46 protein-coding genes, 1 other RNA gene and 1 pseudogene (1 of these 48 only partly in view) are annotated in these 57671 nt (G+C 64.0%); 31 read left to right on the forward strand and 17 right to left on the reverse strand.

What is annotated here, in order from left to right:
- From recG to AC1PLU_RS05060, 4 genes are all read left to right on the forward strand, one after another.
- On the forward strand, positions 1-1092 hold the 3' portion of the coding sequence (gene recG / locus AC1PLU_RS05045; protein WP_481094968.1) for an ATP-dependent DNA helicase RecG. The gene continues 1053 nt to the left of window position 1, outside the view; the window shows 1092 of its 2145 coding nt (coding positions 1054-2145); its start codon lies off the left edge, out of view; its stop codon occupies positions 1090-1092.
- Positions 1093-1229: 137 nt separating this feature from the next.
- Positions 1230-2168 carry a nucleoside hydrolase gene (locus AC1PLU_RS05050; RefSeq protein ID WP_481107880.1) on the forward strand — a complete coding sequence of 313 codons (939 nt, stop codon included), beginning with the start codon at positions 1230-1232 and terminating at the stop codon, positions 2166-2168.
- Positions 2169-2240: 72 nt separating this feature from the next.
- Positions 2241-2483, forward strand: a complete 243-nt coding sequence (locus AC1PLU_RS05055; protein ID WP_043889669.1) for a type B 50S ribosomal protein L31 — start codon at positions 2241-2243, stop codon at positions 2481-2483.
- A gap of 229 nt (positions 2484-2712) precedes the next feature.
- Positions 2713-4002, forward strand: a complete 1290-nt coding sequence (locus AC1PLU_RS05060) for a citrate synthase (RefSeq protein ID WP_023902577.1) — start codon at positions 2713-2715, stop codon at positions 4000-4002.
- 101 nt (positions 4003-4103) lie between these two features.
- Here the strand turns inward: AC1PLU_RS05060 and AC1PLU_RS05065 are convergent, their stop codons facing one another.
- Together AC1PLU_RS05065 and AC1PLU_RS05070 are read right to left on the reverse strand one after the other, a co-directional pair.
- Positions 4104-4754 (reverse strand): hypothetical protein, encoded by a 651-nt coding sequence (locus AC1PLU_RS05065; RefSeq protein ID WP_023902578.1) that lies wholly within the window; start codon positions 4752-4754, stop codon positions 4104-4106.
- A gap of 216 nt (positions 4755-4970) precedes the next feature.
- The gene (locus AC1PLU_RS05070; RefSeq protein WP_481095713.1) at positions 4971-7397 is read right to left on the reverse strand and encodes a penicillin-binding protein 1A; all 2427 of its coding nucleotides are present in this window, start codon (positions 7395-7397) and stop codon (positions 4971-4973) included.
- A gap of 215 nt (positions 7398-7612) precedes the next feature.
- On the opposite strand from AC1PLU_RS05070, the gene AC1PLU_RS05075 reads away from it, so the two are divergent.
- From AC1PLU_RS05075 to tkt, 13 genes are all read left to right on the forward strand, one after another.
- Entirely contained in the window at positions 7613-8671 is a 1059-nt protein-coding gene (locus AC1PLU_RS05075) for a pilus assembly protein PilM (RefSeq protein WP_043888921.1), read from the forward strand.
- On the forward strand, positions 8671-9438 hold the full coding sequence (locus AC1PLU_RS05080; RefSeq protein WP_481107881.1) for a PilN domain-containing protein: 768 nt from the start codon (positions 8671-8673) through the stop codon (positions 9436-9438). The genes AC1PLU_RS05075 and AC1PLU_RS05080 overlap by 1 nt, the downstream gene beginning before the upstream one ends.
- Positions 9435-10100 (forward strand): type IV pilus inner membrane component PilO, encoded by a 666-nt coding sequence (locus tag AC1PLU_RS05085; protein WP_481107882.1) that lies wholly within the window; start codon positions 9435-9437, stop codon positions 10098-10100. Before AC1PLU_RS05080 ends, AC1PLU_RS05085 begins: the two co-directional genes overlap by 4 nt.
- Positions 10097-10630 (forward strand): pilus assembly protein PilP, encoded by a 534-nt coding sequence (locus tag AC1PLU_RS05090; protein ID WP_006451353.1) that lies wholly within the window; start codon positions 10097-10099, stop codon positions 10628-10630. Before AC1PLU_RS05085 ends, AC1PLU_RS05090 begins: the two co-directional genes overlap by 4 nt.
- 19 nt (positions 10631-10649) lie before the next feature.
- On the forward strand, positions 10650-12527 hold the full coding sequence (locus AC1PLU_RS05095; protein WP_481095716.1) for a type IV pilus secretin PilQ: 1878 nt from the start codon (positions 10650-10652) through the stop codon (positions 12525-12527).
- A 161-nt stretch (positions 12528-12688) separates the two neighbouring features.
- Entirely contained in the window at positions 12689-13708 is a 1020-nt protein-coding gene (locus AC1PLU_RS05100) for an AAA family ATPase (RefSeq protein ID WP_023902584.1), read from the forward strand.
- 22 nt (positions 13709-13730) lie between these two features.
- Entirely contained in the window at positions 13731-14693 is a 963-nt protein-coding gene (locus tag AC1PLU_RS05105; protein ID WP_481107883.1) for a DUF58 domain-containing protein, read from the forward strand.
- A 2-nt stretch (positions 14694-14695) separates the two neighbouring features.
- Positions 14696-15157, forward strand: a complete 462-nt coding sequence (locus AC1PLU_RS05110) for a DUF4381 domain-containing protein (RefSeq protein WP_481095722.1) — start codon at positions 14696-14698, stop codon at positions 15155-15157.
- Positions 15154-16161 carry a vWA domain-containing protein gene (locus AC1PLU_RS05115; RefSeq protein WP_074058172.1) on the forward strand — a complete coding sequence of 336 codons (1008 nt, stop codon included), beginning with the start codon at positions 15154-15156 and terminating at the stop codon, positions 16159-16161. The genes AC1PLU_RS05110 and AC1PLU_RS05115 overlap by 4 nt, the downstream gene beginning before the upstream one ends.
- Positions 16158-18011 (forward strand): tetratricopeptide repeat protein, encoded by a 1854-nt coding sequence (locus tag AC1PLU_RS05120; RefSeq protein WP_481095718.1) that lies wholly within the window; start codon positions 16158-16160, stop codon positions 18009-18011. Before AC1PLU_RS05115 ends, AC1PLU_RS05120 begins: the two co-directional genes overlap by 4 nt.
- On the forward strand, positions 18008-19753 hold the full coding sequence (locus AC1PLU_RS05125) for a BatD family protein (RefSeq protein WP_481095719.1): 1746 nt from the start codon (positions 18008-18010) through the stop codon (positions 19751-19753). The genes AC1PLU_RS05120 and AC1PLU_RS05125 overlap by 4 nt, the downstream gene beginning before the upstream one ends.
- Before the next feature lie 836 nt (positions 19754-20589).
- On the forward strand, positions 20590-21870 hold the full coding sequence (locus AC1PLU_RS05130; protein WP_172839275.1) for a dicarboxylate/amino acid:cation symporter: 1281 nt from the start codon (positions 20590-20592) through the stop codon (positions 21868-21870).
- Between the two features lie 236 nt (positions 21871-22106).
- Positions 22107-24107, forward strand: a complete 2001-nt coding sequence (tkt, locus tag AC1PLU_RS05135) for a transketolase (protein ID WP_481107884.1) — start codon at positions 22107-22109, stop codon at positions 24105-24107.
- A 108-nt stretch (positions 24108-24215) separates the two neighbouring features.
- Here the strand turns inward: tkt and AC1PLU_RS05140 are convergent.
- Positions 24216-24395, reverse strand: a pseudogene (locus AC1PLU_RS05140) (alpha/beta hydrolase); the annotation flags it as partial.
- A 198-nt stretch (positions 24396-24593) separates the two neighbouring features.
- On the opposite strand from AC1PLU_RS05140, the gene fhuE reads away from it, so the two are divergent.
- The gene (gene fhuE / locus AC1PLU_RS05145; RefSeq protein WP_481107885.1) at positions 24594-26786 is read left to right on the forward strand and encodes a ferric-rhodotorulic acid/ferric-coprogen receptor FhuE; all 2193 of its coding nucleotides are present in this window, start codon (positions 24594-24596) and stop codon (positions 26784-26786) included.
- A gap of 285 nt (positions 26787-27071) precedes the next feature.
- On the opposite strand, the gene AC1PLU_RS05150 is transcribed toward fhuE, so the two are convergent.
- Positions 27072-28043: a LysR family transcriptional regulator gene (locus AC1PLU_RS05150; protein WP_481108467.1), complete on the reverse strand. Its 972-nt coding sequence runs from the start codon at positions 28041-28043 to the stop codon at positions 27072-27074.
- A 159-nt stretch (positions 28044-28202) separates the two neighbouring features.
- On the opposite strand from AC1PLU_RS05150, the gene AC1PLU_RS05155 reads away from it, so the two are divergent.
- A complete protein-coding gene (locus tag AC1PLU_RS05155; RefSeq protein WP_481107886.1) occupies positions 28203-28964 on the forward strand; it encodes an SDR family NAD(P)-dependent oxidoreductase in 762 nt (253 codons plus the stop codon).
- Between the two features lie 60 nt (positions 28965-29024).
- Positions 29025-29100, forward strand: a non-coding RNA gene (locus AC1PLU_RS05160) — sX9 sRNA.
- Between the two features lie 64 nt (positions 29101-29164).
- Here AC1PLU_RS05160 and AC1PLU_RS05165 read toward each other — a convergent pair.
- From AC1PLU_RS05165 to AC1PLU_RS05185, 5 genes are all read right to left on the reverse strand, one after another.
- A complete protein-coding gene (locus tag AC1PLU_RS05165; protein WP_481095385.1) occupies positions 29165-29884 on the reverse strand; it encodes a M23 family metallopeptidase in 720 nt (239 codons plus the stop codon).
- Positions 29885-29886: 2 nt separating this feature from the next.
- Positions 29887-30822: a L,D-transpeptidase family protein gene (locus AC1PLU_RS05170; protein ID WP_481108468.1), complete on the reverse strand. Its 936-nt coding sequence runs from the start codon at positions 30820-30822 to the stop codon at positions 29887-29889.
- Between the two features lie 370 nt (positions 30823-31192).
- Complete coding sequence (locus tag AC1PLU_RS05175; RefSeq protein ID WP_481107887.1) at positions 31193-33907, reverse strand: TonB-dependent receptor; 2715 nt, start codon at positions 33905-33907, stop codon at positions 31193-31195.
- A gap of 136 nt (positions 33908-34043) precedes the next feature.
- Positions 34044-35219 carry a phosphatidylinositol-specific phospholipase C1-like protein gene (locus AC1PLU_RS05180; protein WP_481107888.1) on the reverse strand — a complete coding sequence of 392 codons (1176 nt, stop codon included), beginning with the start codon at positions 35217-35219 and terminating at the stop codon, positions 34044-34046.
- Between the two features lie 140 nt (positions 35220-35359).
- Positions 35360-37318 carry an acetyl-CoA hydrolase/transferase C-terminal domain-containing protein gene (locus AC1PLU_RS05185; protein WP_481107889.1) on the reverse strand — a complete coding sequence of 653 codons (1959 nt, stop codon included), beginning with the start codon at positions 37316-37318 and terminating at the stop codon, positions 35360-35362.
- Between the two features lie 153 nt (positions 37319-37471).
- Here AC1PLU_RS05185 and AC1PLU_RS05190 point away from each other — a divergent pair, with 153 nt between their 5' ends.
- Genes AC1PLU_RS05190 through AC1PLU_RS05200 form a run of 3 tightly spaced genes read left to right on the forward strand, consistent with a single transcriptional unit; the run spans position 37472 to position 39745 of the window.
- Positions 37472-37837 (forward strand): BlaI/MecI/CopY family transcriptional regulator, encoded by a 366-nt coding sequence (locus AC1PLU_RS05190; protein WP_043888927.1) that lies wholly within the window; start codon positions 37472-37474, stop codon positions 37835-37837.
- Complete coding sequence (locus tag AC1PLU_RS05195) at positions 37827-39164, forward strand: TonB family protein (RefSeq protein ID WP_481107890.1); 1338 nt, start codon at positions 37827-37829, stop codon at positions 39162-39164. The genes AC1PLU_RS05190 and AC1PLU_RS05195 overlap by 11 nt, the downstream gene beginning before the upstream one ends.
- Positions 39161-39745 carry a hypothetical protein gene (locus tag AC1PLU_RS05200; RefSeq protein ID WP_481107891.1) on the forward strand — a complete coding sequence of 195 codons (585 nt, stop codon included), beginning with the start codon at positions 39161-39163 and terminating at the stop codon, positions 39743-39745. The genes AC1PLU_RS05195 and AC1PLU_RS05200 overlap by 4 nt, the downstream gene beginning before the upstream one ends.
- Before the next feature lie 53 nt (positions 39746-39798).
- On the opposite strand, the gene modC is transcribed toward AC1PLU_RS05200, so the two are convergent.
- From modC to AC1PLU_RS05240, 8 genes are all read right to left on the reverse strand, one after another.
- Complete coding sequence (modC, locus tag AC1PLU_RS05205) at positions 39799-40413, reverse strand: molybdenum ABC transporter ATP-binding protein (protein WP_481107892.1); 615 nt, start codon at positions 40411-40413, stop codon at positions 39799-39801.
- A complete protein-coding gene (gene modB / locus AC1PLU_RS05210; RefSeq protein WP_255087014.1) occupies positions 40413-41099 on the reverse strand; it encodes a molybdate ABC transporter permease subunit in 687 nt (228 codons plus the stop codon). Before modB ends, modC begins: the two co-directional genes overlap by 1 nt.
- A 15-nt stretch (positions 41100-41114) precedes the next feature.
- A complete protein-coding gene (gene modA / locus AC1PLU_RS05215) occupies positions 41115-41891 on the reverse strand; it encodes a molybdate ABC transporter substrate-binding protein (protein ID WP_481095376.1) in 777 nt (258 codons plus the stop codon).
- A gap of 76 nt (positions 41892-41967) precedes the next feature.
- Positions 41968-42792: an MBL fold metallo-hydrolase gene (locus tag AC1PLU_RS05220; RefSeq protein WP_481107893.1), complete on the reverse strand. Its 825-nt coding sequence runs from the start codon at positions 42790-42792 to the stop codon at positions 41968-41970.
- A gap of 13 nt (positions 42793-42805) precedes the next feature.
- On the reverse strand, positions 42806-43738 hold the full coding sequence (locus tag AC1PLU_RS05225) for a S1/P1 nuclease (RefSeq protein WP_481107894.1): 933 nt from the start codon (positions 43736-43738) through the stop codon (positions 42806-42808).
- Positions 43710-44324: an OmpW/AlkL family protein gene (locus AC1PLU_RS05230; RefSeq protein ID WP_006452856.1), complete on the reverse strand. Its 615-nt coding sequence runs from the start codon at positions 44322-44324 to the stop codon at positions 43710-43712. Before AC1PLU_RS05230 ends, AC1PLU_RS05225 begins: the two co-directional genes overlap by 29 nt.
- A gap of 116 nt (positions 44325-44440) precedes the next feature.
- Complete coding sequence (locus AC1PLU_RS05235; RefSeq protein ID WP_481107895.1) at positions 44441-45064, reverse strand: OmpW/AlkL family protein; 624 nt, start codon at positions 45062-45064, stop codon at positions 44441-44443.
- Between the two features lie 287 nt (positions 45065-45351).
- Positions 45352-45864, reverse strand: coding sequence for an SgcJ/EcaC family oxidoreductase (locus AC1PLU_RS05240; protein WP_104591828.1), 513 nt, complete (start codon positions 45862-45864; stop codon positions 45352-45354).
- Positions 45865-46445: 581 nt separating this feature from the next.
- On the opposite strand from AC1PLU_RS05240, the gene gap reads away from it, so the two are divergent.
- The 8 genes from gap to AC1PLU_RS05280 all read left to right on the forward strand — a co-directional run bounded on the left by gap (position 46446) and on the right by AC1PLU_RS05280 (position 57624).
- Positions 46446-47447 (forward strand): type I glyceraldehyde-3-phosphate dehydrogenase, encoded by a 1002-nt coding sequence (gene gap / locus AC1PLU_RS05245; protein ID WP_006451409.1) that lies wholly within the window; start codon positions 46446-46448, stop codon positions 47445-47447.
- A 217-nt stretch (positions 47448-47664) separates the two neighbouring features.
- Positions 47665-48135, forward strand: coding sequence for a hypothetical protein (locus AC1PLU_RS05250; protein WP_043889406.1), 471 nt, complete (start codon positions 47665-47667; stop codon positions 48133-48135).
- Positions 48136-48327: 192 nt separating this feature from the next.
- Positions 48328-51087, forward strand: coding sequence for a DUF2339 domain-containing protein (locus AC1PLU_RS05255; protein ID WP_481107896.1), 2760 nt, complete (start codon positions 48328-48330; stop codon positions 51085-51087).
- On the forward strand, positions 51084-52442 hold the full coding sequence (locus tag AC1PLU_RS05260; protein ID WP_481107897.1) for a DUF3999 domain-containing protein: 1359 nt from the start codon (positions 51084-51086) through the stop codon (positions 52440-52442). Before AC1PLU_RS05255 ends, AC1PLU_RS05260 begins: the two co-directional genes overlap by 4 nt.
- A 314-nt stretch (positions 52443-52756) precedes the next feature.
- Entirely contained in the window at positions 52757-53932 is a 1176-nt protein-coding gene (locus AC1PLU_RS05265; protein WP_023904966.1) for a phosphoglycerate kinase, read from the forward strand.
- Positions 53929-54582, forward strand: a complete 654-nt coding sequence (locus tag AC1PLU_RS05270) for an HAD family hydrolase (protein ID WP_481107898.1) — start codon at positions 53929-53931, stop codon at positions 54580-54582. Before AC1PLU_RS05265 ends, AC1PLU_RS05270 begins: the two co-directional genes overlap by 4 nt.
- 208 nt (positions 54583-54790) lie before the next feature.
- Positions 54791-56257 (forward strand): pyruvate kinase, encoded by a 1467-nt coding sequence (gene pyk, locus AC1PLU_RS05275; protein ID WP_043889404.1) that lies wholly within the window; start codon positions 54791-54793, stop codon positions 56255-56257.
- 362 nt (positions 56258-56619) lie between these two features.
- Positions 56620-57624: a class I fructose-bisphosphate aldolase gene (locus AC1PLU_RS05280; protein WP_006451416.1), complete on the forward strand. Its 1005-nt coding sequence runs from the start codon at positions 56620-56622 to the stop codon at positions 57622-57624.
- The last annotated feature ends 47 nt before the right edge of the window (positions 57625-57671 follow it).

Genomic DNA, 57671 nt, shown 5'->3' on the forward strand with positions numbered 1-57671 from the left:
CTGGAACCGCTGGGCGTGCGCATCGTCTGGCTGGCCGGCAAGGTCACCGGCAAGGCGCGTGCTGCGGCGATGGCCGAGGTGGCCTCCGGCCAGGCGCAGGTCGTTGTCGGCACGCATGCCTTGATGCAGGAGGCGGTGGTCTTTCACGACCTCGCGCTGGCCATCATCGACGAGCAGCACCGCTTTGGCGTGCATCAGCGGTTGGCGTTGCGCGACAAGGGTGCGGCTGCCGGCAGCGTGCCGCATCAGTTGGTTATGACCGCCACGCCGATCCCGCGCACCTTGGCGATGTCGACCTATGCGGATCTGGATGTTTCGGCTATCGACGAACTGCCACCGGGGCGCACGCCGGTGCAGACGATTGTCTTGAGTGCAGAACGTCGCCCGGACCTGGTAGCGCGCATCCGCGCCGCCTGCGCCGAAGGGCGCCAGGCGTATTGGGTGTGCACCTTGATCGAAGAAAGCGAAGAGCCCGGCAAAGGCGCGCCGCCTGGCCCTCCAAAGATCGAAGCGCAGGCCGCAGAGGTCACCTTTGAAGCGCTATCAGCACAGTTGCCGGGCGTGCGCGTGGCGCTGGTGCACGGCCGCATGAAGCCGGCCGAAAAACAAAAAGCCATGCTGGATTTCAAGCAGGGCCACACCGATCTGCTGGTCGCCACCACCGTGATCGAAGTGGGCGTGGACGTCCCCAACGCCTCGCTGATGATCATCGAAAATGCCGAGCGGCTCGGCCTTGCCCAGTTGCATCAGCTACGCGGACGGGTCGGCCGCGGCGCGGCCGCGTCCAGTTGCGTGCTGCTGTATCAGGCGCCGTTGTCGATGATGGCGCGCCAGCGTCTGGAAACCATGCGCCAGACCAACGACGGCTTCGTGATCGCCGAAAAGGATCTGGAGTTGCGCGGCCCGGGCGAATTGCTGGGTACCCGGCAGACCGGCCTGGCGAGTTTTCGCATTGCCGATCTGGCCCGTGATGCGGGGTTGCTGCCGCGCGTGCAGGTGCTCGCCGAACGCTTGCTGGCCGAAGCGCCTGAGATCGCCGATCGTGTCGTCGCGCGTTGGATCGGCAGTGCGGTGCGTTACGCAGCTGCGTGAGCGGCGGGGATTGGGCATTCGGGATTGGGGATTCGTAAAGCCAGGTCGCTGCGATCTGGGTGTGTAACGGATTCGCGTGCCTCGCCGATCCTTGCGAAGATGCGGCAACGAATCCCGAATGACCAATCCCGAATCCCATGACAAAGAAGATACCGCTGCTGATCGACACCGACCCGGGCGTGGACGATGCGCTGGCGCTGCTGATGGCGTTCAACGACACGCGTCATGAGGTGGTCGGCCTGACCATCGCCGCCGGCAACGTGGGCCTGGAGCACACCGTGCGCAACGCCTTGAAGGTCTGCGAGATTGCGGGCCGCGACGATGTGCCGGTCTACGCGGGCTGCCCGCAGCCGCTGCTGCATCCGTCGGTGGATGCGGCGCATGTGCATGGCATCGACGGCTTTGGCGACGTTGGTCTCGCACCGGCCAGGCGCACCGCCGAGGCCGAGCATGCCGCGCTGGCCATCCTGCGCCTGTCGCATGAGCACGCGGGCAAGCTGTTGCTGGTCGCGCTCGGCCCGTTGACCAATCTTGCCCTGGCACTCACCCTGGATCCGACCCTGCCGCAGCGCGTGGCGCGGCTGGTGGTAATGGGCGGGGCGCTGACCGGGCACGGCAATATCACCGTGGCGGCCGAATTCAATATCGGCTTCGACCCGGAAGCGGCGCATATCGTGTTCCGCGGTTTTCCGCAGTTCGACGTCGCCGACTGGGAGGCCACCATCGCGCACGGCCTGCTGCATCGCGATGTCGAGCAATGGCTGGCGACGGACTCTGCACGCGCGACGTTCTACGAGGAAATCTCGCGCAAGACCCGGCTGTGGTCAGAAGACAGCCGTGGCGAGCACTGGTACGCCGCCGATGCGCTGGCGATGGCCTTCGCGCTGCATCCGGAGGGCGCGCAGCGGCTGGAGCGGCGGCCGGTCCACATCGAGCTGACCGGCACCCATACCCGCGGCATGACCGTGGTGGACTGGAATCGCCGAGATGGCGCGCCCGACAACGCAAACCTGCTGCTGGACTACGACCGCCAGCGGTTCCATGGCCTGGTCGAGGCGGCGTTGGCAGCGGGTTAGGACGCAGCTTGCGCCGGGCAAAGGTAGGCCGCTATAATGACCGGCTTATCCAGGCAGCCCGGCGCCAAGTCCATGAAAGATAACGTTCATCCCAGCTACAACGACGTCGTCTTCCACGACGTGACGTCCGATTTCAAGATTCTGACCCGTTCCACCATGAGCTCGAAAGAGACCGTGAAGTGGGAAGACGGCCAGGACTATCCGCTGATCAAGGTGGATATCTCCTCGGCATCGCACCCGTTCTATACCGGCAAGCACAAGGTGATCGACACCGGCGGCCGTATCGACAAGTTCCAGAAGCGCTACGCGCGCTGAACTTGCAGGACGGGCTGTACCGGCAACGGCCGCGCATTGCGCGGCCGTTGTTTTTTGCGCGGTGACAACTTCGTTTTTACGCCCCGGACGGGTGCGTCTACGACTTCTGTCCAAGCGACGGCCAAAATGTTGCTGTGCGATAATGACGTGATCCGGGGCGATGCCCTGGACTTCCATCACGTGCCTGCCCATTTGGTGACAGGCGCCTTCCACTGAAGGAGCGTACACAGTGTCCGATCTTGATCAGGTCACGCTCAACGCCGGCGACAAGTCGGTTGTTCTGCCGGTACTCAAGCCCACGCTTGGCAATGATTGCGTCGATATTTCAAAGCTGACCAAAGAAACCGGTCTGTTCACTTACGACTCGGGCTTCACCGCCACCGCCAGCTGCAAGTCGGCCATCACCTACATCGATGGCGACAACGGCGTGTTGTTGTATCGCGGCTACCCGATCGAACAGTTGGCCGAGAAGTCCAGCTTCCTGGAAGTCTCGTATCTGCTGATGAACGGCGAACTGCCGACGGCGGATGAGTTCCAGAAGTTCGACCACGAAGTCACGCATCACACGATGATGCACGAGTCGCTGAAGAACTTCCTCGGTGGCTTCCGCCACGACGCGCACCCGATGGCCATGCTGGCCGGTTCGGTCGCCTCGCTGTCGGCGTTCTATCACGACACCCTGGACCTCAACGATCCGGAGCAGCGCCGTCAGGCTGCCATCCGTCTGATCGCCAAGGTGCCGACGTTGGCTGCTGCTGCGTATCGCTATTCGATCGGCTGGCCGATCCGCTACCCGCGCAACAACCTCAACTACGTCGACCGCTTCCTGCACATGATGTTCGAAGTGCCGAGCGAGCCGCTGGAGATCAATCCGGTGGTCGCCAAGGCGCTGGATCTGCTGTTCATCCTGCATGCCGATCACGAGCAGAATGCCTCGACTTCGACCGTGCGTCTGGTCGGTTCGACCGGTGCCAATCCGTACGCCTCGGTCGCCGCGGGTATCACCGCGCTGTGGGGCCCGGCACACGGTGGCGCGAACGAAGCCGTGCTGAAGATGCTGGAAGAGATCGGCACCGCCGACAACGTCGAGTCCGCCGTGGCCAAGGCCAAGGACAAGAACTCCTCGTTCCGTCTGATGGGCTTCGGTCACCGCGTCTACAAGAACTTCGACCCGCGCGCCAAGATCATCCGCGAGATGACCCACAAGGTGCTGGGCGAGCTGGGCGTCAACGACCCGCTGCTGGAAGTGGCGCTGAAGCTGGAAGAAGCCGCGCTGAAGGACGACTACTTCGTGCAGCGCAAGCTGTACCCGAACGTCGACTTCTACTCGGGCCTGATCTACAAGGCGCTGAATATCCCGGTGGAAATGTTCACCGTGATGTTCGCCATCGCACGCACCGCCGGCTGGGTGTCGCATTGGCTGGAGCAGCAGGTCGATCCGGAAATGAAGATCGGCCGTCCGCGCCAGATCTACACCGGCTACGACAAGCGCGAGTATAAGGACGCCGGCCAGCGCTAAGCGCTTGCGGTTGTCTGCTTGAACCAGCGCCCCGCATTGCGGGGCGTTTGCTTTGATGGGTGGGGCGTTGCGGTCGGTCGCCGATCGTTACGGCGCTGCGGTCAGCGCAGCTGTTGCAAAGAGTCGCGACCGTCCTCGTCGGCCAGCAGCTGACGTACTTGCGCGGCCGATGCGCGCGGCATCGGTTTTTCGTCCAGCTGCGATAGCGGTGCCTGGCGCAGCGCGTCGTAGGGCAGCACGGTCAGGTCGAAGGTCAGATCCTCTGCACTAAACAGCCACACCGGGAACTCGCCATTGCGTTCGCGATCCAGGCGCAGCCGGCGCGTGCGTAATTCGGCCGGAATGCGGTGTTCTTCGAGAAACCGCTGCACTGCGTCGGCATCGTCGCTGTGCAGCTGTAATTGCACAGGCGCATTGGCGTCGGCGGTGCCATCGAGCACCGGGCCGGTCAGTCGCGGTTGGAACGGGCCGAGAAACTCCAGTGCACGCAATGCGGCCTCGCGTCGCTGGCGTAGTCGCACGCCATGCGCGGGGCCGGCAAACAGACGTTGATATTCGCGCAATGCGTCTTCGATCTCGCGGTTGCGTGGCAGCGATGCATCGTCATGGATGCCCAATCGGCTGGCCGCCTTGAGCTTGGCTTGATGAAAATCGCGGATGCCGCCTTCGGCCATCAGCCGGGCGGCTTCGTGCGCCAATCGATGGCGACGCTCTCGGGTTCGCGTATCGGCGTGCTCGCGCGCGTGGTGCATGACCGGGCTCCCCTAATGAACCTGGTTCGACTCTACAACAGCCGCATGACGGCGTGGCGAATGCGTCATGTCTTCACTGAAAGGGCAATCACACGTAACGATGATTGCCCAGTGTGCTCTCTGCGGCCGGGGACAGTCGATGTCGCCAAACCGTTCGGGGAACCGGGCGGGCGATGCCGCCGCGATTCCCAAATCCCGAATCCCCAATCCCGGCTCTCAAAAAATATCGAATGCCTTCTCGTCCTGCTGTTCCTGCAGGCCGTAGTCGTAATCCTGCAGACGGTCCAGATCTTCGTTCTTCACCCACTCCACCGCGCCATTGATGGTGGCCTGGGTCATGCCGTCGGGCGGGTCATTGGCGGCGATCGGCTTGTCCTTCAATGCCACGCGCATGTAGTCGATCCAGATCGGCAGTGCGGCCTTGCCGCCATACTCGCGATAGCCGAGCGAGCGGAAATCGTCGCGACCCACCCATACCGTAGTGGCGTAGGGGCCGCCGAAACCGGAGAACCAGGCGTCGCGGTGATCGTTGGTCGAGCCGGTCTTGCCGCCCACGTCCTCGCGCCCCAGCACCTTGGCCGCGGTGCCGGTGCCGCGCTGGACCACGTCGCGCATCATCGAGACCAACTGATACGCAGTGCGCTCGTCGATGGCGCGCGGCGCGATCTTGGTTTCGGCAACGGCTGCCGGGGTGGTCTCCGCTGGTGTGGCCGGCGCTGCGGTAGCCGGTTCGATCGACTTGGGCAACGCAGGCGCGCCGAAGTTGAAGCCGTCCACCACCTGGCTGACCGGTGCGGCGGTGCCGCCCTGCGTCGCGCAGGTGCGGCAGGCCACGGCCGGCACTTCCTTGAAGATGACGTTGCCATCGCGGTCCTTGACCTCGTCCACGATCCAGGTCTCCACCCGTGAGCCGCCATTGGCGAACACCGCATAGCCACGCGCGACCGACAGCGGAGTCAGCGACGCGGTGCCCAGCGACATCGACAGGTTGGGCGGCAGCTCCGCTTCCTGGAAGCCGAACTGGCTGATGTACTTGCGTGCGAAATCGACGCTGATTGCGTCCAACAGCCGCACCGAGACCAGATTGCGCGATTGCACCAATGCCTCGCGCAGGCGCATCGGGCCGCGGAAACCGCCGCCGTCGTTCTGCGGCGACCAGGTCTTGCCGCGGCGGTCGCGGAACACCACCGGCGCATCGAGCACGATCGAGGCCGGATTGAAGCCCTTCTCGAACGCGGCCGCATACACGAACGGCTTGAAGCTCGAGCCCGGCTGGCGACGCGCCTGGGTGGCGCGATTGAACTTGTTGCCGGCAAAGCTGAAGCCGCCGACCAGTGCACGCAGGGCGCCGCTGTTGGCGTCCAGCGACACCAGCGCCGCCTGGCCGCGCGGCAACTGGTCGATGATCCACTCGCCTTCTTTTTCGCCGGCGCGGATGCGGGTCAGGTCGCCGCGCGTCAGCAGCTTGGCCGGCGTCTTGTTGGTCCAGCGGCTGGCGCTGGCCGGTAGGGTCAACTCGGTCTTGTCGCTCTGTACCACGGTCACGCCGCCGTCGGCGTTGGTGCGCGCCACGATCACCGCGCGCAGGCCGCCCTGGGTGAACACGCCCGACAGATGCTTGGCCAGGGCCGGCGCATCGGCATCGGCGGCCACGTCGAAATGCTGCTCCACGCCGTGCCAGCCATGCCGGTGGTCGTACAGGCGCAGGCCTTCCGCGATCGCCGCATCGGCGCCGGTCTGCAGCGTCGCGTCGATGGTGGTGGTAACGTGGTAGCCCTTGTTGAGCACGTCGCCGCCGTACTTGGCGATCATTTCCTGGCGCACCAGCTCGGCCACATAAGGCGCATAGACCTCGACCGGCGGCTCGTGCGGCTTGGCGTGCATCGGTACCGCCTTGGCGGCGTCGGCTTCGGCCTGAGTGACAAAGCCCAGCTCGGCCATGCGTTGCAACACATAGTAATCGCGCCGTTCCTGCGCACGCTCCGGGTTGCTGATCGGGTTGCCGCTGGACGGGAACTTGGGGATACCGGCCAGCGAAGCCATCTCATCCAGGCTCAACTCGCTCATCTTCTTGCCGTAGTAGTACTCGGCCGCGGCACCCACGCCGTAGGCGCGGTTGCCGAAGAAGCTCTTGTTGAGATACAGCTCGAAGATTTCGTCCTTGCTCAGTTCACTCTCGATTTTGCGCGCCAGCAGGATCTCGGCGAGCTTGCGGGTGTAGCTGTACTCGGAACTGAGGAAGAACTGGCGCGCCACCTGCTGGGTGATCGTCGACCCACCCGGCACGCGCTTGGCGTCGGTGGTGGCCAGCAGCCAGACCGCACGGCCGATGCCTTTGTAGTCCACACCTCCGTGCTGGTAGAAGCGCGCATCCTCGGTCGCCAAAAAGGCCTGCTTGAGGCGCAGCGGCACGTCCTTCATCTGGATCGGGTAGCGCCGGGTCTCGCCATACACGGCCATCAGGCGGCCGTCGCTGGCATAGACGTACATCGGCTCCTGCAGCTCGACCTGCTTGAGCGACTGCACGTCCGGCAACTTCGAGGAAATGGCGTAATACAGGCCGCCGGCAGCAATAGCGCCAAGCAGTGCGAGCACGACGAGCGTGGCCAGGATCCAGCCCAACCAACGGCGAATACGGGGCATGTAAGAGAGATTCCGATTGCAGATTTCTTGGTCACAGAGTATAGATGACGCCGGGTTTGGCTGGGGCCGAACTCTGGGGATCGCAGAAGATAGCGCTGGGGATCACGTCGCGGGGCCATTGCTTTGCGCGTGAAGGGCTTGTCAACTGTTAAAATTTGATTATTAATACGCGGGCGCAGACATGCGTCCAAGTGCCCGTCGGCAGGGGAGTTTCCGTGGGGCTTCTACCCAAGAGTCAATCGCCACTGATTGGTGTCGATATCAGTTCCACTGCGGTCAAGCTCTTGCAGCTGTCGCGTAGCGGGAATCGTTTTCGCGTGGATCATTACGCGGTGGAACCGTTGCCGCCGAACGCGGTTGTGGAAAAGAACATCGTCGAAGTGGAGGCGGTGGGCGAAGCCATTCGCCGCGCCATCAATCGTTCCGGCAGCAAGGCCAGGAACGCGGCTGCGGCCGTGGCCGGGTCGGCGGTGATCACCAAGCTGATCCCGATGCCGGCCGATCTGGACGACAGCGATATGGAAGCCCAGGTCGAACTCGAGGCCACCAATTACATTCCGTACCCGATCGAGGAAGTGAATCTCGATTTCGAAGTGCTTGGCCCGATGCCCAACAGCCCGGACATGGTCCAGGTGCTGCTGGCTGCCTCGCGTTCGGAGAATGTGGAACTGCGCCAGTCCGCGCTGGAACTCGGTGGCCTGGTTGCCAAGGTGATGGACGTGGAGGCCTTTGCGGTCGAAAACGCATTTGCCCTGGTCGCCAGCGAGCTGCCGGTGGCTGCCGATGCAGTGGTTGCGCTGGTGGACATCGGCGCGACCATGACCACGCTGAGCGTGCTGCGTTCCGGTCGCAGTCTGTATAGCCGCGAGCAGGTGTTCGGCGGCAAGCAGCTCACCGATGAAGTGATGCGCCGTTACGGCCTGACCTATGAAGAAGCCGGCCTGGCCAAGCGTCAGGGCGGTTTGCCGGAGAGCTACGAGGTCGAAGTGCTGGAGCCGTTCAAAGAGGCGACGGTGCAGCAGATCAGCCGCCTGTTGCAGTTCTTCTACGCGGGCAGCGAATTCAATCGTGTCGACTGCATCGTGCTGGCCGGCGGTTGCGCCGCGCTGTCGCGCCTGCCGGAGATGGTGGAAGAACAGCTCGGCGTGACCACCGTGGTCGCCAACCCGCTTGCACAGATGACGCTCGGCCCGAAGGTTCAGGCCCATGCGCTGGCGCTGGATGCGCCTGCATTGATGATTGCCACCGGCCTGGCCCTGAGGAGCTTTGACTGATGGCAAGAATCAATCTATTGCCCTGGCGCGCCGAGCGCCGGAAGGCGCGTGAGCGTGAGTTCTATTCGATGCTCGGCTTCGCAGCGCTTGCTGGCGTGCTGCTGTCCGGACTGATCTGGTTCTACTACGACGCGCAGATCAGTGGCCAGGCCGAACGCAATGCGTTCCTGACCACCGAGATCGACAAGGTCAAGGCGCAGAACGAAGAGATCAAGGAACTCGACAAGAAGAAGGACCGCCTGCTTGCGCGCAAGAAGGTCATCGAGGAGCTGCAGGCCAATCGCTCACAGATGGTGCATCTGTTCGATTCGCTGGTGCGCACCATTCCCGATGGCGTGGCGCTGACCAACATCAAGCAGGACGGCGACATCCTGACCCTGGAAGGCCGCTCGCAATCCAATGCGCGCGTCAGTGCCTACATGCGCAACCTGGAAGGCTCGGGCTGGATGACCAATCCTGATCTGTCGATCATCGAGGCCAAGAGCCAGGACAAGGCCGGTCAACCTGCGGGATCGTCGATGGAAACCAAGGCGCTGCCGTACGTGTTCACGCTCAAGGTCAAGTTGGCCAATCCGAACGAGGCCGACAAGAACGGCACCGCGCCCGCGGTGGTGGATCCGGCTGCGCCGGGTGCAACGCCTACTGGTACGACGCCTGCTGCTCCTGCAGCGGCGCTTGCGCCTGCAACGCCGCCGAGTGCACCTGCGGCAGCACCGCAGCCAGCGCCGGCGCCCGCCAATCGGCCGCAGCAGGGGGCAGCGTCATGAGCAAGAAATCCTTCAAGTTCAGCGATCTGGACTTCAACAACATCGGCGGTTGGCCGCAGCAGGCACGCATCGTGTTCTGCGTGATGGTCGGTCTGTTCATCCTAGTGCTGGCCTGGTTCCTGTTGATCAGCGGCAAGCGCGATGAACTCGAAGGCCTGGAAGGCACCGAGACGCAGCTGCGCACCGAGTTTGAGACCCAGCAGGGGCGCGCGGTGAATCTGGAGCCGCTCAAGCAGCAGCTCGCGCAGATGGAACAGGTGCTGCAGCAGATGCTGCGTCAGCTGCCCAGCAAGACCGAGATGCCGGACCTGATCATCGACATCTCGCAGACCGCGTTGTCCAGCGGCCTGTCCAACGAGCTGTTCCAGCCGGGTCCGGAATCGCCGAAGGAGTTCTACGCCGAAAAGCCGATCGCGCTGCGCATGGTGGGCAGTTACCACCAGTTCGGTGCCTTCGTCAGCGGTGTCGCCTCGCTGCCGCGCGTGGTGATCCTGACCATGCACGACATCAACCTCAAGCCGAAGGACCCCAAGGCCGGTATCACCCCGCGCGGGGCGCTGGAACTTTCCGGCACGGTCAAGACCTATCGTTATCTGGACGATGAGGAAATGGCCGAGCAGGAGAAGGCTGCGGCCGACGCTGCGAAGAAGGGCGGCCAATGACCATGAAACTGCTCAAGATCCTGTCCTGCGTGGCGTTAATTGCTGTATTGCCGGCGTGCACGCGCGGTGTGACCAGCACACCGGGCGATGCGCCGAATCTGGAAGCCTGGGTCGCCGAGGTGCGCGCACGTCCGGCGCCGCCGTTGGAGCCATTGCCGGTGATGCAGCAGTTCGAGACATTCGAGTACGCTGCGCAGGTGATGCGCGACCCGTTCAGCGATGCCTGGGTCACTGCGGAAGGCAGCAACGGTACGCGTCCGGATCCGAACCGGCGCAAGGAACCGTTGGAAGCCTATCCGCTCGACGCCCTCGACATGGTGGGGACCATTGGCGGTGGGTCGGGCCTGATTGCGCTGGTGATGGCGCCTGACAAGGTGACTTACCGGGTGCGGCCGGGTGTGTATCTGGGACAGAGCGATGGCCGGGTCACCGGGGTCTACGAAGATCGCATCGAGCTGATTGAACTTGTGCCGGACGGTGCGGGTGGATGGCTTGAACGGCCGGCCGCACTCGCATTGGATGATCAATAAAGTGATAGGGGATAGCACGATGACGTTTTCCAATGCCCGGCGGCTGCGTCCGGTTCGACGCCACGCGATGTTCCAGGCCTGTGCGTTGGGGTTCGCGCTGGCAGTGGCGAGCGGCAGCGCGTTCGCAGCGGCGGCGCTGAAGCAGCCTGCGCAGGATCCGGCCAAGGTCGCTCCGGCGAGTCTGGCGGTGTCCAAGATCGATTTCAAACGTGGCGAGGATGGTTCTGGCCGCCTGATCCTGCAGTTCGACGGCCAGGGCGCCAGCCCGGATCTGCGCACGCAGGGCGACAGCGTGCTGGTCGACATCAGCAACGCCCGGTTGCCTGCCGAACTGCAGCGCCCGCTCAACGTCACCGACTTCGCAACGCCGGTGCAGCGCGTGGAAGTGAAGCCGTCCGGTTCCGGTTCGCAGCTGGTGCTGACCACCAAGGGTGCGTTCGATTCGCTGGCCTATCAGACCGGCAACGAATACGTGGTCGAGATCACCCCGCGCAAAGGCCAGCCGGCGGTTGGTGGCGTGAGCCCCGCAGCGGTCACACAGGCAGCAGCGCAGATCGCTGCGCGCGGCTACAGCGGCCGCCCGGTGACGTTCAACTTTCAGGACGTGCCGGTGCGCACCGTGCTGCAGCTGATCGCCGAGGAGTCCAACCTCAACATCGTCGCCTCCGACACCGTACAGGGCAATGTCACGCTGCGCCTGATGAACGTGCCGTGGGACCAGGCGCTGGACATCGTGCTGCGCGCCAAGGGCCTGGACAAGCGCCGCGACGGTGGTGTGGTCTGGGTCGCACCGCAGCCGGAGCTGGCCAAGTTCGAGCAGGATAAAGAAGACGCCCGCATTGCGATCGAGAATCGCGAAGAACTAATCACCGATTATGTACAGATCAATTACCACAATGCGTCGTTGATCTTTAAGGCGCTGACGGAGGCCAAGGGGATTGGTGGCGGTAGTGGTGGGCAGGGTGGTGGTGGACAAGGCCAGCAGGACAACGGCTTCCTGTCGCCGCGCGGCCGTCTGGTTGCCGACGAACGTACCAACACCTTGATGATCAGCGATGTACCAAAGAAGGTCGCGCAGATGCGCGAGCTGATTTCGCACATTGATCGCCCGGTGGATCAGGTGCTGATCGAGGGCCGTATTGTCATCGCAACAGACTCGTTTGCGCGGGACCTGGGTGCCAAGTTCGGGCTGGGTGGCACTCATACCTACGGTGACAACGTTGCGACAATCGGTAGTGGCGCAACAGGTGGTGGTGTTGCTGCTGGAAGAGGGCTCAACGTGAACCTGCCAACTGGTGCTTTCACAAGTGGAGCAACCGCCCCGAGTCTTGCCTACACGCTTCTGGGTTCGAACTTCAACCTGGATCTTGAATTGTCTGCTCTGCAGCAGGAAGGACGCGGCGAAGTAATTTCCAATCCCCGAATCGTTACTTCCAACCAGCGCGAAGGTGTCATCAAGCAGGGACGCGAAATTGGCTATGTCACAATTACCGGTGGCACTGCAGGGCAGGCAGCAACGCCTAACGTCCAGTTTAAGGAAGTGCTCCTGGAACTGAAGGTAACGCCTACAATCACCAACGACAATCGTGTTTTTCTTAACATGAATGTCAAGAAGGACGAGGTTGACCAGTTAATTGAACTTCCAAATTACGGTACGGTTCCGTCGATCAATCGTCGCGAAATCAACACCGCCGTACTGGTGGATGATGGTCAAACTGTTGTTATCGGTGGCGTCTACGAGTTCACCGACCGTTCCAGCGTCAACAAGGTTCCGTTCCTGGGGGACGTACCGTTTCTTGGCAACCTCTTCAAGAGTCGGGGCCGTAACAAGAGCAAGGCAGAACTGTTGATTTTCATTACACCGAAGGTGTTACGTGTGGCGTCAGCGGTGCGCTGATACAGCGCGTTGACAATGCCACGCACACAAAAAGCCAGGCATGTCATGTGCCTGGCTTTTTCTTTGCCTCCCTGTGCAGACTGGTATGAACTCGGTCACTCACTGAACATCTTCCTGTTCTTCAGTGAACCAATCGCGCTCGAATCGGTCACACTGAGTCTATGAACGCACCGCCGCTGCTACCCCCAGAAGCCGCCGCCGCGCCCACCGAGGACCGGCTGCATCGTCAATTCACCTTGCTGCGCGAGTCGCTGACGCAGCGCATCGTGGGCCAGTCTGCGCTGGTCGAACGGCTGCTGATCGCCTTGCTGGCCGATGGTCATTTGCTGGTCGAAGGCGCGCCCGGGTTGGCCAAGACCACCGCGATCCGGGCGCTGGCCTCGCGGCTGGAAGCGGATTTCGCGCGGGTGCAGTTCACCCCGGATCTGCTGCCTTCCGATCTGACCGGTACCGAAATCTGGCGGCCGCAGGACAGCCGTTTCGAGTTCATGCCTGGGCCGATCTTCCATCCGATTCTGCTGGCCGACGAGATCAACCGCGCGCCGGCCAAGGTGCAGTCGGCGCTGCTGGAGGCGATGGGCGAGCGCCAGGTCACTGTGGGCCGGCATACCTATGCGTTGCCGCAGCTGTTCCTGGTGATGGCAACGCAGAACCCGATCGAGCAGGAGGGCACGTTCCCGTTGCCCGAGGCGCAGCTCGATCGCTTTCTGATGCATGTGCGTATCGGCTACCCGCAGGCGGATGCCGAGGCGGAGATTCTGCGCCTGGCGCGCGAAGCCGCACGCGATACGCTGGAAAAGCATGAGACGGTGCCCGACAAGATTCCGCTGGAAGACGTCTTCGCTGCGCGACGTGTGGTGCTGGATGTGCATCTGGCGCCGCAGCTTGAGCGCTATCTGATCGAGATCGTGCTGGCTTCGCGCGATGCGCAGCGCTACGACCCGGCATTGGCGCGGCGGATTGCCTGGGGCGCAAGCCCACGTGGTTCGATCGCGCTGGAGCGCTGCGCACGTGCGCGTGCGTGGCTGGCGGGGCGCGACTACGTGACGCCGGACGATATCCGCGCGATTGCGCCCGACGTGCTGCGCCACCGCGTGCTGCCCAGCTACGAAGCCACCGCCGAAGGCTGGGATGGCGAACGCCTGGTCGCCGCCCTGCTGGAAAAGATTCCGCTGCCCTGATCGGGTAGCGTGTCGCTGAGGTATGCCGCCCTCTCGCCAGAATCCGATGTCTTCGATGCCGTCTCCACCCTCTGCAATTGTTCCGTCGTCCGTCGCCGGCGATGGTCTGCGCCCGACGCTTGCGGAGTTGATCGCGCTGCGCGGCACCGTGACCCATCGCGGTCAGCCAGGCCGCGGCCGGCATGGCTTGGTGGGGCCGGTGCCGGCGGCAACGCGCGGGCGCGGGATGGAATACGCCGAATCGCGCGAGTACGTGGCCGGCGACGATGCGCGGCATATCGACTGGCGCGTCACCGCGCGCACCGGGCGAGCGCATACCAAGCTCTTCCAGGCCGAGCGCGAACGCTTGAGCCTGATCGTGGCCGACACCGCGCCATCGCTCTTCTTCGGCACACGAGTGCGCTACAAATCGGTGCAGGCGGCGCGTGCGGGGGCCGTTGCGGCGTGGTTGGCGCAGCGGCAGGGCGACCGCATTGCCGCACTGCGTGGCACTGCCAGTGAAGCACCGATCGCGCCGCGTTCGGGCCAGCGCGGCGTGCTGCCGGTACTGGACGCATTGGCGCGCTGGTATGCGCAGCCGCCGTCGGGCGATGCCGGGCTGGATGTCGCCTTGGATCATGCTGCACGCTTGCTGCGCCCCGGTGCGCGGCTGACCGTGTTGGCCGATGCACGTAGCGCCAGCAAGATCTCGGAGGCGCGCTGGTCGGGCTTGGCATTGCATCACGAAGTCGTGGTGATCGTGCTGGTCGACCCGTTGGAATTGGCACCACCTGCACGTGCACTCACCTTCGATGTGCGTGGCGAGCGCATTGCGATCGATCTCTCCACGCAGGCCGGACGCGCGCGCTGGCAGGCCGAATTCGTCGCGCCGCTGGAGCAACTGACGTCTGTATTGCAGGCACGCGGTGTGCGTTTGCACCGCCTGTCTACCGACGATGCCAGCGATGCCTGGTTGGGCGGCAGTAACGCCGTGCGGGGTCGATGACAATGGCGCCGCAATCGCTCCCGTTGCGCGATGTCCATCTGCCGCCGTCGCCGTCGTGGTGGCCGTTGGCGATGGGGTGGTGGTTGGTACTCGCTGCAGTGGTGCTGGTGTTCGGTGTCGCATGGTTCTGGTGGTGGCGTCGTCGTCGGCAGCAGCGCCGATGGTTGGCGGCATTCGATGCCGAACTGCAGAACACGACAACTCCCGCGCAGCGCTTGGCGACGCTGTCGGTGTTGTTGCGGCGTGCGGCGCGCAGCGTCGATGCGCAGGCCGATCGGTTGCAGGGCGAGGCGTGGTTGCAGTTTCTGGATGGCCGCAAAAGCAAGACCCATGCGTTTTCGCAAGGGCCGGGCCGCGCCGTGCTGGATGGCGGATTTCAACGCGCGCCGGCGGTTGCAGATCTGGATGCGGTGCAGGCACTGGCGCGACAGCGTTTTCTGAGTCTGATGCGGGGCCAGCGATGAACTGGCTGCAGTGGTCGCAATGGCAGGACGCGCTCGCGCACTGCGCGTGGCCGTGGGCATGGTGGTTGATGCCGCTGCCGTTACTGATGTGGTTCTGGCCGCAGCGGCGTGCCGACGCGGCTGCGCTGCGCGTGCCCTACGCCGATCAATTGCATGCGGTTGCACAGGCGCAACGTGTGCCGGCATTGCGGATGCCGCGCTGGTTGGCATGGTTGGGCTGGTTCTTGTTGTGTGCGGCGCTTGCGCGTCCGCAACAACTAGGCGAGGTGATCCAGCCGCCGCGCGAGGCGCGACAGATGATGCTGGCGGTGGATCTGTCCGGCAGCATGAGCGAGCCGGATATGGTGCTCGGCGGCAGCGTCGTCGATCGCCTGACGGCGGCCAAGGCGGTGTTGTCGGACTTTCTGGATCGCCGCGAAGGCGATCGTGTCGGCTTGTTGGTGTTCGGCCAACGCGCCTATGCGCTGACGCCGTTGACCGCGGATCTGACCTCCGTGCGCGACCAGCTAGCCGACAGTGTGGTGGGCCTGGCCGGGCGCGAAACCGCGATTGGCGATGCGATTGCGTTGTCGGTCAAGCGGCTGCGCGAGCAGAAACAGGGGCAGCGCGTGGTGGTGCTGCTCACCGATGGCGTCAACACCGCTGGCGTGCTCAATCCGCTGAAAGCCGCCGAACTTGCCAAGGCCGAAGGCGTGCGCGTGCACACCATCGCCTTCGGTGGCAGCGGTGGTTACTCGTTGTTCGGCGTGCCGATTCCGGCCGGTGGCAATGACGATATCGATGAAGCCGGGTTGCGCAAGATCGCCGAACAGACCGGCGGGCGCTTCTTCCGAGCACGCGACACCGAGGAACTGGCCGGCATCTATGCCGAACTGGATCGGCTGGAACCGGTGAAGGCAATGGGGCCATCGGTGCAACCGCGCGTGGAGCGCTATTACTGGCCGTTGGGTGCTGCCATCGTGATTGCGCTGCTTGCCTACGTGCTGCCGCGGAGATGGCGATGAACGCGCTGACCGAGCTGACAGCGGCATTGCAGTCGTTGCATCTGCTGCGCCCGACCTTGCTATGGGCGCTGCTGGCCATCGTGCCGGCAGCGCTGCTCTGGCACCTGCGCCGACGCGATGCGGAGGTATGGCGGCACAGTGTGGATGCGCATCTGTTGCCCAAGTTACTGGTATCCGGTGGTCAGCGCGGATGGCTCGGCTTCGTGCTGGCTGCGTTGACGTATGCGCTTGCAGTGGCGGCAATGACCGGGCCGAGTTGGCGGCAGGTCGAGCGGCCGGTGTATCACTCCAGCATGCCGCTGGTGGTGGCGCTGGATCTGTCGTCCAGCATCAATGCCAACGATTTGCCGCCATCGCGCTTGCTGCAGGCGCGCGCGAAACTGGCCACGCTGTTGCGCAAGCGCGCCGGTGGCGAAGTCGCGCTGCTGGTCTATGCGGGCGAAACCTTCACCGTTGCACCGCTCACTGAAGACACGGCCAATGTGGCGTTGTTTCTGGACGCGTTGTCGCCATCGGTGATGCCGGTGGATGGCAAGCGCGCCGATGCGGCGATCGATGCGGCCACGCAGTTGCTGGTGCGGGCGGGCTTCAAGCAAGGCGACATTCTGTTGGTCAGCGATAGTGCGGATCGTGGGGCCGGCAGTTCTGCACGGCTGGCGCATTCGCGTGGATTCAGCGTGTCTGCGCTGGGTGTGGGTAGCGAGCGCGGCGCTGCCTATCGCACAAGTACCGGCGAAATCGCACAGGCGAAACTGGACGAAGCCAGCCTGCGCGATCTGGCCGGGCAGGGCGGCGGGCGTTATGCGCGCATTGCAGCGGATGATTCGGATTTGCGTGCGCTGGGGGTGCTCGATCCTACGCAGCAGCCCTTGGCCGATGAAGCGGCCGAGTCCAATGGCGGCAAGACCTGGCTGGACGAGGGCTACTGGCTGCTGCTGCCGGTGATGCTGTTGGCGCTGCTGGCGTTCCGACGTAGTGCGGTTGTGGCGGTACTCGCATTGGTGTGTGTGTTGCCGTTGGCCCAGCCCGCGCACGCTGCAGAGAGTACGTTGTGGCAACGCGCCGATCAGGTGCAACAACAACGTCTGGATGCAGGCGTGCAGGCGTATCGCAAAGGCGATTTCGCCGCGGCACAGAAAGCGTTTGAAGGTGTGCCCACCGATGAGGGCCTGTACAACCTTGGCAACGCGCTGGCCCGGCAGGGGCAGTACGACGAAGCGATTGCGGCGTACGACCGTGCGCTGAAGCAACACCCCGACCAGCAGGACGCCATCGCCAATCGTGCGGCGGTGGATGCGGCGCGCAAGCGTCAACAGCAGAACAACAAGGACGGCAAAAGTCAGGACGGCAAGGGCCAGTCCAAAGACCAGAAGCAATCCGGTCAGAACAAGCTCGGCCAAAATCAGTCCGGGCAAAACAAACAAGACAACCAAAACGCTGGCCAGGATGGGCAGGGCAAGCAGGACGCCCAAGGCAAACAGGACAGCAAGGACCAGCCGTCTTCGGCGCAGATGCCGCAGGATGGAAAGCCGCAAGACCAGCAATCCAAGAATGGTCAAGGCGAGCAGAGCAAACAGGACGCGCCGCCGCAGTCGGCCGATGCGCAGGCGCAGCAGCAGGCCGATGCCGCGCAGCGACAAAAGATGCAGCAGGCGATGGCGCAGGCCGGCGATAAGAGCGCCGATGCAAACGGCAAGCAGGAAGCCGCAGCCGTCAGCGAGACGCCGGAACAGCGCGAGCAACGGCAGGCGGTGGATGCCTGGTTGCGGCGCGTTCCTGACGATCCGGGCAGCTTGCTGCGCACCAAATTCAGGCTGGAACACGAACGCAGGCAACGGGACGGACGATGATCGGCACACACCACTTACGCCGCGCGGCGATCGCGATGCTGGCCAGCATGGTGATGCTCGCTTCCGCACCCGTCGGTGCGGTGACGCGCGCCTGGCTGGACCGCGACAGCGCCAATGCCGGCGACGTGGTGATGTTGAATATCGAAACCGATCAACGCGGTGTCGATCCGGATTACACGCCGTTGCGCAACGATTTCGCGCTGGGTGCCAAGAGCGCCAACCAGCAGATGCAGGTGACCAATGGATCGGTCACGGTGCGTGCGTTGTTCGGCGTGGTGTTGACGCCGCGCAGGAGCGGTGAGCTGATTGTGCCGGCGATACGCGTCGGCAACGAGCGCACCGAGCCGCTGCGGTTGCAGGTGGTTGGGGCGTCAAACAATGCGGGCACCGGCAGCGCTGGTGGCAGCGCGCCAGGCGGGCCGAGCGCGGCGCAGGGCAATGAAGACGCCTTCGTCGAAACGCAGGTGGACGACCCGCAGCCCTACGTGCAGCAAAGTGTGGGCGTGGTGGTGCGTTTGTACTTCGCTACGCAGCTGGCCTCCGGCGAGTTGGATCTGGAAGCGCCCGATGGCGCATCGCTGCAGCGCATTGGCGATGACGTCAGTTCGGTCAAGCTGGTCAACAATCGTCAATACAACGTGGTGGAGCGGCGCTATTTGCTGGTGCCCGAGCGCAGTGGGCGCTTGCTGTTGCCGTCGGCGCGTTTCAATGGGCGTTCGGTCGGTGGTTTTTTCGATGATTACTTCGGTCGTGGCAATGGCGAGCTGACTGCGCGCAGCGCCAGCATTCCGCTGCAGGTGCGTGCGCAGCCGGCCAACGCGCCGCAGCCGTGGCTGCCGCTGCGCAGTCTGCAGCTGCGTTACACCACCACGCCGCAGCGCGCGACTGCTGGTGAAGCGGCGCAGATCGTGGTGGAAGCCAGCGCACGCGGCGCCACCCAGGCGCAGTTCCCGGAATTGCCTACTCCGAGCGTGCCTGACGCGCAGGTGTTTGCCGAGCCGGCGCAGTACGAGGAACGCTTCGTGGACGGTTCGCCGCAGCTGCGGCTGACCCGGCGCTATTCGATCGTGCCCAACCGCGCTGGTCCACTGGTGGTGCCGGGTTTGCAGGTGGCGTGGTGGGATGTGGGCGCAGCGGCGGCCAAGACTGCATCGCTGCCGGACCTTACGTTGGATGTGGCTGCGGGTAGCGGTGCGTTTGCGGCGCCCGCGCCTACGCCAGCAGCAAACCCGTTGCCGGATAACGTTGTGCGAGCTCCTGCGGCCAGCACGCTCAGCCTGCAGCAACCCGCCGCTGCGCAACGGCCGTGGGGCTGGATCGGTGCGGCGATCGGTTTCGCGTTGTTGTGGGTCGCCACGCTTGCGTGGGCGTTGCTGCTGCGTCGCGGCGGTTCGCGCGGTGCGCCGGTGACCAATGGCAGCGATGCACCCGCCTCCGGTCGTGCCACCCATGGTGTGGCCGAATTGCGGCGCGCGCTCGATACCGGCGGGATGGACGATGTGGCGGCGGTACTCTGCGGCATGGCCGGTGTTGCCGACATCGACAGTGTGCTGGCCGCGTTGAGCGACCCGGCCCAGCGCGCAGCAGTGGCGCAGATGCAGCGCGCGCGCTGGGGCGGCGATGGTGATGTGGCCGCCGCGCGTACAGCGTTGCGCGAGGCTTTTTCCAAAGGCCCGCGTTGGCGCCATGCAACGGCTGCGGAACCGGAGGTATTGGCGCCGCTGTATCCGCCAGCGCGTTGATCGGCTGCGCTGCAGCGACAGTGGCTAACGGGTTCTTGGATGGTCGCCAAGCCGTGTAGCGTTGCGACTCGTTGATTCCGGTTACACGTGGGTTGCTGATGTGTCGATGAAAGCAGAGCTCTGGGGTTGCGGCTTGGCTGCAGGGTCCTTGCCCGCCCACCATCGCGGGACACGCCGCAAGTACGTCCGTGTAGGCTCTTACGCGGCATCCATGCCGCGTAAGGTCCCGCGACGGTGAGCGGGCAAGGACCAATCGAGAGTGTCGGTGTGCATGGTTGCAAGCGGTGCAATACGCGCTTTTTTTTAGATGACGGCGCGAATGATGGCGCTCCTGATCAGCGTCGCAACGCGAACGAATAACAGGCAGGCTTTCAACGAAGCAGCCTACGAACTCTCTGGTGCGGTGCCCTCGCCGATTGCGGGACCATGTGGCGGCATGGATGCCGCCACTGAGCCTCCAGGGACGGATTCACGGCGTGTCCCGCGAGCGGCGAGGGCACCGCGCACTCGACCAACCAGGTTTTTGATCTAAAGCTAGAAGGCACCGTGCCCTCGACCAACCAGGCTTTGGGCTGCATCTAGCAACGGCAAGACTCGAAATCTTTGCCACTTCAAGCTGATTAGATGATGTGGATGCGCCAATTGCAGATCGATTAGGGCAGCAGCCTGGTTGCAGGACTCTCGCCCGCTCCCGCTCCCGCGCCAACGCCTGCATCACCTGACGTCGAGAGGGACACCTACCCTCGGGCAGGCGCGTAGCGGCACGTCGGGTAGGTGGCCGCATCGATGGCGTTTGTTAAGCTCCGGCCTTTGTGTACAGATCAAGGCCCGACCAGATGACTGCATCCCCAGCCGCACGCCGCCCGGGCCTGCCCCTGCATTGGAAGATGGGCATTGGTTTCGCCGTCGGCCTGGTGTTGGGGTTGGCCGTCTACTACCTTGCCGGCAGCGATGCCGACTGGGTGCGCACGGTGACCAAGTACGTCACCACTCCGTTCTCGCAGATTTTTCTCAATCTGATCTTCATGCTGATCGTGCCGCTGCTGTTTTCGGCATTGGTGATGGGCATTTCCGAAATGGGCGACATCCGTGCGCTCGGCCGTGTGGGTTGGCGCACCTTGGGCTACACCGTCGTGCTGTCCGGTGTGGCGGTGTTGCTCGGCCTGGTGTTGGTGAATGTGCTCAAGCCTGGGGCTGGCGTGGATCCACAGCTGGCTAATCAGTTGATCCAGGAAAACGCCGAGCGCACCCGCGAGATCATTTCCAGCTCCGGCACCCAGCCGCAGGGCATGGACATGCTGTTGTCGATCGTGCCCAGCAACGTAATCGCTGCGGCGTCCAGCAATGGCGCGATTTTGTCGCTGATGTTTTTTGCGGTGATGTTCGGCGTGGGCATGGTGCTGACCGCGGATGAAAAAGTCGCCACGCTCAAGCGCGGCATCGAGGGCATCTTCGAAATCTCGATGACCTTGATCGGCTTGGTGATTCGCCTGGCGCCGTATGCGGTGGCCTGTTTCATGTTCAATCTGGCTGCGCTGTTCGGCTTCGATCTGTTGATCCGCCTGGGCGCCTACGTGGGCGTGGTGGTGTTGGCGCTGGGCCTGCACATGGTGGTCAGCTACGGGCTGGCAGTGAAGTTCGCCGGGCGTTCGCCGATCGGCTTCTTCAAGCAGACCCAGGAGGCCACGATGATGGCGTTCTCCACTGCGTCCAGTAATGCGACCCTGCCCACCGCCTTGCGCGTGGCCGACGAAATGGGCCTGCCGCCACGCGTGTCGCGCTTTGTGCTGACGGTGGGCGCCACCGCCAACCAGAACGGCACCGCGCTGTTCGAAGGGGTGACGGTGATCTTCCTGGCGCAGTTCTTCAATGTGGACCTGAGCATCGGCCAGCAGTTCATGGTGATGCTGGTCTGCATCCTGGGTGGCATCGGCACCGCGGGTGTGCCGTCGGGCTCGCTGCCGGTGGTGGCGCTGATCTGCGCGATGGTCGGGGTCAACCCGGTCGGCATCGGCATGATCCTGGGCGTCAATCACTTCCTGGATATGTGCCGCACGGCGTTGAATGTGACCGGCGATCTGGCGTTGACGACGTTGGTGGCGAAGGGCGAGGAGTAGGGATTCGGGATTCGGGATTCGTTGGAGCGGGCTGTTGCGATCGTCAGGTGCCAGGTCAGGTCTTGCGGTGTTGCGATAGCGTCTCGGCCGCCAGTTGCACCGTTGTCTAGTGGACGAGGCTGCAGAGGCTCCAGCCTCACCAATCCCGCCTCCCAATCCCGGCTCCCTAACGCGCTCTGTGGGAGAATAAGCGGCTCCGCTTCCAGCGGTGTTCCCCTCCGCTTCCATAGACGCCCATGACCCAGCCCACCCGCCGCCAGCTGGCCAACGCCATCCGTTTTCTTGCCGCAGATGCGGTCGAAGCCGCCAAATCCGGCCATCCCGGCATGCCGATGGGCATGGCCGATATCGCCGAAGTGCTGTGGAACGATTTCTTCCGGCACAACCCAAACAACCCGCAGTGGTTTAACCGCGACCGCTTCGTGCTGTCCAATGGCCACGGGTCGATGCTGCAGTACGCGCTGTTGCACCTGTCCGGCTACGACCTGCCGATCGAGCAGCTCAAGCAGTTCCGTCAGCTGCACAGCAAGACCGCCGGCCACCCCGAGCGCAGCGAGACCCCAGGGATCGAGACCACCACCGGTCCGCTCGGGCAGGGCTTCGCCAATGCGGTCGGGTTCGCGCTGGCCGAGAAGTTGCTGGCGCAGCGCTACAACCGCCCGGAGCTGGAAATCGTCGACCACCGCACCTGGGTGTTCATGGGCGATGGCTGCATGATGGAAGGCATCTCGCACGAGGCCGCCTCGCTGGCTGGCACCTGGGGCCTGGGCAAGCTGGTTGCGTTCTGGGACAACAACCACATTTCCATCGACGGCAACACCGATGGCTGGTTCAGCGACAACACGCCGGCGCGTTTCGAGGCCTATGGCTGGCACGTGATCCGTGATGTGGACGGGCACGATGCCGAGAAGATCAAGGCCGCCATCGAAGCCGCGCTGGAGAACACCGACAAGCCGACCCTGATCTGCTGCCGCACCAAGATCGGCTTCGGTGCGCCCAGCAAGGCCGGCAAGGAATCCTCGCACGGCGCGCCGCTGGGCAAGGAAGAACTGGAAGGCGCACGCAAGGCGCTGGAGTGGCCGTACGGCCCGTTCGAAATTCCCGAAGAGATCTACGCCGGCTGGCGTGCAGGCGGCACCGGCACCCTGCGTCAGGCCGAGTGGGAGCAACTGTTCGACAAGTACGGCAAGCAGTATTCGGCCGAAGCTGCCGAGCTGACCCGTCGCTCGCACGCCGAGTTGCCGGCCGACTTCATCGCCCAGGCCGATGCCTACATCGCCAAGGCGCAGCAGGACGGCCAGACCATCGCCTCGCGCAAGGCCTCGCAGCTGGCGATCGAAGCGTTCGCCCCGCTGTTGCCGGAACTGATCGGCGGTTCGGCCGATCTGGCGCATTCCAACCTCACGTTGTGGAAGGCCAGCAAGTCGGTGGCCACCGACGACCCGGATGCCAACTACGTGTACTACGGCGTGCGCGAGTTCGGCATGACCGCTATTGCCAATGGCCTGGCGCTGCATGGCGGCTTTATTCCCTTCGACGCCACCTTCCTGGTGTTCAGCGATTACGCGCGCAACGGCGTGCGTATGAGCGCGCTGAATCCGGCGCATGCCATCCACGTGTACACGCACGACTCGATCGGCCTGGGCGAAGACGGCCCGACCCATCAGCCGGTGGAACATCTGGCCTCGCTGCGCTACATCCCCAATAACGATGTGTGGCGCCCGGGCGATGCGGTGGAATCGGCGGTGAGCTGGAAGGCCGCGATCACCCGCAAGGACGGCCCGAGCTGCCTGGTGTTCAGTCGCCAGAATCTGCAGCACCAGCCGCGCAGCGACGCGCAGCTCAAGCTGATCGAACGCGGTGGCTACGTGCTGGCCGATGCCGAAGGCGGCGCGCCGGACGTGATCCTGATCGCCACCGGTTCGGAAGTCGGCCTGGCGGTGGAAGCCAAGCAGACCCTGGATGCGGCAGGCCTAAAGACACGCGTGGTGTCGATGCCGTCCACCGATGTGTTCGATCGCCAGGATGCGGCGTATCGCGAGTCGGTGTTGCCGAACGCGGTGCGCAAGCGCGTGGCGGTGGAAGCGGGCGTGACCGGCTTCTGGCGCAAGTACGTGGGCCTGGATGGAGATGTGGTCGGCATCGACACTTTCGGTGCTTCGGCGCCGGCGGATCAGCTGTATGCGTACTTCAAGATCACGGCCGAGCATGTGGTTGCGGCAGCCAAGGCGCTGTAAGGCCTCGCGTGTTGCGCTGAAGAAAAAAGCCGGCGAAAGCCGGCTTTTTTGTTGAATCTCGTGAGCGATGCGCGGGTGCGTCATCGTTCAACGGAAGCGTGGCGTGCTTCAGTGCGCGTCGTTGGCCAGCGCCGAGGCGCGGATCCTGGTCAGCACCTTCAACTGTGCCTCCATCATCGGCGGGTTGGGATCGTGCCCGGTCCGTGGCAGCAGCAGGAATTGCTTGCTCGGAGCAGAAAGACCATCGAAGTACGCCTTGCTGATCTCCGCTGGAGTGACCAGATCCTGCGAAACGCGCTCCCATCCAGGTAGCGCTCGCTTATGTCAAGCAAATGCTAAAAAATGTCAACCCAGCTATTTAAAATGTGAATCATTCCCATTAAAATGGCGCGCTGCCGCTGGTAGGGCACACCGTTTCCTCCCCCTTGTTGCCGGCGCGGCGTCTTCGCAGCGCGTGGTCTGATTCCGTCTGCGTTGGAGTTCCCGATGATCCGTAGTACCGAGTTGCGTCTTGTTTCCATGGGCGCGCGTCGTCATGCCCTGCCGCGCGCGCTGTTCGCTGCGCTGTGCACGCTGGCCGCTGGCCAGGCATTGGCCGAGACGCCCGTTGCCGCCGCCGATGCCGAGGTCACCACGCTGGACCGGCTGATTGTGCAGGGCGAACAGGCCAAGGGCTATACGGTGGAGAAGACCACCGCCGGCACGCGCATGAATCTGTCGCTGCGCGAGATTCCGCAGTCGGTCACCGTGATCACCCGTGACCGCATGGATGACCAGAATCTGCAGAGCATCACCGACGTGCTCAACAACGTCACCGGCATCTCGGTGGCGCAGAGCGACAGCGAGCGGCTGGAATTCTTCGCACGCGGGTTCTACATCGACAACTACCAGTTCGACGGTATCCCGGCCTATATGGAGCAGGCCTGGAGCTACGGCGATTCGGCGCTGGACGTGGCGCTGTACGATCGTATCGAAGTGGTGCGCGGCGCCACCGGCCTGCTCACCGGCTCGGGCAATCCGTCCGCCTCGATCAATCTGGTGCGCAAGCACGCGCTCAGCCGCGACTTCACCGGCACCGTGTCGGTCGGCGGCGGCGATTTCAACAAGACCCGCAGCGTGGCCGATGTCACCGTGCCGCTGAGCCCAGAAGGCACCGTGCGCGCGCGCGTGATCGGCTTGTATCAGGATGGCGAGTCGGATATGGACCGCTACAGCATGCGCAAGAAGATCGGCTCGGCGATCATCGATGCGGACCTCACCGACAGCACCTTGCTGAGCGTGGGCTACGAGTACCAGAAGAAGGAATCGAACGATGTCACCTGGGGCGGCTTCCCGCTGTTCTACAGCGATGGCACCCGCACCAACTACGACCGCTCGTTCAACCCGGCGGCCGACTGGACGTTCTGGGATACGCGTCTGCAGCGCACCTTCGCCAGCCTGCAGCAGAGCTTCGACAACGGTTGGAACCTCAAGGCCAATCTGAGCCACGAGAAGACCGAAGCGGCCAATCATCTGTTCTATCCGTTCTATACGATCTTCGGGTTCGACCGCGCCACCGGTGGCGGCGTGGTGCCGTATTCGGGCAACTACCTGACCGAGCGCAAGGCCGATGGTGCCGATGTCTATGCGGAAGGCCCGTTCCAGCTGTTCGGCCGCGAGCATCATCTGGTGGCCGGCGCCAGCTACAACCGCCGCGAATACGTCAACAACGGCACCTTCGATTTCCCTGCGCCGCTGGACAGCTACTTCGGCTGGACCGGCGCGTACCCGGAACCCAACTGGAGCCCGCGCACGGTGCAGAGCGACGGCACCATCAAGCAGAAGGCCGCTTACGTGGCCGCACGGTTCTCGCTGGCCGATCCGCTGACGCTGCTGGTGGGCGCGCGCTATACCGATTGGCAGATCGATGGCCGCAACGTCGATTCGACGACGCAAGGCCTGGTGCCGTTCTCCGACACCCAGACCGAAGTCACCCCGTACGCCGGCCTGGTGTACGACATCAACGATGTGTGGTCGACCTACGTCAGCTATACCGAAATCTTCAATCCGCAGACCCTGCGCGATGCCAATGGCGGCTACCTGGACCCGTTGAGCGGCAAGGGCTACGAAGCCGGCGTCAAGGCAGCGTGGTTCGACGACAAGCTCAACGCCTCGCTTGCGGTGTTTCGCATCGAGCAGGACAACCTGGGCGTGGCCACCGGCGGCTTCGTCCCCGGTAGCAGCGAATCGGCGTACCAGGCCGCCAACGGCGTGGTGAGCGAAGGCTTCGACTTCGAGATTTCCGGCCGCGTGACCGCTGGCTGGAATACCACCTTCGGTGCCTCGCACTACACCGCCCGCGACGACAGCGGCACGTCGATCAACACGCATCTGCCGCGCACCACTCTCAAGCTGTTCAACAGCTACACCCCGCAAGGTGCGTGGAGCGATCTAACCGTGGGGGGCGGCGTCAACTGGCAGAACCGCTCGTACTACGTGGACCCGGTCTACGGCACCTTCCAGCAGAGCGCCTATGCGCTGGTCAGTGCATTCGCGCGCTACCGGTTGTCGCCGCAGTTTTCGGTGCAGCTCAATGTCGACAACCTGCTCGACAAGCGCTATTACTCGCAGTTCAACGGCGGCTATGGCGCATGGGGCGCATCGCGCAACGGCATGCTGACCTTCAACTACACGTTCTGATCGCAGACCAAGCCGGGCGCGATTTCAGCGCCTGGCCTGTTGTTGCAACGATGCAGGCACCTTGCAAAAGGTGCATGTTTTTTTGTGTCTGCATCCCTTCTGGGTGATCGTAGATCTGCTGCGCTTTCTACTGCCTGCGCTGCGTGCTGACATCAGTTTGCTTCGGTGGTGCCGAGCTGGCGCGCAAGCGGAAGCCTTTCCCGCAAGTATCGGCACGTTGCATAGGCTTGCCTGCACACGCACACGCAAAGGCGTGCCGGCAATCGCATCGACGGTAGCCCAGGGCTACAGCGGTTCCAGATGCGGCGCCATCACTTCTGCCACCCAATCCATGAACGCGCGCACGCGTTGCGGCAGGTGGCGACGCTGCGCGTAGAGCAGCGTGACCGGCATCGGTTCGGGCGCGATGGCGGCCAGCACCTCGATCAAGGCGCCGCTATCCAGGTGTGGGCGCAACGGGCTGGCCGGTGCCTGGATGATGCCCAGGCCCGCCAATGCCGCAGCAAGATAGGCATCGCCGTTGTTGACCGTCACCGGGCCGCGCATCGGCAGCAGTTGATAGGTCTGCCCGTCGTGGTACTCGAAGCCGGGCGACCGCTGGCCCAGCGTCGTGACGTAATGCACCAGATCGTGCTGCGCCAGATCGTCCAGACAGCGCGGTGTGCCACGCCGCGTCAGGTAATCCGCGCTGGCGCAGTTGATGATGCGAAACGCGCCGAGCGGTCGCGCGACCAGGTTGGTGTCTTCGAGCGCGCCCACGCGCAACACGCAATCGAAGCCTTCGCGCACCACATCCACGCGGCGGTCGGTGCCGCTGATCTCCACTTCCAGTTGTGGATGCAGTGCCAAAAATACCGGCAAGGCGGGAATCACGAAATTGCGCGCAATGCCGGACGACATGTCCACCCGCAAGCGCCCTCGCAACTGGCTACGGTCGCGCTGAAACATGCCTTGCAACTCGTCCATGTCATCGAGCAAATCGCGGCCGCGCTGATAGAACGCGGTGCCGTCGCCAGTGAGTTGCACGCGGCGTGTAGTGCGATGCAACAGCTGGGTACCGAGCGACGCTTCAAGCCGTTGCACGGCAGTGGAGACGCTGGCCTTGGGCAGGCCCAAGGTTTCGGCGGCGCGAGTGAAACTGCCGAGCTCGGCTACGCGCAGGAATGCGCGCAACGACTCCATGGTGTCCATCGATTGGTCGATACTTTTGAACGGTGCAATCAGCCTGAGCTGATTTATGCGGCGCGGCAAGCGCAATAGTCTTTGCAACGACGCGATACCCATACCGTCGCAGGCTGGCGCGCAAACGCGCGCTACAACATCACTGGCAGACACCGATGCCAGGCACCGACGCGCCTGACATCCCTACAGGCTTGCGGTCGTTCTCGGCATCATCCCTCATCCCCGGAGTACAGCATGCCGAACACCACCCCCATCACATTGATCACCGGCGGCAGCCGCGGCCTGGGCCGTAACGCCGCGCTCGCGCTCGCTGCCGACGGCAGCGACATTGTGCTGACCTATCGCAGCGAAGCAGGCGAGGCTGCTGCAGTCGTCGCAGACATCCAGAAGCTGGGGCATCGCGCGCATGCATTGCAGCTGGATGTTGCCAATGTCGAGGGCTTCGCTACATTTGCCGCTCAACTGAAGGAAGTGTTGACCAGTTGGGATCGCACCCACTTCGACGCATTGGTCAACAACGCCGGCACCGGTTTGCACGCGTCCATTGCCGAGACCACGCCTGCGCAATTCGACGCGCTGTTCAACATCCATCTCAAAGCCCCGTATTTTCTGACCCAGACGTTGTTGCCGCTGATTGCCGATGGCGGACGCATCCTCAACGTGTCCAGCGGTCTTGCACGTTTTGCGCTGCCGGGTTCGTCGGCCTACGCGATGATGAAGGGCGGGGTGGAAGTGTTCACCCGCTATCTGGCCAAAGAGTTGGGCGCGCGGGGCATCCGTGCCAACACGCTGGCGCCGGGTGCGATCGAAACCGACTTCAATGGCGGCAGCGTGCGTGACAACGCGCAGGTCAACGCGATGATTTCCTCGGTCACTGCATTAGGCCGCCCTGGCCTGCCGGACGATATCGGGCCGGTGGTGGCTGCATTGCTGGCGCCGGGCACCGGTTGGATCAATGCGCAGCGCATCGAGGTGTCTGGTGGGATGTTGATTTAGAGCGGCTAACAAACCTACTGCGCAGCCGCCAGGCGGGCGCGGTCGGTGCTCGGAATCCTCATGTACCGCTCGTACACTCCGGTTCCTGCGCGCCGCCCGCACCCACCTGACGACCGCTCGCTACGTTTTGTTAGCCGCTCTTAAGTACAAAGGCCTGCGCATGACGCGCAGGCCTTTGTGTACGCCACAGCGTCAGTGCATCACTGCAGTGTCTGATCGCCATGCAAGACGGGATACGGATTCACGACTTCGCCCTTCCACCATTCTTTTTCCGGCCCGAGGCGATGGATCTCGAAATGCAGATGCGGTGCCGCAGGATCTGCGTTACCTGTGCTGCCCACATAGCCAATGATCTGACCGCGCTTGATCTGCTGTTTTTCCGCCACACCATCGGCGTAGCGCTCCAGATGCGCGTAGTAGTAGCAATACGTGCCACTCGGGTCGAACTGATACAGCGTCAGGCCGCCGCGTTCGCTGTTGAAGAGTTTCTCGACGGTGCCGTCTGCCACTGCGAGGACCGCTGTTCCGGTGGGGGCGAGAATGTCGATGGCATCGTGCACGCGGCCTTCGCTGCGTGCGTCGGTGAAGGTGTCCTGCAGCTGGCTGCTGCTGATGCCTTGTACCGGAATCAACAAGCCAGCACCTGAAACTGCGGTGCCAGCTGGTGGCGCGGGCGTTGCTGCTGCAGGCGTATTGGCTGGCGCCGCATCGGTTGCCGGCGCAGCGGCAACGGCAGGCGGTGGCGCGAGTGCCGGAGCAGCAGATGCTGCCAGTTCGGTATGCGCCGCGTCGTGCTGTGTTGCCACGGGTGCAGCAGTGGGCGCTGGCTCTACTGTCGCCTGCGGCGCCTCACGTTCCAGCCACCAATAGCCGGCTGCACCCAGCAGCACCCCCACCACCAGCATCATCAGCAGTTTCATGCTTACTCCTGCATCACCACCGGCATGGACGGGCCGACCACGCTGGCCAGATTGACCACGTCCCAGTTGGTCAGGCGCACGCAGCCATGCGATTCGGTCTTGCCGACATGACCGGGTTCCGGCGTGCCGTGCAGGCCGTAATGCGGCTTGGACAAGTCGATCCACACGCGGCCGACCGGATTGTTCGGACCCGACGGCAAGGTCGCCTTTTGATCGCCCTTTTTCGCGTCCCAGAACAGCTTGGGGTTGTACTTGAACACGGGATCGCGCGCCACGCCCAGGACCTTCCAGCGGCCGATCGGCAGCGGATCGTGCTTGCTGCCGGAAGACACCGGGAACTGCGCATAGACCTTGCCGTCGGCATCGAACAGGCGCAGCGTCGACTCGGACTTGTCGACCACCAGCTTGGCCGGCTTGGCCAGTGGCGGGACACCGTCGATGTTAGGCACCTGGATCACGGCCCCGGCCTTGCTCAGGTCCACGCCGGGGTTGAGTTGGCGTAGCAGTTCGGGGTCGGCATGAAACCGCTCGCCCAGTGCCTCATCCACCGAGGTGTAGCCGAGCGAGGGCAGCTTGGCCTGTTCGGCCGGGCCCTTGGGAATCGGCTGGAACGGTCCGGCGACATCGGCAGCGGTGAGCGTGTATTGCACCAACGCCGGCGTGGCGTCGGCCTGCAAGGCCTGCCAGGTCGCGTCATCCAGCTCACCGGTCACCTTGATGTTGTGCGCGGCCTGAAACCCGGAGACGGCACGCTTTTGATTGGAGCCGCGCTCGCCATCGATCTGCCCCGGCGAAAAATGCGCGCGATCCAGCAGGACTTGTGCATGCAGATCCGAGCGCGGGCCGCTCGGCACGACTTTCGCCGCAGGCGTTGCTGCAGGTGCAGGTGCAGGTGCAGGAGCAGCGGCGGGCTGCGGAGCTTGCGCCAATGCAGACAATGAAGCGCTCAGAGCGAGAGTGAGCAAGCAGGCGCGAGCGTAGGAGCGTGAGGGCATGAGCAGGTCCGAAAGAGGCATGCGCGCACCTTGCCCGAGCTGCCTGCGTGGTCTGCGTGAAATGGCTGCACCGGGACTGACTGAGAACGCGGTATCGATGCGGGTCAAAAGTGGATACCTGCTATCTCGCCTCCGCGCAGTTGCCGATTCGACGCGTCAGCCGGCTGCTCATGCGTCTACCCGGGCGGTGGAGTGAGTCGTGCACCGCGCAACAATTGATCGCCTGTATGTCAGTCAGGCGATCGATTGGATCAGCGCAAACCTGATCTTTGCAGCTGCAGCCATCGCGCCGCATCTGTCTGCATGTCCGCCGTCAGTAGGTATAGCCCAACGTCAGCATGTACACCCCCCCGGTCTGTACATACGCACCATCGGCGCCGGGATCGTAGGCCATGTAGCGTTTGGATTTGCCCTGCGTTTCGTAGAACGTTGCCGCATTGAGCAGGTTCTTGGCCGATACACCCACATCGATATGGTGCGGCAAATGGTAGGTGGCATTGAAGTCCAACGACTTCACCGGTTGCAGGTAGTAGTTGAGCCGGTCGCTGGTCAAGCCAAGCAATTGCAGGCCGGTGTAGTTGTAGCTCAGGTCGGTGCGCAGATGCGTATCGTCGTAGAACAGATCCAGGTTGTAGATACGCTCCGGCGCGCGTGGCAACCAGGTTTTTTCCGGTTGATCGCTGCGCTTGCTGTCTGCTTCGCTGTGTTGCAGCGTGAGGTTGGCGGTGACGCCGAAATTGCTCCAGATGCCCGGCAAGTCCTGCAGGCGCTTGCTCGCCGCCAACTCCAGGCCATAGAGCTTTGCGGTGCCACCGTTCTGCGGCATCGTCACCGGCACGCCGTTTTCGAACGTGGTGCCGGTCGGTACCAGGCCGCCCAGCGTGTTGTCGTTGCTGGTCGCCGATTGCGAGGTGTAGATGAAGCCGGTGATGCGTTTGTAATAGGTCGATGCACTGAGTACGCCGCCGTTGTGGTCGTAGAACTCGGCGGAGAGATCGGCGTTGTCGGCCTTGCTCGGATGCAGATCGGGATTGGGCTTGGAGATGCCGACCACCTGCTGGGTGTCGTCGATGGTGTACACCGTCTCGCCGGAAATCAGGCCGAACGCCGGGCGGCTGAAACTGCGGCGCAATGAAGCGCGGTACACGGTGAGATCGTCTGGCCGATAGTTGACGCTGATGCCCGGCAACACTTGCCCATACGTGCTGCCGGTGCCGACGAAACGGCCGGTGCTGCCATCGCCGCTGGATTGCCAGGATTGGGCCGAGTAGCGCGTCAACTCGTAGCGCACACCGGGCAGCACGCTTACCGAGCCGATATGCAGCGCGGCCATTGCGTAACCGGAATAGATCGCCTCGGTGCTGGAGGTGGTGTTGGCGTTGTAGTCGTTGGCTGTGTAGACGCCCGCGCCATTGGGATCGTTGACGTACTTGTAAGGCAGCGCCTGCGCGAGCATCCAGTTGCGGTTGAGCAGTTTGAACGGGCCTGCGTAACGGCCATCGAACGCGTTATTGGTGACACGTCCCGGGATCGCGCTCAGCGGCGGGCCGCCGGCCGTGGGAAACGCGTAATTCGGCCCGCCAAAATAAGGACCATTGGTGACGAAGTTGCCGTCCTTGTGGAAGAACGGATGATCATAGGCGCCGCGGTCGGAGTGATCGGCAGACAGGCCGACTTTGATGCTGTCCAGCACATCGCCATCGACCTGATAGGTGATATCGGTGTGTAAGTTGACGCGGTTGTCGTGACTGCCGGCGTCATGCCCCTGCACCTTCCACAGCAGCGATGAATCCAGGTTGTAGAAGAAGTCCTGCAATGCAGGCGAGCTTGGCGCGATGCTCGGATAGCGCGGGTTGCTGAGGTCGAAGGCGAAGCTACCGGGCGTAAAACCATACAGACTGGCTGACACATAGTCCGGACGGCTGCGGGTGCCGCGACCGACCGAACTGCCATAGTCGAAGCGCAGGCGATCCAGCGTGGTCTGGCCACCGAGTTGCAGCGTTGCCAGCTTCTCGTCGATATCGTGCGTGTTGAAGTAGCCGCCGCGCACGGCGGTTGGCTGGTTGCGATAGGTTTCCAAGCGCGCGCTGGACTGATCCTGCTGCCCGGTCACGCCGTAGCTGCCGTAGATGGCACGCGCATAGAGTGCGCTGTTGTCGCCCTGCCAATCGAGCGAGAGATTGCCGCCATAGCGTTCGATCTGACTGGTGTAGAGGCTGTACTTGTAACGGGTGCTGATCAATGGACCGACATCGCGCAGGTCCGTTGCACTGGCGAATGCAGGATCGGCCGGCACGTACTTACTGTTGGGCGCCGGCGCTTGCGCCATGTTGTTGTTTTTGCCGTAATAGGCCGATGCGTAGAGGCCGAAGGCATGGCCGTCGCCAAACTTCCAGGCCAGCTCCTGCTGGAAGGTGCCGCCGGTGTCCTTGCCGCCCAGGTCAGAGGCCAGCGCGTTGAACTGACCTTGCGCGGTGGTCTTGGCATAGACGTCGCGATCAAAGTCGAAGGCGTTCGGCGTGCGCATGTCGATCGCACCGCCGATCGAGTCGCCCGGCATGTCGGGTGTGGGCGATTTCGACACCTGCACCGACTGGATGCCGAACGGGGCCAGCATGTTCAACGAGATGGCGCGCGTGGACGAATCGGTCTCGGGCATGCCGAAGCCGTTGAGCGTGTAGGCGTTGTAGCTGGCATCCATGCCGCGGATGCTGACGTAGGCATTTTCGCCAGTGGTGGCCTGGCCCAGATGCATGTCGCTGTAAGCGGAAAGGCCCGGCATGTGCGACACGACATCGGCGATGCCGCCCGACGGGATGGCATCGATCTGCTGCTTGCTCATCACACTGTTGACGCTGCTGGACAGGCGCTGTTCGTTGAGCGATCCCGGTGTTGCAGCGTGCTTGGCCTGCACGTTGACCGAATCCAATGTGGTGGTAGCGGGCTCAGGAGTCTCGGCGAACGCGGGTGCCGACAGCGCCAGCGCAATGGCGCAGGTCAGACGATGGAAAGTGCGGGGGTGCTGCATGCAGTTGGCTCGCGTAGTTGGAGAACGTGGGGTGCCCGGCCCGATAACGCGGGCGCAGGCGTGCATCGCCGACGCCTTCCATTGCGACAGGTCTGGGTGTTTTGCGTGGGTGGTGCGATTGCGGACGTGACCCCACTCAATGCGTGAGGTCGACACCCTTGCAATGCGCGTGCGGAAGCTGCGGATTGCAGCGTGCGACCGCATCGCCGTCGAAGCGCACCACGTAACCGTTGCTGGCCGGCTCGTGTGCGGGGAAGTCGGTGCTGAGCAATTGCGCACCACTGGCCAGCATGCTGTTGCGGCGCGTAGTGTCGTTGTGCAGCGCTTCTTTCAGGTCTGCGTCGGTCCGCGTGCGCACCAGATAGCCGGCTTTCACCAGCTGGTTGATCTTCTCCACGGGGCCATCGTTGAGTTCAGTAAACGCGGCATCGTCTTCGCCCGGCACGGCGTTGGTGAAGCACACCCGTCCGCGCAATGACGGATGCCCGGGCAGGTAACTGGCACCGGCCGCGCGCTGGTCGAGCAGGAACACGACCTTGCCACGTGCTTCGTGCAAGGATGGCCAGCCATGCGCGAGCACAGCGGCGTTGAGCGTAGCTGCGGTGCCACGCACCTGATCGGGGCTGAGGTACTCGCCGGGCTGAAATACCGAGCGCAGTTCGGCATCCAAGGCATCCAGCGCCGCGGTATCGAACGGCTCCGGCTGCACGGTCGGAAAGCTCAGCTTCACCGCTGCCTGTTTGGTTTCCAGCAGGATGAAGATCGGCACATGCCCAGGGTGCTGCTTCGACCACGCGCGCACTTCCTGCAGGCAAGCGATCAGGGGTTGGCAGTTGCTGCGCTGATCCACATCCTGCACATGCATGACCTTGAAGCCCGGCTTGTCCATCACGCCGGCAGGTGCACTCGCCGGCGCTGGCGGGAGGCCAGCCTTGGCAACTTGCGCGACGATTGCCGGGTGCGCGTAGCGGCCGCCGTTCGCGTCGGCAAACACATCCAGTTCTAGCTGTCTGACGCCATCGTCCAGCTGTTGCGTCAGCGCTGGATGGCGATAATCCAGTGCTGCGAACAATTCCGGGCTCAGTTGTTTCAGCAGTGCCGCTTCGCTGGGGGCGAAGCCGGCGTGGTAGCTGTTGTGGCTACCGATGTACTGCAGATCGGTGAGGCGAGGTGCGGCGTGTGAAGTGACGCTAGCCATCATCAACACGCCGAAAAATGCAGCGTGTCTCGTGGTGCTTCGCTTCGCGCGCGATGACTTCGCTTTGCTGTCATCGCCTAGATTCAAAGCCGAAAAAGCGTGTAGAAAGCGCATGCACCGAAGCCGGAAAGAAGGTGGTCGCCATCATCCCGGCCAAATTTGACGCAACGCTTTCCGCAGTGTTGCCGTCGTGGGTCACAATGCGATAAACGCGCCATGACATCGTTTCTCGGCACATCCCGGCAAAGCCGCTCTCAGTGCGATCTGGTCTTGCGCAAGGCGTATGCCAGTAGCCGTGCCTGCACGCGCTCACCGATGCCGCGTGGCGTGTCCAATGCCATGCGTTGCAAGCAGGCAGCGTCGTCTGCATCGCTCGCATCGCGTGACAGCAGTGCGCGCCACACCGTCGTCAGTTTCGCGCTGTTGCTGGCAGTGGCGCGTTTGAGCCAGGTCAGTGCGCGTAGCACGCGTTGCTCGACCTCAGTGAAGTCGCTGCCGAGTGGGTAGTCGGGCAGGCTGCCGTCGCGGAGAAACGGCGCCAATGCCTGTTCCAGCGCTTGCGGTGTATTGCGTTGTGCGCGGGCAGGCAGTGCAGGGTCGCTACGCAGCTTGCGCGATGTCTTTGCTGTGGCAAGCAATGCATCCTGAAAGCGCGCATCGCAGATGCTCGCCATCGCCAGCACGCAGTCCTGATCGGTCTGGTGGCGTAGATCGGCGATGCCGTACTCGGTGATGTACAGATCGCGCAGATGGCGCGGGATGGTGGTGTGCCCATAATTCCAGCGCACGTTGCTTGCCGCATGTGCTCCGGCATCGCGGGTGGCCCGCAGCATCAGCGCGCTACGCGCCTGCGGCAAGGCATGCGCCATTGCCACGAAGTTGTACTGACCACCGACACCGGAGACCACGCGCCCATCGTCCAGCCCATCGGACACCGCTGCACCGAGCGCGGTGGCCATCATGCAGGAGTTGAAGAAGCGTGCCTGATGGCGTTGCAAGCGCTCCAATGTTTCGTTGCCGCCGTAGAGCTGATTGATCTCGCTGATGCGGCGCATGCCGATGGCATCGCGGGTCTCCGCATCCAGATCGCGCAGCCATTGGTAGAAGTCCGGCGAACCAAGATAGAACGCGCCATGCAGAAACTCGCCTTCGCGTGCCAGCCGCGCGTGATCGGCTGCATCGGCACTGCCGTCGGCAATGCGCTGCATCAGCGGCAGATCGTCGTGCACCTTGCGGCGGATCACGCCGCAGTCCACCAGCTGCTTGAAGCCCTCATTGAGCATTTCGCTGCAACCGTACAGGCCGATCTCGAAGGGCTCCAGACCACCGCTGGCGTGCACCGCAGGATGCTGTTCCAGCTCCGGATCCAATGCATGCAGCACGCGCCGATAGGTCGCATTGTCGGTCTGTCGCAGCACCAGCGCATGGCTCAGCGCATCGGCCAACGTGCCGATGCCGATCTGCAAGGTGCCGCCATCGCGCACCAGCGTGCTGGCATACAAGCCGATCGCGTAGTCGATGGTGTTCACCGGTTGCCGCGGCAAGCCGAACAGGCGCGGCGACGGGCCGGGCAGGTCGATGACCAGATCGAAGAACGCCTCGTCCACCGCTGCAGTGCCGCCGATCCAGGGCAGTTGCGTATCGATTTCCGCCACCAACAGCGGACGTGGCAGGCCGAGCGCCTGCACCGCATCGAGCGTGTCCTGGGTGATGTCGTTGTTGCACGACAGCGACAACCGCGTGCCGCACGGTTCGCGCGCCACTTTCTGCACGATCAGGTTGGGCGCGCGTTGCGCCACTGCTGCAGCGGCGTGCGTGTAGTTCAGACTCGTGTAGTCGGCCTGCGCCTGCGTGGAGTGCAGCAGGCCGCCGGACTGCATGTAGAACTCTTCCACCTGCACATGCGCCGGCAATGCGTCGCGCAGCATGTCGTCGACATAGGCCAAGCGCGGAAAGTCGTCACCGAAATGACGTGCAACGAACGGCGCCGCAAAGCGCGCCTCCAGCCCCGCACCGGGCTTGGGCGGATTGAGCGACAGCGCCGTGTACAGCGCCAGCGGTCGTGACGGCGTGTCCTTGAGCTGCGCATACAAGGCGTTCAACAGCCGATGCGGCTTGCCGATGCCAAGCGGCGCACCGACGCGCAAGGGGCCTTCGATATCTTGCAGGATCCGCTGCACGGCGGAGGGCAGGTCAGTGAGATGTTCGGTCATCCGTGCAGGGTAGCCGAGCCGATGGCGAGCCGGTTGCTTGGGCAGTTGGCGTTGCGGTTGGTCGCTGCAATCGCTGCTTGAAGCCCGAGGAGGAACAGGTTGACAACCACTGGGTTTACGCATGTAATCAGTAAAAATTACGGATGTAATCGGATGTCGATCAGCGATGCAGAGGCGGTAGTGATGCAAGTGCTCTGGGACGGTGCTCCGCGCACGGCAGAAGAGGTGGTCGCAGCGCTGGCACAGACCGATTGGGCCGAGCCGACCATCAAGACTTTGCTCAATCGCCTGCTCAACAAGGGCGCCATCGCCGCGCAGAAAGACGGGCGCAAATATCTCTATACCCCGCTGCTGCAACGCGAGCAGTGGGTACAGCAACAGAGCGAAGGATTGCTGCAACGACTATTCGGTGGGCGGGTGGCGCCATTGGTGGCGCATTTCAGCGAGCGCGGAAAGCTCAGCGCGTCCGACATCGCGGAATTGAAAAAGCTGATCAAGGAGTTGGACGATGAGCCCTGACGCACTGGTTCCGCTACTGCTGCGCGCAACGCTTTACACCGCGGCCGCGCTATCGATCTGTCTGCTCCTACGGCGCCCATTGCGCGGCTGGTTTGGTGCAACGGCGGCGTACGCGATCTGGGCATGCGTTCCGCTCGCCTTGTTGGCCGCCGTGCTGCCAAGCCCGCAATCGGATGTTGCGATGTTGAAGGTGCCGCTGCTTGCTGCGATGCCGGCTCTGTCCAACGCGCATGACGGTGCTGCTGCGTGGACGACGCTGGCATTGGCGGTGTGGCTGACTGGTGCCGCGCTGATGGCAGCCATGCTGTGGCGGCGGCAGCATCGTTTCGTGCGCAGCCTTGGGCCTTTGTACGCGTTGGACAAGGCAGTGTGGTCGGCAACGCATGACGCCGGGCTGCCGGCCTCATTGGGAATCTGGCGCCCACGTATTGTGGTGCCGTCGGATTTCACTACGCGCTATTGCGCTGCCGAACGTGCGCTGGTGCTGGCGCACGAACGGCTGCATCTGCGCCGCGGCGATCTGCATGCCAATCTGCTTGCGGCCCTGATGCTCTGCATCTGGTGGTTCAACCCGCTGATGCATCTGGCCTGGCGCGCGTTCCGGCTGGATCAGGAACTGGCCTGCGATGCGGCCGTGCTGGCACAGCATCCAGGCAAGCGACGCAGCTACGCCACCGCGATGCTCAAGACCCAGCTGGGTGCCGGTTGCACACCGCTCGTCTGTCATTGGGCTGCGGCGCATCCGTTGACGCAGCGGATTGCGGCGTTGCGTGGTCCAGTGAAAGATGCCCAGCGTTCGCGCTGGAGCGTTGCGGTGGTGCTGCTGGTCGCTGCGACGATCAGTGCCGCTGTCTGGACCCTGCAGCCGGCGCGCATCGCGGGATCGTCACACGCCGCGCTTGCAGACGGCAGCGCTGTGGATTCCAACAGCATGCGATCGCCAAGCTATCTGGATTTCACGACGATGCGACCGCCTACATATCCAGCCGCGGCGTTCGATGCCGGCATCGAGGGTTTTGTCGAACTGCAGATGGAGGTCGACCCAGGCGGTGTACCGCAGCACATCGCCGTCGTGCGCAGCACGCCAGCCGGTGTCTTCGATCAAGCGGTGCTGGATGCAGCGCGCCAATGGCGACTGAAACCTGCGTATGCACAGGGCAAGGCCATTGCATCGAACGTGCGCGTGCCGGTGAAGTTCGAACTGGATGCGCCTGAGCAAACGACCATGACCGCCAATGCCAGCGCTGCACGATCGCATGCGCCACCCTCCGAGCGCCTTGCCGGTTGCGCTGTGCCAGGCTGCGCGATGCAGGAGACGCTGCGATGAGAGGTGCTCCGATCTGCGCCGCAGTCCTGGCGCTGTCGCTTGGCGCATGCGCAACGCCACGTGTGCAGGAACAGCAGCGCAGCCAGCGCGAAGATTCGGTGGACCAGCGCATGCTGAGCGCGCAGTCGGGAGGCGACGGCGATTCTTCGATCCAGCCTTATACGCTGGCGCCGACACAGCGCTTCCGCATGCCGCGCGCGCTGCGCAGCGCGGCGCCGGTGCTGCCGGCCGATTCGCCACGCCAGACCTTGCCGCCGACCACCGTATGCGCGCATGTGATCCTGACTGCCGAAGGCGCGGTGCAGCGCGTCGATCCGATGTCCGATCGCGACGAATGCGCGGCGGGTCTGCTGCCGGGCAACGCCGATCTGGTGCAGGCGGTGCGCACCACGGTGCAGCAATGGCAGTTCGTGCCGGCCGCGATGTGCACGTTTGCGCCTGGTGTGGCACAACCGGCGGCGCTGGACGACTGCACCGGCGCAACCGGCGAAGAACCGGTGCCGGTGACGCTGTCGTTCGCATTCACCTTCGAGGTGCGGCAGGGCAAGGTCAGCGTGCGCACCGGCAAGGTTGCACGCTGACGCAGGCCTTGCGTCAGCGAATGGACGCAACGCACCAGCGCTGCCGGCTGCGCTTACTCCAGCACATGCACGCTGTCGGCAATGCGCTGCACTTCGTCGGGATTGTGGCTGACGTACAACATCGGCAGACGGATCTCGTCGCGCACGCGCTGCAGGTAGGGAATCAATTCTTCGCGACGCGCCTGATCCAGCGCCGACAAGGGCTCGTCGAACAACAGAATCGCCGGTTGCGACAACAAGGCGCGGCCGATCGCCACGCGTTGCGCTTCGCCACCGGACAAATTGCGCGGCCGGCGTTGCAATAACGGCGCAATCCCCAGCAATGCCACCACATCGTCGAAACCGAACGGCGCTGCGCCACGCGCATGCCGGCCGTAACGCAGATTGCGGCGCACATCCAGATGCGGAAACAGCCGCGCATCCTGAAAGACGTAGCCGATGCTGCGCTTGTGCGTAGGCAGGTTCACGCCTTGCCGGGCGTCGTACAGAGACCGCCCGTCGATGCGGATATGCCCGGCCTGCGGTCGCACCAGCCCGGCGATCGCATTGAGCACGGTGGTCTTGCCGGCACCGGACGGGCCGACCAAGGCCACCACGCGGGCGGCGTCGTGAATCCGGATGTGGCGTTGGAAGTTGCCGCGCTGCAATTGCAGATCGATGTCCAGCATCAGTCTTCCTCACGCGGATGCGGCCTGCGCACCAGCCACTCGGACAACAGCAGCGCCGCCAGCGAAATCGCCAACGCAACGCCAGCCAGCCGCCACACGCCCGATTCCATGCCCGGCACCTGCATCAAGCCGTAGATGGCCGACGACAAGGTCTGGGTTTCGCCAGGAATATTGGACACGAAGGTGATGGTCGCGCCGAACTCGCCCAAGGCCTTGGCGAATGCCAGCACCGTGCCAGCGACCAGACCGGGCCAGGCCAGCGGCAAGGTGATGCTGAAGAACACCCGCCACGGACCGGCACCGAGCGTGGCGGCGGCGGCTTCCAGGCGGCGGTCTGTGGCCTCGATGGACAAGCGAATGGCGCGCACCATCAACGGAAAGCCCATCACCGCGCATGCCAGCGCCGCGCCGGTCCAACGGAACGCGAACTGGATGCCGAAGTATTCCAGCAGCCAGCTACCGACCGGCCCCTGCGTGCCCAGCACCACCAGCAGCGCGTAGCCGGTCACCACCGGCGGCATCACCAAGGGCAAGTGCAGCAACGCGTCCAACAGGGCCTTGCCCGGAAAGCGGCGCCGCGCCAGCAACCAGCCGCATGCAATACCCGGCGGCAGGCTGGCGATGGCGGCAACGATCGCGACCTTGAGACTCAAGCCAATCGCGGTCAGCTCTTGCGGGGTGAACATCGACAACGGCGCGCCTCAATCGGTCAACGAAAAACCGCGGCGGGTGAAGATCGCCTTGGCCGGTTTGCTGCTCAGCCATTGCACGAACTTGACGGTGTCGGGATTGCTGCTGTTCTTCAATGCAGCGACCGGATACACGATCGCATCGTGGCTGTCGTCGGGGAACGTGGCGACCACGCGTACCTTGGGGTCGGCGCGTGCGTCAGAGCCGTACACGATGCCCAGCGGCGCCTCGCCACGCGAGACCAGCATCAGCGCCGCACGCACGCTTTCCGACTCGGCCAGGCGGTTGCTCAAACCGTCCCACTGGCCGAGTTTGCGCAGCGATGCGGCGGCGTATTTGCCGGCCGGCACGCTGGTGGTCTGGCCAACCGCCAACCGGCCGCTGTCGCCGAGCGCCTTGGCAATCGCGCCAGGTTTGCGCGGGTCCACGTGCACCTTGCTGGCGGCCGGGGCGATCAGCACCAGCGTATTGCCGAGCAGGTTGTGGCGCTGCGCCGGCAGCACCAGGCCGCGCTGCTGCAGATAGTCCATCCATTCCAGATCGGCCGAGAAGAACACGTCTGCCGGTGCGCCTTGCTCGATCTGGCGTGCCAGTGCGGAGCTGGCGGCATACGACACGCGTACCGGCGTGCCGGTCGCCTTTTCGTAAGCGGCCGCGGCCTCGTCCATGGATTCCTTCAAGCTTGCTGCGGCAAACACCGTCACCGGTGCAGTCTGCGCAGTGGCCAGGACGGGCAGGGCGAGCATCAGCACGCAAAACGCGCGCTGCCAAAAACCGATCGTGCGCATGGGTAAGCTCCAGCAGGGTCAGAGACCGATCATAGCGGCTGCACCCCGTGCGCCGCGTGGCGACCACACTGGAACGTTACCGATCCACTCCGCCGCATCGGCCAGCTTGGAGATTGGCCTGCAGCGCAGGCCGGATCAGCTTGGGCTCGGGCAAGGTGGCATCGCGCGCCTGCCGCTGCGCCACGAACGCCTCGATCTCGACGCCATCGCGCACATGGATATTGCCGCGCCGCTGTTCGCCAATACTGGTCTGATGCGCCACAGCGCGGCCGCCCGGGCCGTAGTCGTGGCAGACGAACACACGGGTGTCTTCCGGTAGCGCATACAGGCGCTGGATCGAGGCAAACAGCTGCCGCGCATCGCCACCGGGGAAATCGCAGCGCGCCGTGCCCGCGTCGGGCATGAACAACGAATCGCCGGGAAATAGCGCATCGCCGATCAGATACGCGATGCTGTCGCTGGTATGCCCAGGCACTGCGATGATGCGCGCCTGGATGCCACCGAGCTGGAAGCATTCGTCATCTGCGAACAGGTGATCGAACTGCGAGCCATCGGCGCGGAAGTCCTCTGGCAAGGCATAGCGCGGTGCGAGTGTCTGTTGCACATCCCGAATGCCTTCGCCGATGCCGATGCGCGCCTGTGGCCAGTGTTGTTTGAGCCATTGCGCGGCAGACAGGTGATCGGCATGCGCATGGGTTTCCAACAGCCAGTGCACCTGCCAGCCGTGTTCGGCGATGGCATCGACGATGGCCTGCGCGGCGTGCGTGCTGACCTCGCCGGTGTCGGCCGCATAGTCCAGCGCCGGGTCGATCACCGCCGCTGCACCGGTTGCCGCATCGGCGACCACATAGGTGAAGGTGTTGCTGTCGGCGTGGAAGAACGTAAGGACTTCGGGCTGCATCGGCGTCTCCATCTCAGGGGGCAGCCAGCGCCGCATTGAGCACGGCGGCGAGTCGGTCGCCGGCAAGCCGTAATTGCGTCTCGGCGATCGGACGATAGGTAGCGATGTAGTTGTCGGGCAATACATGCTCGCTCGGATACACGCCCCGCGTGATCGCGATCTTGCACGACGCTTGCGCCCAGGCAGCAGCGGGCGGCGGCAGCGCCGGAGACATTGCAGCGGCAGCCGGCAACGCCAGCAGACGTGGCAGATATGCATCGTCGTCGAGGTGGCTGTCGTTGAGCATGCCGCTGTCCCACAGCGCATGCAGGTTGCTGCCCTTGCCATCGACCTGCAGCTGGAACGTGTTGCCGCCCTTGTCGTGCGCGTAGCCGGCATGCATGGGCTGATGGATGTCGCCGACAAAATGCACCACGAACTTCAATGCCTGCCGACGCACGTCCAACGGCTGGCTGCGATCGGCAAGCAACGCGGTTTGCTGATCGAGCGCGGCGATCACGCAATTGCCATCCGGGCAGTCGCGCGCCGGCACGTAGCCGCACTCGTGTTCACCCAGGTTGACGTAATGCCAGGGCCCGGAGCGCTTGCCCAGATCCGGATCGTGTTCGCGCAGTTCATCGGCCCAGGTCGCGACCCCGGCCAGGCTCGGATGCGGCTCGCCTGCCAGCAATTGCGCCACCTGCGCACGCGCTTGCGGCGTCAGTTCGGTTTCTGCAACGCGTGCCACCAAGCGGTGGCCCTGCGGGCCCCAGGCGAATGCGGTCATGGGCTGGAGTGTTGCAGCAATGGCTGCGGCCAGAACGACGGTAGAGGGAGAGAAGGTCTTCATCCCGCAAGTGTACGCAACGGTCTGGGACGGTTTTATGGCCGTCCCGGTCGCACGACGGCCACGCCTCAGCGTGGCGTCTGCAACACGATCAGAAGTACACCAGGTAGGACACGCCATAGGTCAGCGGATCGATCTTCGCCTTGCCCAGCCGCGCGCCGTTGAAGTCGACGTTGCTTTGCGAGCCGGTCCAGCGCGCATCCACGCGCAAGCCGCTGCGGTCGCTGAAGATGAAGTCCACGCCGACGTGCGCGGTGGCACCCACCGAATCGTCGAAGCTCAGATCGCCATTGCCGAATGCATCATCGACGTCTTCACCGAGAAAGGTGGTGTAGTTGATGCCCACACCCACGAACGGCGAGACCGTGCCATAGCCATTGATGTGGTACTGCAACAGCACGCTCGGCGGCACCGACCAGTAGCTCCCCACCTTGCCGATACCGTCGAGTTCCAGATCGTGCTTGCCCGACACGGCAGCATGCACCTCGATGCCGAGATTGTTGCGGATGAAGTATTCGTAGGTGAACGACAGCGCCGGTGCGCCCTTGATCTCGGCACGCGTGCCGCCGAAGGTGCCGCTGTCGGATTTGGGCGAGACATAGCCGGCACCGTAGCCAGTGGTCCAGTGGCCGGCCGACTGTGCAAGGGCGGGTGTGGCCGAAGCGGCCAGTGCGATGGCGAGGGCGGTACGGATCAGCATGCTCATGGAATCCCCGGTAGGTCGGACAGGCGGTCGACGTGACCAACCTGTCCGCAACTCCGGCGGTGGATGCACGTCCCTGGACGCCCAGTGTGCCAGAGATGCACCGCGCACGCAGTGGATCAGAACCGGTGCACGTACGCCACGCCATAGACCAGCGGGTCGATGTTGACCGTGCCGATGCGGTTGCCATCGAGGCTGGCTTCGGTGTCGATATCGATCCAACGCAGGTTCACGCGCAGGGCGCCGCGGTCGCTGAGCTTGTAGTCCACGCCTGCATGCAGGGCCATGCCCCAGGAATCGTCCAGTTCCAGATCGCTGCCGGCCAGCGCGCCGCGGGTGTCGGTGCTGAAGAAACGGGTGTAATTGATACCCGCGCCAACGAACGGCGAGAGCTTGCCCTGGCTGTTGAAGTGGTACTGCAGCGAAATCACCGGCGGCAGATGCTTGGTGCTGCCGACACGCCCCATGCCGCGGAGCGCGATGTCGTGCTCGAACGGCAGCGCAGCCAGAACTTCGATGCCCAGGTTGTCGGCGATGAAGTATTCCGCAGTGAAGGTCGGCTTGATGTCCTTGCCGACGTCTGCTTCGAGCGTGCCGCCGACCAGACGGCCGTTATCGGATTTGGGCGCGACCTGGTGGGCGCCGACCGCAACCGTCCAGTCGCCTTTGGATTGAGCCAATGCGGGGACGCTGGCAAAGCTGGCGGCCAGGCCGGCGAGCAGAAGGGTAGAGCGCATGCGCATAGAAATTCTCGTTGTGTGCAGAAGATGGAGTAAGTCTTGTGGGTTTGCCCGAGGGCTGCCTTGATCCTGATCAATCCGTTGGCGCCACGACGCTGTGGGTCATGCAGCGGTGTGAGCAAGAGCTGGCATTGACAACAGCGGTGCGCGCCGTGGCGGTGATCGCACCGGCGCATCGCGTCCGAGGTGCAACGCGATGCGCCTGGCGCAAGCGGCGGCGGGGGAGGAGCGCCGACGCTTGCATGCGCGATGGCGCAGGCAGCGAGCGGATGGCTGCAGGGATCGAGCACTTACTTGACCTTGGCGACCTTGGGCGCATCCACTTCCGGCATCGCCGAGCTGTGGTGGTTGATGATCAGCCACTTGTCGTCACGCTTTTCGTACACGAAGGTGTAGCGCGCCTGCACCTTGCTCTTCTTGCCGTCCTTGTCGGTCAGCGTGAAGGTATAGACACCGGCATCAACTGCGCTGTCTTCATCGAGTACGCGCACGGTGCGGTAGTTGACGACGCCCTGCGGCTTCTTGGTCAGGAACATCTCAAAGTACTTTTCGATCTGCGCCCGCGAGGCGCGCACTTCGTTGGAGACGGTCGGCAGCAGCACACCGTCCGGTGCGTACAGATCGGCAACCTTGTGCGGGTTGCCGGTGGCCAGCGCCGCGTTCCAGGTGTCGAACAGTGCAGCCACTTCGCGCGCTTCGCCATCGGCGGGCAGCGTTGCCTTTTCGGTGTAATGCATCACGCCGCCAGCCAGCGCCGGGGTGGCGGCCAGAGCCAGAACCAGAGAGAGAAGGGTGCGACGCATGGGGGAATCTCCGTTGTGATTGATGGGTGCCTCAGCAGGCAGGGCCAGTATCGAAATCCACGGAGCGCCGAAATTCTGCTGTTCGGCATAGTCTTGAGTATGCTGTGTGGCGTAGTTTTTATATTTCTAAGCGATTGAAAATAAAGAATTTAATGAGGATTTATGGCCGTCTTCAGGTTTTGCCTGTTGTGTGGACAATTGTTCGTTGCGCCGAGCGTCGAGCGCTGAGCAACGCGTGCGGATGCCCATTTGAGAGCGATGCGCCGTTGCCTTCTTGAAGGACACAGGCTATTGCCGAGCCCGCTGCCAGCGCGGTGCATGCAGGCGCTGGATCAGCAGGTCTCTCGTTGCATGTGGGGCCGTGCATCGCGCATGCAGCGAGCGCAGATATCCAGGGTCGGCACTGCGTCTACCGGCAGTGGTTCGGGGATGCCTGCGATGGGTGCGGCTGCACCTGACCACAACGTCTTTGCACGCTGTACTGCGCGGTATTCAAACGCACGGCTGCGCGAGTGCGACGCTGCTAGAATGGCCGTCCCTTTCCATCCGCCGCGCTGTCGCGGCCGCAGGAGCTAGTGAACATGGCAATCAAGGTTGGCATCAACGGATTCGGTCGCATCGGCCGCAACGTGCTGCGCTCTGCGGTGCAGAACTTCGGCAATGACATCGAGATCGTGGCCATCAATGACCTGCTCGAGCCCGACTATCTGGCCTACATGCTGCAATACGATTCGGTGCATGGCCGCTTCAAGGCCGATGTATCGGTCGACGGCAACACGCTGATCGTCAACGGCAACAAGATCCGTCTGACCCAGGAACGCGACCCGGCCAACCTCAAGTGGGATGCCGTCGGTGCCGAGGTGGTGATCGAATCCACCGGCCTGTTCCTGACCAAGGAAACCGCGCAGAAGCACATCGACGCGGGCGCCAAGAAGGTGATCCTGTCGGCACCGTCCAAGGACGACACGCCGATGTTCGTGTTCGGCGTCAACGACAAGACCTACAAGGGCGAAGCGATCGTCTCCAACGCCTCGTGCACCACCAACTGCCTGGCGCCGTTGGCCAAGGTGATCAACGACAAGTGGGGCATCAAGCGCGGCCTGATGACCACCGTGCACGCGGCCACGGCAACGCAGAAGACCGTGGACGGCCCGTCGAACAAGGATTGGCGCGGTGGGCGCGGCATCCTGGAGAACATCATTCCGTCCTCCACCGGTGCTGCCAAGGCCGTCGGCGTGGTGATTCCCGAGCTCAACAAGAAGCTCACCGGCATGAGCTTCCGCGTGCCGACCTCCGACGTCTCGGTGGTTGACCTCACCGTCGAGCTGGAAAAGCCGGCCACCTACGCCGAGATCTGTGCCGAAGTGAAGGCGCAGAGCGAAGGCGCTCTGAAGGGCGTGCTGGGTTACACCGAAGACAAGGTGGTGGCCACCGATTTCCGCGGCGAGACCTGCACCTCGGTGTTCGACGCCGACGCCGGCATCGCCCTGGACTCCACCTTCGTCAAGCTGGTGTCCTGGTACGACAACGAGTGGGGCTACTCCAACAAGTGCCTGGAAATGGTGCGGGTTGTGGCGAAGTAAATCGCGCGCTTAGGCGACGCGTTGAAGGCCCCGGCATGCCGGGGCCTTTCGTTTTTTGTCTGTCGGAATGTGATGTGGACATGCGCCGTTACCGCTTCGTCGCCAGTACAAGATGTGGACTTTGAGAGGCTCACGTGCGCTAATTTGCGCGCACGGCGGCCGTTCCCGTGTCGTGTACGAAGGATCGGGGAACTCCATGGATCGAGAGAACATAACGATGAATAAATTTCTGGCGGGCGCATTGGCGCTCGGTGTGGTGATTGCGTTTTCGGCTCCGTTGAACAGTTGGGCGGCGAAGAAGCAGAGCGGTACGCCGGCCTGGATGAATGCCGATGGTGAAGTGATCAAGTCGTCCGACGTCGAGGCCGGCTATGGCGAGACCGTCAAGGGCGTCAACGATTACGAAGGCGAGATCACCGGCAAGCCTGCGCCGGGCAGCAAGTTCACCCAGTTGCAGATCGGCATGCCGATGAAGCAGGTGACCGATCTGATCGGGCAGCCGAATGACCAGGGTTCGTACGTGACTGGCAAGGCGTTCATTCCGTTCTTCTTCGGCGGCGACCGTTACCGGTACGAGATGGCCTACAAGGGCCAGGGCCGTCTGGTCTTCGCTGGCAAGTCGATGGATACCGGCGGCAACTTGATCTGGATCATCCATAACAAGAACGACAGCGGCTACCGCGAATAAGTTTGAAACGCCCGGTTCTCCGGGCGTTTTTTTGGGCGCGCTTGCGTACGTGCAGCCATTGCGTCCCGGAGCCGCTGACGTGATTGCGTCGCAGGGCTTTCCCCTCGGCTTGGCTGCCCAGACGCGTCCTGAGCCTGTATGGTTCGCGCATTCGGCCGGATGCCGACTCAGGGGGTTGCTGCGTTGGAAACGATGATCGGGCTGGTAGTGCTGTTTCTGCTTGCGTTGCCGGTGGGATTGGTGATCGCACTGGTGTGGATTGCCGGGTTGCGGCGACGCGTGGATTCACTGGAGCAGCGGCTTGCGCAGTGGCAGGCCAGTGGGGCAGGGGCCGCGGATGCGGCGGCGGTGCATACCCCAACGCCTTTCAGGGCGTGGGAGCCGCAGCAAGACGCATCCGAGGTCGGATTTGGCAAGCCCGACTCGCCTCGCGCAGCAGACCTGCAAGCTGCACCGGTGCCTGTCGTGACGATGCCGCCATCATTGCCGGCAGAAGCTCCAGCGTCTTCGGCAGCGCGTAGCGCTGCCGATGCGCCGACTTCGTCCACTGCGCCTGCGCAGGCTGAGCCACAGCCACAGCCACAGCAGCAACCGCAATACATCCCATCCGAACCCGGCCCGATCGCGCGCGCAGCCAGCGCAGTGAAGCGCTGGTTCACCGAAGGCAATGTGCCGGTCAAGGTCGGCATGCTGGTGTTGCTGGCCGGTGTGGCGTCGTTGTTGAAGTACGCCAGCGATCAGGGCTGGATGCGCATGCCGGTCGAGCTGCGGCTGGCCGGGATCAGCGTGCTGGCATTGGCTGGCCTGGTCTTCGGCTGGAAGCAGCGGCTGCAGCGCCCGGGCTTTGCATTGGCCTTGCAGGGCGGCGCCATCGGCGGGCTGTTGTTGACCGTGTTCGCGGCCTTCAAGTTGTATGGATTGCTGGGCGCTGGCCTGGCGATGGGCATCAGCGTGGTGCTGATTGCCGGCATGTGCGTGCTGGCGGTGGTGCAGGATTCGCGCACGCTGGCGGTACTCGGTGTATTGGCCGGCTTCCTCGCGCCGATCTGGCTATCCACCGGCAGCGGCAATCATGTTGCGCTGTTCTCGTATTACGCCGTGCTCAACGCCGGCATCGTGGCGATCGCCTGGACGCGTCCGTGGCGGGTGCTGAACCTGCTCGGATTCGCCTTCACCTTCGGCATCGGCACGCTGTGGGGCGCGCTGCAATACAGCCCGGCAAAATTCGCCAGTACCGAGCCGTTCCTGCTGCTGTTCTTCGCCATGTATGTGGCGATTCCGGTGCTGCATGCGCGCCGCGGCGATAGCAGTGCAGGCAAGGTCATCGACGGCAGCCTGTTGTTCGGCACACCGCTGGTGGCGTTCGCGTTGCAGGCGCGTCTGCTGGAAGGCGATCGGTTGCCGCTGGCGTTGTGCGCGCTGGCCGTGGCGGTGCTGTATGCAGGTCTGGCGAGCTGGCTGCTGCGGCGTGCCTCCACGCGCTTGCTGGGCGAAGCACACGCGATGCTGGCGGTGGGCTTTGCGACGCTGGCGGTGCCGTTGGCATTGTCGGCGCGTGCCACCGCCAGCGTGTTCGCGCTCGAAGGTGTGGGCTTGTTGTGGTTGGGCTTGCGGCAGCAGCGACGCATCTCGCAGTTCAGCGGTGTTGCGCTGCAGTTGCTTGCGGCGGTCGGCGTCGCCTTCGGCGTGGATGCGTGGCGTTACGACGTGATGGCCATTGCCAATGCCACCTGCATGAGCACCTTGCTGCTTGCGCTTGCCGGCTGGGCCAGTGCCTGGTTCCTGCGCGATGCAGGGCAGCCACGGCGTGCACTGGTTGCGTATCTGTGGGGGCTGGGCTGGTGGGCATTCTGCGGCGTGCACGAGATCTTCAGTTTTGCTGGCGATCTGCGCAGCGAACCGGATCTGCTGCTGGGCTTTACCGCGCTTACGCTGTGGATGGCGGCCGAAGTCCATCGTCGTCGCCCGGCAACGGCGTTGGTGTGGACGGTGATGTCCGGGCTGGCGCTGGCCGTGCCGCTGGCACTCTGGCAGAGCCATGCGCATACCCAGCCGTTCGCGCATTGGGGCGCGTTGGCGTGGTTGGGGTTTGCGTTGGCCGGTGCACGTGCGCTGTGGTGCTTGCGCATGCAACACGGTGCAGGCGCTGTGGCCGCGCAGTTCATCTGGTGGTTGCTGTGGCCGTTGGTGGTGTCGTTGGGCGCAGCCTGGTTGGCCGATGCATTCCTGCTTGCCAACGGCTGGCGCTGCGCCTTGCTCGCCGCGCCCTGGCTTGCCGTGGCGGCCGTGGGTCTGCTGCGTTGGCCGTGGCTGGCATGGCCGCAGGGGGAAAGCTTCGATCCTGCGCGCAATGCCTTGCTGAGCTGTGTGTTCGCCGTGCTGGGCATCGGCTGGTTGATCGTGTTGCTGGATCCGGTGAGCGCCGCGCCATTGCCGTGGCTGCCCGTGCTCAACCCGGCCGAGCTGGCGCAACTGGCCGTGCTGGCCTTGCTTGCGCGTTGGGCATGGTCCATGCGGGCGCCGTTGGCTTTGCAACGCTGGCGTGTGACGGCGCTGGGTGTGCTGGGCTGGGTGTTGATCACCGGCAGCACCTTGCACAGCGTGCATCACTGGGGTGGCGTGGCGTGGGATGGGTCCTTGATCAACGCCACCTTGTCGCAGACCAGCCTGACCATCGTGTGGAGCGTGCTGGGCGTGCTGGGCTGGGTGATCGGCTCGCGTCGCGGTCAACGCGGTCTGTGGCTGGGTGGGGCGTTGCTGATGGGTCTGGTATTGGCCAAGCTTGTCTTGGTGGATCGCCAGCATCTGGGCAATCTGCTCGGCATCGGCTCGTTCATGGCCTATGGCCTGTTGTGCACGGTGGTGGGCTATCTGGCACCGGCGCCGCCGCGCCAGGCGGCCGCTGAAGAACCTGCTGTCGCAGACGATGGCGTCGAAAAGGATCAGGCATGAAAGCGAGGCAATGGGGATGGCTGCTGCTGGTGCCGCTGATGGCGCAGGCGGCCGATGTGCGCCAGGACTATCGTCAGCAATGGCCGTTGCAGGTCGCCGGCTCGGATGCCGGCATGTATCAGCTGAGCTTGAACGATGCGCTCTATCGCAGCGCAGATGACGCAGCGCTGCGCGATGTCACGGTGATCGATGCGCGCGGCGAAGAGATGCCAACTGCATTACTCGCCGTGGACGCAGCGCCAGCTGTCGCACCACGCCGGCAGCGCTTGCCGTTGTTTGCGCTACCGGCGGGTGCGGCGCCTGCCAACGGCGATCTGCAGCTGATCGCCGAGCGCGATGCCAGTGGCGCGGTGCGCCGGCTGGAAGGCCGTTTTGCGACCGGCACATCGGTAGCTGCGGGCGCCGGCGGCATTTGGCTGATCGATGCCAGCGCATTGCGCGATCGTGTGCGCGCGCTGTGGCTGGATTGGGACGGCAACACGCCGGTGCAGGCCCAACTGCGCGTGGAAGGCAGCGACGATCTGCGCGACTGGCGCGTGCTCGCTTCCGACGCCACCGTGATGGCGCTGGACAATCAGGCCCAGCGCCTGCAGCAACGGCGCATCGCATTGGACGAGGGCGCTCGTTATCTGCGCATCGTGCCGGTGTCGGGCGAGTTGCCGGCCTTGCGTGTGGTCGATGCGGAGCTGGACGGCATCGCCGCGCCCACCCACTCGCAATGGCTGGAGTTGCCGGGCACTGCGCAGGACGCAGCCGTGGTGTACGTCCTGCCGGGGCGCTTCCCGATCACCCAGATCGATGTCGGCGGTGGTCAGGCCGAAGCGGTCGAATGGATCGTGGAAAGCCGCGATGCCGACGATGCGCCGTGGCAGCGCCGGGCCGGGCCGTGGTTGGCCTATCGCCTGGGCAATGGCGCGGCGGCCGCATCGCCGCCGCAAGTGCTGTCCGCTCCGGTGCGCGATCGTCAGTGGCGGCTGCTCGCCGCACAAGGGCGCAGCACCGCAGTGCCGACCCTGCGTGTGGGTTACCAGCCGGAGCGGGTGATGTTTCTCGCGCAGGGCCAGCCGCCATACGCAGTGGTTGCCGGCAGCGCGCGCGTGCAACGCGGTGAAGCGCCGCTGGCCTCGATGCTGCAGGCGCTACGTCGCGAACGCGGTGCGCAGTGGCAACCGGCCCAGGCTAGCGTCGCCGCGCAGGCACAGCCGCTGGCTGGCGATGCTGCATTGCAGCCGGCCACCACGCCGCGCGACTGGAAACGTTGGTTGCTCTGGGGCCTGCTGGTCGGCGGCGCCTTGCTGGTCGGCGGTTTCGCAGTGAGTCTGCTGCGTAGCTCGGCGGCCAATCGCAACGCCTGATAACGACGTGCGCCGCACTGCGGTTTGCCGCTGCGGCGCGAAGGTCCGACAATGGGCGTCCCCCGTCGCCAAGGCATCCGCATTGCCCGTCGTCTTCGACCGACCATCTTCCGCGTCGCCAGCCGTGTCGGCAGCGACATGCGTGACAGGCAATGTGCGATCCCCCGCGATCCGCACGCGGGCGCAACGACAGCGTGCAGCGGCTGCTTCAACGCGTCTGCAAATGCATGACATCCAGCGCCCCTGCGGCCTGCTTCCGCACGACCAATCTCCAATCCCCACTCCCGAATCCCCAGACCTAGCGAGCTGACTCCATGTCCATTGTCCGCATGACCGACCTCGATCTCTCCGGCAAGCGCGTGCTGATCCGCCAGGATCTCAACGTGCCGATCGACAACGGCCAGATCACCTCCGAACAGCGCATCACCGCCTCGGTGCCCACCATCAAGCTGGCGCTGGAAAAGGGCGCTGCAGTGATGGTGACTTCGCACCTGGGCCGCCCCAAGGAAGGCAGCTGGACCGAAGAAGATTCGCTGGCGCCGGTGGCCGCGCGCTTGAGCGCGCTGCTGGGCGTGGACGTGCCGCTGGTGCGTGACTGGATCGACGGGGTCGAGGTGGCGCCGGGCCAGGTGGTGCTGCTGGAAAACTGCCGCATGAATGTCGGCGAGGGCAAGGACGACGAGACCCTGTCGCGCAAGTACGCCGCGCTATGCGATGTGTTCGTCATGGACGCCTTCGGTACCGCCCATCGCGCGCAGGCCTCCACGCATGGGGTGATCCGTTTTGCCCCGGTGGCCGCTGGCGGCCCGTTGCTGATGGCCGAACTCGATGCGCTGGCCAAGGCGCTGGACAACCCGGCCAAGCCGCTGCTGGCGATCGTGGCCGGCAGCAAGGTCTCCACCAAGCTGGAGCTGCTGTCCAACCTGGTCAACAAGGTCGACCAGCTGATCGTCGGTGGTGGCATCGCCAACACCTTCATCGCCGCAGCCGGGCATGACGTGGGCAAGTCCTTGAACGAGCCGGACCTGATTCCCACCGCCAACCAGATCGTGGCCGATGCCAAGCTGCGCGGCGCGGAGATTCCGTTGCCCACCGATGTGGTGGTCGCCAAGCAGTTCCTGCCCGATGCGCAGGCCACCGTGAAGTCGCTCGATGCCGTGGAGGCCGACGATCTGATTCTGGATATCGGCCCGCAGACCGCCAAGCGCTACGCCGAGCTGATCGCCAGCGCCGGCACCGTGGTGTGGAACGGCCCGGTGGGCGTGTTCGAATTCGAGCCCTTCAGCCATGGCACCGAAACCCTGGCGCGTGCGATCGCCAGCTCCAGGGCATTTTCGATTGCCGGCGGTGGCGACACCCTGGCGGCCGTGGACAAGTACGACATCGCCAAGGACGTCACCTACATCTCCACCGGCGGCGGCGCGTTCCTGGAGTTCCTGGAAGGCAAGACCCTGCCGGCGGTGGCCGCACTCGAGGCGCGCGGTAAGTGAGTGCAGCCACGCTGTTCTTCGATCTGGACGGCACCCTGGTCGATTCGGAGCCGGGCATCGTCGGTAGCATCGTGCATGCCTTCGACGAGGTGGGCCAGCCGCGTCCGTCGCCGCAGACCCTGCGCGCCTGGATCGGCCCGCCGCTGCGCGACAGTTTCACGGAGTGCTTTCCGGATGATCCGGAGCTGGTGCAGCGCACCTTGGCCGCCTACCGCGCGCGCTACGACGCGGTGGGCTGGACCGAACTGAGCGTGTTCGACGGTATCGGTGAGGTCGTCATCGACCTGCAGCGCGCCGGCCATCGCCTGGCGGTCGTGACCTCGAAGAACGAGCGCTACGCGCGCCGCATCGTCGAGCATCTGCCCTTCGGTGCGTGCTTCGAGAACGTGATCGGCGCCAGCGAAGACGGCGAGCGCCGCTTCAAGCCGGACCTGATCGCCGAAGCGTTGCGCCGTTTGCAGATCGAAAAAACCGGCTGCGTGATGATCGGCGACCGCCGCATGGATATCGACGGCGCCACTCACCACGGTATCCACAGCATCGGCGTGTTGTGGGGCTTCGGCGACGAAGCCGAACTGCGCGCCGCCGGTGCCGGTGCAATCGCACACACCCCGGCCGAGTTGCGTGCATTGATCGACGCAAATCATTGACGCTTGCAAAGTCTGTTCTTCACCGCCGCCGCGTTAGGGTGGCAGCCCACAGTTTCAGCCCGCAGCGCGTCAGCGTGGTGCGGAAAGCGTACGTACTGTCCCGCACTGTCTTCAGGACATGCCGGAATGCGAGGGTGGCTATGCCGCAATGCCATCCTTGGTACGTGACGCGTGTGTTAAGTTTCGCGGCTTTTACAGGGAGGCCATCATGAAAGAACGTCAACGCCGCACCAAGATCCTCGCAACGCTCGGACCGGCCACGGATCCGCCCGGTGTGCTGGACGCTTTGTTCAAGGCGGGCGTCAACGTGGTGCGCCTCAATTTCAGCCACGGCGATCCGTCCGGCCAGGCCAAGCGTGCGGCCGAAGTCCGCGCCGCTGCGGTACGTGTCGGTGCCGAGGTCGGCATCCTGGCCGACCTGCCTGGCCCGAAGATCCGTGTCGAGCGCTTTGCCGAAGGCAAGATCAAGCTGACCACCGGCGCACGCTTCGACCTGGTGGCCGACCCCAATGCACCTGCGGGCGACCAGAATCAGGTCGGCGTCAGCTACCTGGGTCTGCCGCAGGACGTGGCCGCAGGCGATGTGCTGCTGCTCGACGATGGCCTAGTGCAGCTGCAGGTCACCGAAGTGCAGGGCCAGCGCATCGTCACCACCGTGCTCAACGATGGCGTGTTGTCCGATCGCAAGGGGTTGAACAAGCAGGGCGGTGGCTTGTCGCTGGGCGCGCTGACCGAGCGCGACAAGGAACTGATCGGCATCGTCGCCAAGATCGGTGTGGACTTCATCGCGGTGTCGTTCTGCCGTAATGCCGAAGACATGAACGATGCACGCCGCATCGCGCGTCAGCACGGTTGCGATGCCGCGCTGGTGTCCAAGATCGAGCGCACCGAAGCGATCGAGAACCTGGTCGAAATCGTCGAAGCCTCCGACGTGGTGATGGTGGCGCGCGGCGATCTGGGCGTGGAAATCGGCGATGCCGAATTGCCTGGCCTGCAGAAGAAGATCATCCGCGAGTCGCTGGCGCAGAACAAAGTGGTCATCACTGCCACGCAGATGCTGCAGTCGATGGTGGAGAGCCCGATCCCGACCCGCGCCGAAGTGCTCGACGTGGCCAATGCGGTCATCGACGGCACCGATGCGGTAATGCTCTCGGCCGAAACTGCGGCCGGTGCCTATCCGGTGCGTGCGGTGGAAGCGATGGCGCGCATCTGTCTGGGTGCCGAGCGCCAATTCGAATTCGACACCGACTTCGAAGCGGCGCAACGCAACCTGCAGCGCGCCGACCAGGCGATCGCGATGGCGACCATGTTCCTGTCCGAGCACATCGGTCTGGCCGGCGTGGTCGCGCTGACCGAGTCCGGCGGCACGCCGCGTTACCTGTCGCGCTTCCGTTCCAACATGCCGATCTACGCGTTCACCCGGCACGATGGCGCACGCCGCCACATGGCGATGATGCGCGGCGTGTTCCCGATCAGCTTCGACAGCCGCGGCCTGACCCCGCGCGAAGCCGCACGTGCGGCGATCCGTCTGCTGGTGGAGAACGAGCGCATGGGGCCTGGCGACCGCGTGGTCTTTACCAGCGGCGAGCATATGGAAACCCACGGCGCCACCAACACGCTGCGTCTGCTGGAAGTGGGCGAAGACGGCCGCGCCAGCGGACTGGGCGAGCTGTAGTCACGCCTGTTTGGTGATGACACAGCGCGCGTGCGAAACGCGCGCTGCGTGGTGATAGCGAGGACAAACACAACGGCGGCCTGTGGGTCGCCGTTGTGCTGTGTGGCATGTCCGGCTGAGGTTTGTTGCGGAACGTTTGCGCACGCAAGACGCCAGACAAGACCCATGCGCGCATCCGCCCGATGCGCGGCCACCGGCATCGTCGTCATGCGTGCACATCGCGATGCACATCGCGATGCGCGCCGCGCCACACATCCTGTCACGCAGGACACGTGTAATCGGTTGCAGACATTCCGTGAAGGAATGTCTGCGACTTTCGTCGCTATACTTTCGTTCTCCCCCGCAGCTGCCACAGGAACTACATGAGCATCGAACAGCTTGCCGAAACCGCCCAGGCCATGGTCGCCCCGGGCAAGGGCATCATTGCCATCGACGAATCGACCAGCACGATCGCCAAGCGTTTTGCCAGCGTCGGCATCGAGAACATCGAAGAAAACCGTCGCGCCTATCGCGAACTGCTGCTTACCACGCCCAAGCTGAGCGACTACATCTCCGGCGCCATCCTGTTCGACGAGACCATCCGTCAGAAGACCAAGGACGGCGTGCCGTTCGCCGAGTACATGACCGCCCACGGCATCATTCCGGGCATCAAGGTCGACAAGGGCGCGCAGCCGCTGGCCGGCATGCCGGGCGAGCTGGTCACCGAAGGCTTGGACGGTCTGCGTGCACGGCTTGAGGAGTACTACACACTGGGCGCGCGTTTCGCCAAGTGGCGTGCGGTCATCAACATCGGCGAAGACATTCCGTCCGGCACCTGCATCGAGGCCAATTCGCATGCGCTGGCGCGTTACGCCGCGCTGTGCCAGGAACAGGGCCTGGTGCCGATGGTCGAGCCGGAAGTGATCATGGACGGCAGCCACGACATCGAGACCTGTTACGAAGTCACCGAAGCCACGCTGCGTTCGCTGTTCGGCGCACTGTATGAGCAGAATGTCGTGCTCGAAGGCACCATCCTGAAGGCCTCGATGGTCATCTCCGGCAAGGGCTGCGAAGAGCAGGCCGGCATCGAAGAAGTGGCCGAGTCCACCGTGATGTGCCTGAAGTCGACCGTGCCGGCGATCCTGCCGGGCATCGTGTTCCTGTCCGGCGGCCAGAGCGACGAGCAGTCCACCGCGCACCTCAACGAGATGCACCAGCTCGGCAATCTGCCGTGGCCGCTGAGCTTCTCCTACGGCCGTGCGATGCAGCAGGCCGCACTGAAGCTGTGGGCCAAGGACATGACCGGCAACTTCGCCAAGGCGCAGCAGATCATCTATGAGCGCGCCAAGGAAAACGGTCTGGCCGCGCTGGGCAAGTGGAAGGGTTGATCGGTTGACGACGGCTTCAAGGCCATCGCATCGATAAGACGAAAAAC

The organism is Xanthomonas sp. NCPPB 2933 (assembly GCF_056725225.1).

Bases quoted from the DNA above. Each gene is read 5' to 3' on its own strand.
- AC1PLU_RS05050 (WP_481107880.1), top strand. From the start codon at position 1,230: ATGACAAAGAAGATACCGCTGCTGATCGACACCGACCCGGGCGTGGAC.
- modB (WP_255087014.1), bottom strand. From the start codon at position 41,099: ATGTTCACCCCGCAAGAGCTGACCGCGATTGGCTTGAGTCTCAAGGTC.
- AC1PLU_RS05065 (WP_023902578.1), bottom strand. From the start codon at position 4,754: ATGCACCACGCGCGCGAGCACGCCGATACGCGAACCCGAGAGCGTCGC.
- AC1PLU_RS05185 (WP_481107889.1), bottom strand. From the start codon at position 37,318: ATGACCGAACATCTCACTGACCTGCCCTCCGCCGTGCAGCGGATCCTG.
- AC1PLU_RS05175 (WP_481107887.1), bottom strand. From the start codon at position 33,907: ATGCAGCACCCCCGCACTTTCCATCGTCTGACCTGCGCCATTGCGCTG.
- AC1PLU_RS05225 (WP_481107894.1), bottom strand. From the start codon at position 43,738: ATGGCGTGTCCTACCTGGTGTACTTCTGATCGTGTTGCAGACGCCACG.
- AC1PLU_RS05125 (WP_481095719.1), top strand. From the start codon at position 18,008: ATGATCGGCACACACCACTTACGCCGCGCGGCGATCGCGATGCTGGCC.
- AC1PLU_RS05080 (WP_481107881.1), top strand. From the start codon at position 8,671: ATGGCAAGAATCAATCTATTGCCCTGGCGCGCCGAGCGCCGGAAGGCG.
- modA (WP_481095376.1), bottom strand. From the start codon at position 41,891: ATGCGCACGATCGGTTTTTGGCAGCGCGCGTTTTGCGTGCTGATGCTC.
- AC1PLU_RS05280 (WP_006451416.1), top strand. From the start codon at position 56,620: ATGAGCATCGAACAGCTTGCCGAAACCGCCCAGGCCATGGTCGCCCCG.
- AC1PLU_RS05230 (WP_006452856.1), bottom strand. From the start codon at position 44,324: ATGAGCATGCTGATCCGTACCGCCCTCGCCATCGCACTGGCCGCTTCG.
- AC1PLU_RS05130 (WP_172839275.1), top strand. From the start codon at position 20,590: ATGACTGCATCCCCAGCCGCACGCCGCCCGGGCCTGCCCCTGCATTGG.
- AC1PLU_RS05180 (WP_481107888.1), bottom strand. From the start codon at position 35,219: ATGCGCTTTCTACACGCTTTTTCGGCTTTGAATCTAGGCGATGACAGC.
- AC1PLU_RS05190 (WP_043888927.1), top strand. From the start codon at position 37,472: ATGTCGATCAGCGATGCAGAGGCGGTAGTGATGCAAGTGCTCTGGGAC.
- AC1PLU_RS05070 (WP_481095713.1), bottom strand. From the start codon at position 7,397: ATGCCCCGTATTCGCCGTTGGTTGGGCTGGATCCTGGCCACGCTCGTC.
- AC1PLU_RS05260 (WP_481107897.1), top strand. From the start codon at position 51,084: ATGAAAGCGAGGCAATGGGGATGGCTGCTGCTGGTGCCGCTGATGGCG.
- AC1PLU_RS05105 (WP_481107883.1), top strand. From the start codon at position 13,731: ATGCCGCCCTCTCGCCAGAATCCGATGTCTTCGATGCCGTCTCCACCC.
- AC1PLU_RS05100 (WP_023902584.1), top strand. From the start codon at position 12,689: ATGAACGCACCGCCGCTGCTACCCCCAGAAGCCGCCGCCGCGCCCACC.
- AC1PLU_RS05155 (WP_481107886.1), top strand. From the start codon at position 28,203: ATGCCGAACACCACCCCCATCACATTGATCACCGGCGGCAGCCGCGGC.
- pyk (WP_043889404.1), top strand. From the start codon at position 54,791: ATGAAAGAACGTCAACGCCGCACCAAGATCCTCGCAACGCTCGGACCG.
- AC1PLU_RS05200 (WP_481107891.1), top strand. From the start codon at position 39,161: ATGAGAGGTGCTCCGATCTGCGCCGCAGTCCTGGCGCTGTCGCTTGGC.
- AC1PLU_RS05265 (WP_023904966.1), top strand. From the start codon at position 52,757: ATGTCCATTGTCCGCATGACCGACCTCGATCTCTCCGGCAAGCGCGTG.
- AC1PLU_RS05240 (WP_104591828.1), bottom strand. From the start codon at position 45,864: ATGCGTCGCACCCTTCTCTCTCTGGTTCTGGCTCTGGCCGCCACCCCG.
- gap (WP_006451409.1), top strand. From the start codon at position 46,446: ATGGCAATCAAGGTTGGCATCAACGGATTCGGTCGCATCGGCCGCAAC.
- AC1PLU_RS05195 (WP_481107890.1), top strand. From the start codon at position 37,827: ATGAGCCCTGACGCACTGGTTCCGCTACTGCTGCGCGCAACGCTTTAC.
- AC1PLU_RS05250 (WP_043889406.1), top strand. From the start codon at position 47,665: ATGAATAAATTTCTGGCGGGCGCATTGGCGCTCGGTGTGGTGATTGCG.
- AC1PLU_RS05095 (WP_481095716.1), top strand. From the start codon at position 10,650: ATGACGTTTTCCAATGCCCGGCGGCTGCGTCCGGTTCGACGCCACGCG.
- AC1PLU_RS05220 (WP_481107893.1), bottom strand. From the start codon at position 42,792: ATGCAGCCCGAAGTCCTTACGTTCTTCCACGCCGACAGCAACACCTTC.
- fhuE (WP_481107885.1), top strand. From the start codon at position 24,594: ATGATCCGTAGTACCGAGTTGCGTCTTGTTTCCATGGGCGCGCGTCGT.
- AC1PLU_RS05165 (WP_481095385.1), bottom strand. From the start codon at position 29,884: ATGAAACTGCTGATGATGCTGGTGGTGGGGGTGCTGCTGGGTGCAGCC.
- modC (WP_481107892.1), bottom strand. From the start codon at position 40,413: ATGCTGGACATCGATCTGCAATTGCAGCGCGGCAACTTCCAACGCCAC.
- AC1PLU_RS05255 (WP_481107896.1), top strand. From the start codon at position 48,328: ATGATCGGGCTGGTAGTGCTGTTTCTGCTTGCGTTGCCGGTGGGATTG.
- AC1PLU_RS05110 (WP_481095722.1), top strand. From the start codon at position 14,696: ATGGCGCCGCAATCGCTCCCGTTGCGCGATGTCCATCTGCCGCCGTCG.
- AC1PLU_RS05055 (WP_043889669.1), top strand. From the start codon at position 2,241: ATGAAAGATAACGTTCATCCCAGCTACAACGACGTCGTCTTCCACGAC.
- AC1PLU_RS05115 (WP_074058172.1), top strand. From the start codon at position 15,154: ATGAACTGGCTGCAGTGGTCGCAATGGCAGGACGCGCTCGCGCACTGC.
- AC1PLU_RS05085 (WP_481107882.1), top strand. From the start codon at position 9,435: ATGAGCAAGAAATCCTTCAAGTTCAGCGATCTGGACTTCAACAACATC.
- tkt (WP_481107884.1), top strand. From the start codon at position 22,107: ATGACCCAGCCCACCCGCCGCCAGCTGGCCAACGCCATCCGTTTTCTT.
- AC1PLU_RS05090 (WP_006451353.1), top strand. From the start codon at position 10,097: ATGACCATGAAACTGCTCAAGATCCTGTCCTGCGTGGCGTTAATTGCT.
- AC1PLU_RS05235 (WP_481107895.1), bottom strand. From the start codon at position 45,064: ATGCGCATGCGCTCTACCCTTCTGCTCGCCGGCCTGGCCGCCAGCTTT.
- AC1PLU_RS05120 (WP_481095718.1), top strand. From the start codon at position 16,158: ATGAACGCGCTGACCGAGCTGACAGCGGCATTGCAGTCGTTGCATCTG.